The following is a 46382-nucleotide window of genomic DNA, read 5'->3' as shown; positions in this document are numbered from 1 at the left end:
AACTGTCATCAGAATCATCATTGCCGAAAACACACACCCAAACCATCAAGATCCGAGTGCACACAAACGTCACAACAATCTATGCATGACACACTGTTGAGTTCTCAAACATCACACGCTTCGAAGTTTCCTGCGCTTGTCTCGCGCAGTTCGTCTTCGAGCTGATGCAGTCCGAAACCTTAGGTCCTGACTCCGGTCTGTGCCAAATCCGTGTGGACTTGCTTTTCTGACCGGCGTCCGAACCAGGGGTTCGAGACTTGGTGGTCGCGGGGCCGGAAGCCCTCCGGCTGACCGCCGTCTTGCTTCCCGCCGCACCCGGCGACAAAGAGAACATTACGCACACCCGCCCGGAAGCACAAATCGAAACGACGTGACCCGGGCCACAGGGTCCCAGTGGGGCCGCTGAGACGCCTGGGAACGACTCGTGGGCGGCCCCCGAGGGGACCGCCCACGAGGGGGATGTCGGAGCGGCTCAGCGCACGCGCACGCCCGCGAACCGCTTCTTCCCGCGGCGCAGTACCAGCCATGATGAGGCGATCAGGTCGGCGGCGGCGGGCACGTGCTCGGGGTCGTCGACCCGCACGTTGTTGAGGTACGCGCCGCCCTCCGTGATCGTGCGCCGTGCCTCCCCCTTGGACTTGGCCAGGCCGGTCAGGGTCAGCAGCTCGACGACGTCGGGGATCCCGGCGCTGCCGTCGATGTCGACGGCGCCGGCCTCGCCGAGCGCGGCCTCGAGCGTCGTACCGGAGAGCAGGGTGACGTCGCCACCACCGAAGAGCGCCTCGGCCGCCGCCTTGGCGTTCGCGGTCTCGGCCTCGCCGTGGACCAGCGTGGTGACCTCGTCGGCGAGCACCTTCTGCGCCTCACGCAGGAAGGGCTTCTCGGCGTGCCGTGCCTCGAGCTCCTCGATCTGCTCCCGCGGCAGGAAGGTGAAGACCCGCAGCAGCTCGCCGACCTTCTCGTCCTCGATGTTGAGCCAGAACTGGTGGAAGGCGTACGGCGGCATCATCTCGGCGTCGAGCCACAGCGCGCCGCCCTCGGTCTTGCCGTACTTGGTGCCGTCGGCCTTGGTGATGAGCGGCGTGGCGAACGCGTGCGCCGTGGCACCCTCCGCGCGGCGGATCAGCTCGACGCCACCGGTGAGATTGCCCCACTGGTCGGATCCGCCGAACTGGAGCGTGACGCCCCGCTCGCGGAAGAGGGTGAGGTAGTCCATCGACTGCAGCAGCACGTAGGAGAACTCGGTGTAGCTGATGCCCGACTCGAGCCGTCGCTTCACCGTCTCCCGCGCGAGCATCCGGTTGACCGGGAAGTGCTTGCCGATGTCGCGGAGGAAGGCGATGACCGACAGGCCCCCGGTCCACTCGTGGTTGTTGACCATGGTCGCCGCGTTCGCGCCCTCGAAGGAGAGGAACGGCTCGATCTGGCCGCGCACCCGCGCCGTCCACTCCTGGACGGTGTCGAGGGAGTTGAGTGTGCGCTCGCCCGAGTCGCGGGGGTCGCCGATCATCCCGGTGGCACCACCGACGAGCGCGAAGGGGGTGTGTCCGGCTCGCTGGAGCCGCATCGCGGTGACGATCTGGACCAGGTTGCCCATGTGCAGGCTCGGCGCGGTCGGGTCGAAGCCCACATAGAACCGGACGCTCGCCTCGCTCAGCGCTGTGCGCAGCGCCTCGCGGTCGGTGGACTCGGCCAGCAGGCCGCGCCACTCGAGGTCGTCCAGAAGCGTGGTGTCGACGGACACGTCGATCCTTTCGTCGTGCGGTGAGATGGGACGGTTTCCCGCTCCAAGGGTGCCCCATGGGCGGCAGGGCCGCCCACTGGGATCTGCGCGGTGGACGCGGGTACGTTGCGAGGACGATGACCACCAACCAACGAGTAGCGGGGCGGTACGCGCTTCGGCACGAGATCGGTCGCGGCGCGGGCGGCGCGGTCTGGGCGGCCCACGACGAGGTCCTCGGCCGGCCGGTCGCGCTCAAGAGGCTCGTCGCCACGTCCCCGCTCGGCGACGACGCCGTCCGCGCCGAGCGCGAGGCCCGGCTCGCCGCCCAGCTGCGACACCCGAGCGTCGTCTCCGTCTACGACCTGGTGACGGAGACCGACGGCACCTGGCTCGTCATGGAGTACGTCGAGGGGCAGGCCCTGTCCGCCGTCGTACGCGAGGCACCTCTCTCCGCCGACGACGCGGCCCGGGTGCTGGCTCCGGTCGCCGACGCGCTCGCGCAGGCCCACGCGCTCGGCATCGTGCACCGTGACGTGAAACCGTCGAACATCCTCGCCGGGCCGGAGGGCGCGAAGCTCACCGACTTCGGCATCGCCCGCGGCTCCGAGGACGCGACACTGACCCGCACCGGACTGGTGACCGGCTCCCCCGCGTACCTGGCGCCCGAGGTGGCGGTGGGCGGCCAGGCGACACCGGCGAGCGACGTCTGGTCGCTCGGCGCCACGCTGGTCCACCTGCTCACCGGCCGGCCGCCGTACCACCGCGACGACCTGGACAACGGGCCGCTGGCCGTGGTCTACCGGATCGCGCACGAGGATCCTCCGGTCGTCGCGGACGCCGGGTGGCTGGCACCGTTGCTGGCCCGCACGATGGCGAAGGACCCGCACGCGCGGCCGACGATGGCGGAGGTCCGCGACGCACTGAGCCGCACCGTCGCCGCCGCGGAGCAGACGATGGCGCTCCCGGCACTCCCCCGTGCCCGGCGCACGACGCGGGCGCTCGCCGGCGTCGCGGCCGCCGCCGTCCTGGTGCTGCTGGTCGTGGCCGTGCTGCTGCTCCGGCCGGACGGCGACGGCCCGCCCGGGAGCCGGGAGACGCCGCGGTCCGCCGGAGCGCCGAGCGTGCCGGCCACGTCGACGCCCGTGCGGACGGCCGCCGAGCTGGAGGAGTTCGCCGGAACCTACGTCGCGACCGCGAGCAGCGACCCGGACGCGGGCTTCGCGATGCTGACGCCGGCCTATCAGGCGAGCAGCCCGGACTACGCCGGGTTCTGGGGGAAGGTCAAGAACCCGAGGATGCTCGAGGTCACGGGAGACCCCGCGGCGATGACCGTGACCTACCGCTACTCCTACGTCCTGTCGGGCCAGGGCCGTCGCACCGAGCGGGTCACCCTGCGGCTGGTGGACGAGTCCGGAAAGCTCCTGATCGACGGTGCGACGGCTGGGTAGCCTGCCTCAATGAGCGGGTACGGCGTGCTGTCGGCGGATGACGCGGCGCGGCTGCTGCTGCCGGTCGCGGAGTCGCTGGCCTCGGTGCACGCCGCCGCCGCGCGGCACGGCGCGATCTCCCCGGCGGCGATCGAGGTCGGCACCGACGGGCGGGCGCTGCTGGTCGACCGCACCCGGGTCACTCCGGATCCGGCCTACACGGCTCCCGGCGGAGCCGACGACGTCTGGTCGCTGACGGCCGTGCTGCTCCACGCCACGACCGGGCGCCCGCCGACCGGCGAGGGCGCGCCGCCCGACGTACCACGGACGACCGGGTGGCTGGCGCCGCTGATCGAGCTCGGGCTGCGCCCCGATCCCCAGGACCGGCCGTCGGCCGCCGAGTTCGCCGACTACCTCCGCGCCCGGGTCGCCCCGCCCGCCGAGTCCCGCTCGCTCCCGGTCGGGGCGCTGGTCCTCGCCGGCGCAGCCGTGCTGGCGCTGCTGGGCGTCGTCGGCGCCGCGCTCCTCTTCACGGGCGGCGACGAGGAGCCACGGACGCGGCCGGAGAGCCCGGCCGCCACGAGCGGCGAGCCGGAGGACGACCCGACGACCGCGGAGCCCTCCGACGGTCCGGCGCCACCGACCGCGGCGGAGCTGGAGAACTTCGCCCGCGACTATGTCGCGACCGCGAGCGGCGACCCGGGGCTGGGCTTCACGTGGCTGACCGCCGCCTACCAGCAGCGCAGCCCGCGGTACCGGGAGGTCTGGTCCTCGATCCGCGACCCGCGCGTCCTGTCGGTCAGCGCAGACCCGCGCGCCATGTCCGTCAGCTACCGCTACCGCTACCGGCTCGCCGGTGGCGGCTCACGCACCGAGGACATCACGCTCTTCCTCGTCCAGGACGGCGAGCGGCTGCTCATCGCGGACGCGACGGCCCGCTAGGACTCGACCTAGGAGTCCTGGGTGCCGATCGCGGCCGCGACCCGGTCCCGTGGCCCGGCGACGAAGACGTACTCGACATTGCGCAGCCGACCGACCTGGCCGACCCGCTCGCCGGCGGCGTTGTGGATGCCGATCTGCGCGCCGACGTACCGCTTCCGGTCGAAGGCGAGGACCTCGACGCTCGCGTGGCCCGCGTCGCGGAGCCAGCGGGTCATCTCGTCGGGGCTGACCCACGACTCGTCGTTGTAGGAGACCAGCACCACCTCGGCGCGCAGGCGTCCGAGGAGCTCGGCCAGCGCCGCTGGCATGGCGCGACGGTTGTTGAAGACGCTGCGCCGCTCGCGGACGTCGACGCGCTTGCAGGCGATGCCGTAGTGCTCGGGCGCGTCCCAGCGGACCAGGGTCTCCCAGATGTGGTAGTTCGCGAAGTAGCGATGCTGGTTGTAGGGCGGGTCGACGTAGGCGAGGTCGACCCGCTCGAGGTCGTCGACGACGGCCATCGCGTCGCCATGGACGGTGCGCCCGGGTCCGGGCAGCAGCGCGGGGCGGCGTAGGTCGAGATCGGCGTTCGAGCGCGGTGCCCACTGCTTGAGATAGGCCATCTGCACCCCCGTGGTCGAGTCGACCCGGTCCGCCGCCAGCAGCAGGCTGGTCAGCAGCAGCGGCCGCAGCGGGCTCCCCGGTGGGTGGTCGCGCTCGATCGCGTCACGGATCGCGTCGATCCGGCGACCGTTGCGTGGTTGGAAGAAGCGCGCCTGCTCGCAGAAGGTCGTGGTGACATAGCCGCGCTCGCCGGGAAGGCCAGCGAGGCGCGCCAGCTCGGCGTCGAGGGCGGTCTCGTCGACGTCGCCGGCGTCGGTGGCGACGAAGCAGTCGCTCAGCACCGCGGAGTACGACGCGAGGTCGGCCGCGGTCACGTGCATCCCCTGCCGCTTGAGCTCCTGCGCGACCCGGGTCGTACCGGTGAACAGGTCCACCGCCGTGCGCGCTCCGGTCGCGGCCGCCAGCTGCCCCAGCACGGGCACGAGCGTGCGCTTCGAGCCGAGGTACTTGATCACGCCCCGCAGCCTAGGGTGCCGCTGCCCGGGTACCACGTGTCGATGGGTCGCATCCGGGTGGGCACGTCGGGCTGGGCGTACGCCTCCTGGCGCGGCGACTTCTACCCGAAGGGCCTGGCGCAACGCGAAGAGCTCTCCTACCTGGCCGGTCGGATGTCGTCGATCGAGGTCAACGGCTCCTTCTACGCGCTGCAGCGACCGTCGACGTACCGGAGGTGGCGCGACGCCGTCCCCGACGACTTCGTGCTCGCGGTCAAGGGCAGCCGGTTCATCACCCACCTCAAACGGCTGCGGGACGTGGAGCAGGGACTGGCCCGCTTCTTCGACTCGGGCCTGCGCGAGCTGGGCCCGAAGCTCGGGCCCGTGCTGTGGCAGCTCCCCGCGTCCCTGTCCTACGACGCCGACCTGATGGGTTCCTTCTACAGGCTGCTGCCGAGCGACGTGCGGCACGTCCTGGAGTTCCGGCACCGCAGCTTCTGCGTCGACGAGGCGTTCGCGCAGCTGCACGAGCACGGCGTCGGCTGTGTCGTGTCCGACTCCCCGGGACGCTGGCCGATGGCCGAGGTGGTGACCAGCGACGTCGTCTACGTGCGGCTGCACGGTCACACGGAGCTCTACGCCAGCGGTTACGCGCCGCGCTCCCTCGACCGGTGGGCGGAGAAGTGCCGGCGATGGGCGGAGCGGGCCGACGTCTTCGTCCATTTCGACAACGACGCCCGGGGCCGCGCGCCCCACGACGCCGTGGCGCTGCGCGAGCGACTGGACAGGTGACATGCTCGGGGGCATGGCCGAGACTCCTTCCCCGCTCCAGCCGCTCGACGAGGACTGGCAGCGCGCCCTGTGCGTCGTCGCGCACCCCGACGACATGGAGTTCGGCGCGGCGGCCGCGGTCGCCCGCTGGACCGGACAGGGCAAGCACGTCGTCTACTGCATGGTGACCAGCGGCGAGGCCGGCATCGACGGTCTCGCCCCCGACGCGTGTCGTGAGGTGCGCGAGGAGGAGCAGGTCCGCTCGGCCGAGATCGTCGGCGTCGACGCCGTCGACTTCCTGCGCCAGCCCGACGGCGTCCTGGAGTACGGCGTCGCGCTGCGGAGCGTGATCGCAGCCGAGGTCCGCCGGCACCGGCCCGACATCGTGATCACCGGGAACTTCCGCGACACCTGGGGCGGGCGCAACCTGAACCAGGCCGACCACATCGCGGTCGGTCGGGCAGTCCTGGACGCCGTACGGGACGCGGGGAACCGGTGGGTGTTCGCCGACCAGCTCGGCGACGGGCCGGACGGGCTCGAGCCGTGGGGCGGCGTACGGGAGGTGTGGGCGTTCGGCTCACCCGAGGCCACGCACGCGGTCGACACGACCGACACCTTCGACGCCGGTGTGGAGTCGCTGAAGGCGCACGCGGCCTATATCGACGGGCTGGGCTGGGAGAACTGGGACCCGCGGGAGTTCCTCGAGGGGATGTCTCGGGCGGCGGGCTCGCGGCTGGGTGTGGCGTTCGCCGCGCCGTTCGAGGTGTTCCCCATGGGCTGGGGTGAGTGAGCCGGTGTCCGTCCAGACCTCGATATTCCGCGCCTGAGAGTCGATGGAGCACGACTCCCATGCACCCGCTGTCGCAGTCGACCGAGATCCCGTGGCAGACCCCTGCCCTGGCGCGGCACGACCGTCGCATGGCCCCCGCCGTGCTCGGCCTCGGGCTCGTGTTGCTCGCGATCCCGGTCGGGCTGATCCTCGGCGACCAGCAGGTGCCGGGAGTGTTCCTGCTGATCGTGCTGCTGCTGCCGATCATCGGCTGCCTGGTGTTGGGGCTCAAGCTGCCGACGGCGGCGCGGCGCAAGCTCGCCGCGACGCAGGCACTGGCCCGCTCGGGCGTCGAGGTACCCGCGCGGGCGATCGGCTGGACCCAGATCCCTCGAGAGACGGCCTCCACCGAGGGAGAGCTGCGCCTGCGGGTCACGTTGCCGGACGGGGACGAGGTCGTCCTCACGCATGTGTGTGACTGGTCCGACTGCGAGACAGCCGGCCGCGGCACCGCGGATTCCACCGTCCGGGTGATGGTCGATCTCGACACAGGCGTGTGGGCGGTCGTACACACCGGGCATGCGCGTAGCTGGACCGCGGAGGTGTAGCTGCGACCGACGAGCTGACCACTTGATCAGTTCAGACCGGGAATGCGCCGCTTGGGCGGAGATGCTCGTCGGGTGGAGCGGTTACAGCGTTCGACGGCCGTCGCCATTTCGTCGAACAGCGGCTCGTCGGCGGCCTCACCATGAGGGCGGTCCGCATTCGGCGGATCATCGTGCGTCCTCCTGGAGTCCTGATGTCTCAGCCTCGACCGATCGGTCCTCGCCTCCACCTTGCTGTCGTCGCGCTGCGGACCCTCGTCCTCTGCATCACGGTCTCCGTCGCCGGGCTCCCGTTCGTGGCCCCGCCGGCGGCCCACGCCGACACCGCGCCGACGCCGCTGGTCAGCCAGATCGCCGATGAGCCCATCTCGGTGAGCGCGGCTCAGTTCCGACGCCACCTGTTCGTCGCCGCGGACGCCGCCAGGCTCTCCGACCCGAGCAACACCGCGGATCTCCTCGCCGAGCGGGTGCTGCAGCACGTGTACGCACTGGACCCGCAGGCCGATCCTGCTGCCGCGGCCGACGCCGTCCGGACCCTCGTCACCGCCGCCGCGTCCGTCACGGGACCGGCGTTCGACTCCCGGATCACCAGGACGATGGTCCTCTTCCAGAGCGCGGCCACAGCCGACCAAGGTCCTCTCGCGGCCACCCTCCAGCGAGCCACCACCGAGTTGGTCAGACTGACGGCGGAGCAGATCACCACCATCACCGCCGACACCCACGCTGAGAGCGCTCTGGGAACCAACGGGGACACGGAGTCGCGCCTGCTGGCCTCCGCGACCTTCGCGCCGGCGGCCGTCCTGCGCGACAGCGTCGCGCTGGCCGACAGGTCCACCGGGTTCGCCTCGGCCAGGGACCTCGTCTGGAGCAGCGTCACCGGAGCCTCGATCACAGCTTCCACGACCGAGCTCCTCTCGACCGCCCCGAGGCTGGTCGGCAACCAGGACGTCCAGGCATGGGCGGCCCTGCGCGACCAGGCCGGCAACCTGAGCACGACGGGCGCCGTCATCGCCGGCACGCCGAGCAACCCCGCGCCGAACACCATCGGCGCCACCATGGCCGAACTGGGCGGAGCCCTGCGCACCACCGTCGAGGTCGCCGCGGCCAGCACCGGGACGACCCCGATGGACGCGGCAGTCGCCGAACAGGCGGTCGAGGACGCCCGCGACAGCCAGACCACCCTCGCGCTGCAGACGGGCTTCCTCACGGGCAGCACGAGCGCGGCCAAGGACATCGTCGAACAGGTCGGTGCCACGGCCATCCAGGCGACCCTGATCGCGATGACGTTCAACGACTTCGCCAAGGGGAACATCGGGCGCGCCGCACTGTCGGCCAACGCGATCGGTGTGGTGATGACGCTGCTGCCGGTCGTGCTCGAGTGGGCCGGTGTCTTCGGGCCGTCCGGCGAGGACCTCGTCATGACTCAGCTGGACAACATCTCCCAGCAGATGGCTGACTTCCAGAACCACGTGACCGGCCAGTTCACCCAGGTGTTCGAGTCGCTCTCGCGCGTCTCCGCCCAGCTCGACGACATCACCCAGAAGCTCGACCGCGCCGTGATCGACATCGAGCAGGCGCGCGTCCAGATCGGCCAGCTGTACGACGGCCTCAGCAGGCTGCAGGGATCCCTGGACGCGGTGCAGAACAACATCCTGGAGGCGCTGCGCAACGGGACCAACTCCCAGCTGCGGCAGACCATCAACTCGGCCCTGGGCTACGAGGAGCGCAACGGCAGTGCGCTCCCGCTCAACGAGTTCAACAGCGCGGCGGCCTACCTGCACACCTTCGTCACGGTGACGGCCCGCCACAGTCCGGAGCTGAACACCGACCGCCCGTCGTTCGACCTCCAGAACGACGCCAACCAATTGAGCACCGGGATCGCCAGCAACGTGCACTTCCTCGACCAGGTGCCGGTGAAGCGGGGATGGAGCAACGGCCGACTCTCCGGGCTCACCGGAGACGCCCCCCAGCTCGCCAACACGGACGACTTCGTCCTCGCGTCGCGGGCCTACGCACAGCTGATGATGGAGAACCCCCGCTACGTCAGTGCCGGCTATCGCCGCTGGCTCAGCGACATCCAGCAGCAGGGCACGCCGCTCGCGGACCTCACCTCGGCGATCTCGACGCCGGACACCGCCGACGGGACACGCAGCACGCTGCTCAACCACCTGGTCTGCGAGCGCACGAGTGCCGCCTTCACCCCGACGACCACCCCGGCGTGCCGGCCGCAGACCGAGGAGACCGCCCCGGTCGACGCGTTGGTGGCTGAGGCCACCGGCCAGCTGACCGGCACCGTCCCCGGCTTCGACGGCCCCGGAGAGCGCACCCCCTCCTCTCCGCTCACGACCAAGGGAACGGCGACCTTCGACCCCTTCGTGAACAGCTCGCGCGACGCCTCCGACCTCTCCGACCTCTGGGCCCAGCTTCCCGACCGAGACCAGGTCTCGCAGTGCGGGGCGGCCGCCGGTCAGACGGCCCCCGCCCGGGGTGCCATGGACCGTCCCGCGTCGCTGACTCCGAGCTCGCAGGGTGTCCCGGAGGCCTTCGGATGGGCGCACCGGATGGGCCTGGGCACGCTGCGGGTGTGCTACCGGACCAACCTACGGGCCACCACGGTCAGCGCCTGCCAGTTCGGTACGCAGTGGATGGTGGTGCACCGGTTGGGCGATACGACCTGCCGCAACACGTACTGGGATCCGGGCTTCCTCAGTGCCCCTGTCTGGGGCGCCCCGACCACGGTGCAGTACAAGTACGACGACATCGCGTTCGTGTGGACCTACACGCCGGCGGATACCAGTGCGGCCCCGATCTATGTCCAGAGCCTGGTCAGGCGCGGTGCCGTGACGGCCTCCAAGACGCCCGCACGCGCGCTCAACCCTCCGCTGCCGCCAGGCGGGTACGACAGCGCCGGTGCGCCGCAGACGTACATCAGCGATGTGGACCTCGAGGCGTCGTCAGTCGTTGGCAAGTACGAGCTCGCCAACGTGGTGGTGGCACCGGAGTACGCCGCCCTCGGCACCGCCGCGCAGGTCCGCGCCGGATGGGCCGATGCGACCACGGCCACCGCGGGCGTCTCCTCGTACCAGGCCGCGACAGCCCCCGTCGTCGCCGGCGATCCCCTGGATCAGCCGATCGCCGGGATGGATCCCAAACTCGGATCGACTACGGTCCGAGACGAGGCGACCCAGGCCGCCGCAGACTCGGTCGACGACCACCTGGCCGTCCTGCAGGGCGACGTCTACCGAGGGCTTCTGCGCGGCTCCCAGACCGCCGGGAACACGACCTCCGGGCCACTCCACGACGCACTCGTCCGCCTCGACGGAGCGAACGCGCTGCTCAGCAGCTTCCTGCAGCTGGGCGCCAGCCGAGCCCTGCGCGAACGCGACCTCACCAGCCTCCCCAGCTCACTGGCCGGCTCGAAGGAGCTGACCGACGCGATCAGGACCGAGCTGGCCAAGACGGGTGCCGGGGACACCGGCACCGAGCCGAGCCGGCTCGTCGCCGACCTTCTCGACCCGTCCGCACTGGACGCCCTCGACGGACTGCTCCCGCCTGCGCCGAGTCCGTCCGGGCGCGCCCGCGCGGCAGCCGGCCCGAGCTCCACGCCGGGTTCGGTGCACCCCGCGCTGCTGGCGACCAACGACCAGCTGACGCTCGCCGCGATCGCGCTCGGCGCGCCGGCGCCGGTCGCGCCGCCCACCCCGCCGCCGGGCACCCCGGTCACGCCGGTGCCCCCGAGCCCGAACGCTCCCACGAAGATCGCCCTCGGCAGCGCCTGGGTGTCGATGGCCAACGTGGGCAGGCGATACAAGCAGCGTGTCGTCGCGACCGGCGGGACCACCTACAGCTGGTCTCGACAGGGCAAGCTGCCTCGCGGCCTGAAGGGGAGGACGAGCAGGTCCGGGCGTTCCTACGTCATCACGGGTCGCCCGAAGAAGTCCGGCATCTTCACCTTCACCCTGACCGTCACCGACACCGGAGGGATGCCCGCCGCCAAGCGCTACCGGATCTGGGTCCGCTGACCCCGCTGTCCCCCGCTGTCCGCCGCTGTCTCAGCCGTCGAGCGCGCCGACGTGCCGGAGATGCCGCAACGCACCGACGGCTCCCTCGCTCGGGTGCGACACCAGACGCGAGACCAGCACCAGCAGCGTCGTGCGGGCCAGCCCTGCGGCGTCCTCGGTGCGGCCGCGGAGACGCGCGGTCGCCGCCGCGAGCAATGCGTCGTCGGCCGTCGACTCGGTCATCGCGAGTGAGACGAGGTAGGGCTTGAGATAGGCGAGGTGATCCGCCAGGAAATCTGCCACGTCGTCGATCGACGCGGGCTCCTCGGCTGCCAGGCCGGCGGCGTCGTCGAGCAGCGTCGTCACGACCATCGAGGCCTTGCCCTTGAAGTGCGCGTAGACGGTGGCCGGGCTCAGATGGGCCCGCCGGGCGATCGTGGCGACGGAGAGCTCGTCGTACGACGTGTGCTTGAGCTGCTCGCGCACCGCGTGCATCGCCAGCTCCCGAGTCCGCTCGGCGCGGCGGCCGACCTGGGGCGGTGTCTGGGGGACGAGCCGCAGCTCTGCCATCCGATCGTCCAGATCGCGTGGGTCGCCGGGCACCCGCACCATCGCCATCGAGATCGCGGACGCCTGCTTCACGAAGGAGCTCGCAACGGGCGCGGTCGGGTCGGCGGCCTTGCGGAACACCGCGTCGTTCAGCAGACCGGTGTAGGCACCGACGTACTCGGCCACCGAGAAGGGCGGGCACATCTCTCGCTGCCAGAGGCGGAGGACGTCGGAGATGGCCGCGATCACCCGGGCGTCGTGGGTACGGACGTGAGCGCTGTAGGCGGACGTCGCCTGCTCGCCCCCGAAGGCACAGAGTCCGACGCGGAGCCGGTGCTCGGCGTCGTTGAGCAGTCGGGCGAAGTCGTGGGTGTAGTAGTCGGTGGCCGAGACGGACTTCTTCGCCGGGTCGTAGGTCGCCGCGGTGCGTGCGGCGACCTCCTCGGCGGGCTCCTCGTCCACGCCGTAGATCCGGTCGACCAGCGCGGCGGCGTACTGCTCCACGGACCCGAAGTGGTGGAAGAGGGTCGCCGGGCTCACCCCTGCCCGCTTGGCGATCTCTCGGGTGCCGATCGCCCCGACGAGCCCGGCCGCATCGATCTCCTTCAGCGCCTCGACCCCGGCCTCCAACAGCCGGCGGCGGGTGGTCTCCGCACTGCGTGGGGGCATGGGGCCGAGACTACTGCGGCCCGGGTCCGCCATGACGTCATCTCGACGGTCCAGGCTAAGGTGGCGCCCCTCGGGGCGGTAGCTCAGTCGGTCAGAGCAGAGGACTCATAATCCTTGGGTCGTGGGTTCGAGCCCCACCCGCCCTACGCAGACGCGCCACCTCGCGTACGCCGAGCGCCAGCACCGACAGTGCGACGGCCAGGACGGCGATCCCTCGCGGCCGGTCGTGCGGGGCGCCGTCCAGCACCGGCCCGCTCCCGACGAGGACCATCAGCAGGCCCAGGACGAACAGCGGCGCGACGTGCCAGCGGCGGGTCTCGCGCACCGGGGCGAGCCACATGAGCGCCAGGTTGCGCACCAGGCAGTAGCCGAGCCACAGCGCGAGGAGGGCCGTCAGTGCGGCGTACTCCCACGGGCCCCGGGTCAGGTCGCGGCCCCGGAACATGCCCACCGCCGCGGGCAGGAACAGCCCGCCCTGGAGCAGCACCCAGGGCAGGCACCTGCTGATAGCAGTCCTCTCCTGGCGCGGCACGGCCCCAATCTAGGTGCGCAGCGGGCCGGGGTCGAGCAGTGAGGCGAGACGGTCGGCGGGCGCGGAGCCGTGGACGGCCCGCTCCTCGGGCGTCATGGTGGCGACACAGCGACGCCAGGACTCCACACGCCCGAGCCGGCCGAGCTGCAGCGCGGCGGGCAGGGCGGCGCGCAGCGCCGCCGGTGGGGCGAGATCGGACCAGACCTCCAGCGCAGCGTCGGCGATCCGCCACAGCCGGGGATCGTCGGTGGTCAGGCCGAGCGTCTCCTGGGCCATCGCGAGAGGCACGTAGAGACCGGCGAGCGGATCGCCGAGGAGCGAGTCGCCGAGGTCGAAGCAGCGCAGCGTGCCGTCCGGGGCGGTGACCAGGTTGTCGGCGTGCAGGTCGTTGTGGAGCAGGGTCAGCGGGAGGCCGAGGTCCTCGACCAGCTCGGCCCACCGCCCGACCGTGGGCAGGAGGCTCTCGAGCAGGATCGCGACCTCGGGCGCGAGTCGGCGTGGATCGGTGGGGGCCAGGGCGGCGAGGCGGCCGACCGCATCGGCGACGTACGTCAGGGCGTCGCCGGGCGACAGCACGGTGAGGCCGAGATCGTCCGTGGCGCCGACGAGCTCGCGCTGCACCACGGAGGCCTCGGTGGCGATCCGGATCCAGGTCGCCAGCTCGGCGCCTCCCCCGCCCTCACGGACGGTGGGGCCGAGATCGGCGGTCAGCAGCAGGTCACGGTCGGGCTCTGCGGCGAGGACGGGGACGACATGCTCGGGGACGACCTGCGCCAGGCGGGCCATCAGCCGGGCCTCGTGGGCCTGTCCCGGGCAGTTCTGCTTCGCGTACGCCGTCCGGCCCGCGACCGTGACCCGCCATACGACGGACCAGGGCCGTCGACTGACCTCCTCGACCCGCTCGGGGACGCCGATGGCGGCGGTCACGAACGCACGGAGCTCGGCGCGGAACTCCTCCGTCGCCCAGATCGCGCTCGTCCATGTGCTCGTGCTCACCCCTCCAGCGTCACCCCGTGGGGCCCCGCGGCGCCACTCGGTTTCCACACGGCGCCGACCGAGCCCCTAGCGCCGGATGGTGACGCCGCTCCCGGGCGGGCCCATCCGCACCACACCCAGGTCGCCGCCGAGGCCGCCGGGTCCCTGGTCCTCACTGCCGCCGGAGGGCAGGTCGGCGTCGAGGTCGGCGAGGACCACCTCGGTGCCGGCCTCGATACCGTCGAGGATCTCGACCTCGGTGCCGCCGACGACGCCGGTCACCACCGGTACCTGCCGCGTCTCCGCGCCGACCAGCGTCGTGACCGTGCCGTCCGCGACGGCCGACGCAGGCAGGGTGACGGCGTCCTCGGCACTCGCGACGACGACCTCGACCGCGGCCGGTAGGCCGTCGGGCAGGGTCAGGTTCCGCTGGTCGAGCGTCACCTCGACGGCGTACGTCGGATCGGCGTCGGTGTCGGTCGTGCTGGTGGGGACGCCAGCGACCCGGCCGACCACGCCGATCAGCGGCTCGTCGGCGCCCGCGGGTGTGGCGACGACAGGGGTGCCGACCGCGAGCTGCGCGGCCTGGGCTGCCGTCGCCTCCAACGCCACCGTCGTCACGCCGGGAGCGACCACCACGGCGACCGTGTCGCCGGTCGCGACGACATCGCCCCGCGCCACCGGCAGCGCGACGACGGTCCCGCCGGCCGGCGCCCGGACCACCGCGGCGCGCAGGTCGGCCCGCGCGGCGGCCAGGTCGGCGCGGGCCCGGTCGATCGCGGCCTGGTCGTCGGCCAGGGTGGCCGCTGTGACGGTCCGGGTGTCGCCGCCGTTCGCCGACGCGCCGCCGGTGCCGCCCGGGCCGCCGGTGCCACCCGTGGTCGGTGTCGGGGTGGCCGTGGCGGTGGGGTTGCCGCCCTTCCCGGAGGTGTCGGCACCGACCGCGTCCTGAGCGGTGAGCTCGCCGAGGGCCGCGGTGAGCGTCGCGGTCAGCGTGGTGAGCGCCTGCTGGAGGGTGTCCTGGGCGTCGGCGGTCGCGGCCTGGGCCGACTGGACGGCTGCCAGGGCCCGGGCGCAGTCGTCGGTGACCGTCGTGCCCTCCGCGGGGTGACCGGTCGGCTGGTCCGCGCCGTCGACGGTCGCCCGCGCGGACTCCTCTCCGGTCGCGGGACCGCTCGCGGCGCACGCGGTCTGTTGGGTGTGCAGCGCGGCGGTCGATGTCGCCAGCGCCGTGCCGGCCGCGGTCTGCGCGGCGAGGACCGCGTCCTGCTGGGCGGTGAGTACGGCGAGGTCCGGGGTCGGTGCGGCAGTCGGGGACGACGTGGCCGAGGGTGCTGTCGTCGGGGACTTCGCGGCGGACTTCCCGTCGGACTTCCCGGCGGTGGACGAGGAGGCCGCGGCGGCGACCGCGGCGGCCTGGGTGTCGCGGTCCGCGGCGAGTTGTGCCTTCGCGGACGCGAGGTCGGCCCGGCCCCGGTCGACGCTGGCGCGCAGCGACGCGCGGTCGAGGACGGCGATCACCTCCCCCTGCCGGACCTGGTCACCCACGGCGACGGGCACCCGGCTCACCTCGCCGGCCGTACCGAAGGCGAGGTCGGCCCGCCCGGTGGCCTCGACGACCCCCGACAGGTCCAGGACCTGCTCGACGTCGCCGAGGGCGGCCTGGACGGTGCGGTACCGGACGGCGTCGTCCGCGGCCGCGCCGTACGCCGCGAGGCCGGTGCCGGCGACCGCGAGGACCGCCAGCGGAACGACGAGCCGCCGCCCGCTCAGCGTCCGCACTGGCCGTCCACCCCGTCGCTGACCTGGATCGCCGTCGCGGTGACCGCGCCGGCGTCGTCGGCATCGCCCTGCACCCGCACGCAGCGGCCCCGGGTGAGGGCGGCGGCGCCGGCCGTGACCTCGCGGGTGTAGGTCGTGTCGCCGCCGACGGTGACGGTCACCTGACCATCCCTGCCCTCGACGACGAAGCCGCCGTCGGTAACCGAGGTGACCGCACCCACGAGACCGAACCCGCCGGCCATGCCCGGCGGCCGGTCGGTGGGCAGCTCGGAGGGCAGCTCGGAGGGCGTACCGCTCAGCCGCTTCCCCTCGCCGGGACCGCCCGGGCTCCCGCACCCGGCGTCGGTCGCCGCGGCCACGGCCACCGAGGTCGCGGCGACCTGATCGGTCGGCGTACCGGCGTCGGCGGTGCGGACCACGACGCAGGCCCCGGCCCGGACGTCGGCGAGGCTGCCGTCGACCTGGTCGGTGACGGTGGTGCTGTCGGTGACCGTGACGGCGGTCTGGCCGGACATCTGACTGCGGACCTGGAGGACCCGGCCGTCGACGGCCGCGATCTGACCGACGGTGCCGGGCGGACCGACCGCGCCGTCGGGCGCGGCCCGGACGGAACCGCTGCCGGCCTCCGTGGTGTCGGTGACGGCGCGCCCGGCAGGCTCGTCGCTCCCGCAGGCGGCGAGCAGCGCCGCGAGGGCGATGCCGGCGGCGGTGGCCGAGAGGGGGCGGGACAGAGGACGGATCATGGTGGCTCCTTGATCTTGGTGGGCGGTGGTCATTCGCTGCGGAGCGCGTCGATGGGGGTCAGCCGGGCGGCCCGCGTGGCGGGGTACACGCCGAAGCCGACGCCCAGCGCGAGAGCCGTCGCGAGCGCGGCCGTGGTCGCGAGCAGCGAGACCGCGACCGCCTGGTCGATGAACCGCGGGAGCGCCTGCGCGCCGACGATGCCGACGAGGACGCCGACGATCCCGCCGGTCAGGCCGAGCAGGGACGCCTCGACGAGGAACTGGCGCCGGATCACCCGCGGCGTTGCGCCGAGTGCCTTGCGCAGGCCGATCTCGCGGACCCGCTCGGTGACCGAGACGAGCATGATGTTCATGACGCCGATGCCACCGACCAGGAGCGAGATCCCGGCGACGCCGCCGAGCAGCACGGTGAAGGTCCGGTTGGTCTCGTTGGCGGTCTCGACCAGCGAGTCCTGGGTGGCGATCGAGAAGTCGGCCTCCGCGGTGGTGACCCCGTGTCGGGTGGCGAGCAGCGCCTCCACCTCCTGGTACGCCGCCGCCAGGGTCGTCTCACTGCGAGCCTCGACATAGATCGTCGAGACGGCGGTGGAGGTCGAGCCGGTGAGGCGGCTCGCCGTCCCCACGGGGACCACGGCCACGTCGTCCTCGCTCGTCCCCGACGCCGAGGCGCCGGAGGAGGCGAGCACGCCGATGATCGTGACCCGGGTGCCGTCGACGGTGACCTGCTGTCCGACCGGACTCAGCCGCCCGAACAGCTCCGAGGCGGTGTCGGCGCCGATCACCGCGACGGCGGCGCCCTCCGCGGCCTCGGCGCGGGTGAAGAACCGCCCCGCGGACAGCTCGCGGCCGCGGACGTCGAGCCACGGGGGCGTCGTACCGACGAGCGAGGTGGTCCAGTTGGTGGCGCCGTTGACGAGCGAGACCGAGCTGGTGGCCGCCGGAGCGACCGCGGCCGCGTCGGGGACGACCTCCGGGTCGGCGATCGCGGCGGCGTCGGCGAGGGTCAGGGTCGAGGCCGAGCCGAAGCCGCCGCGCACGCCCGCGCCGCTGGTGCTGCTGCCCGGCGAGACGATGAGCAGGTTCGAGCCGAGCGCGTCGATCTGCTCCTCGACCTCCCGCTGGGCACCCTGGCCGAGGCCGACGGTGAGGATCACCGAGGAGATGCCGATGACGATGCCGAGGACGGTCAGTGCGGAGCGCAGCCGGTGCGCGCGGATCGCGGCCAGGCCCGAGCGGACCGTCTCCCACCAGCTCACCGGGTGGCTCCGGCGGCGGTGGGCCGGTCGACCGTGATCAGGCCGTCGTCGATGACCAGGTTGCGCTGGGCCCGGGCCGCGACGTCGGGCTCGTGGGTGATCAGCACGATCGTGCGCCCGGCGGCGTGCAACTCGTCGAGCAGACCGAGGACCTCGCGCGTCGAGCCGGAATCGAGGTTGCCGGTCGGCTCGTCGGCGAGCAGGAGGTCCGGCTCGGTCACCAGCGCGCGGGCGACGGCGACGCGCTGCTGCTGGCCGCCGGACAGCTCGCCCGGACGGTGATCGACACGGTCGGCCAGGCCCACCCGGGTCAGTGCCGCCACCGCGCGCTCGCGGCGCTCGGCGCGCGGAACGCCGGCGTACACGAGCGGGAGCTCGACGTTGCGCCACGCCGGCATCGACGCGAGCAGGTGGAACTGCTGGAACACGAAGCCGATCCGGCGGTTCCGGATCACCGCCAGCGCGGCCTCGTCCAGCGCCGCGGTGTCCTCGCCGGCGAGCACGTAGTGACCCTCGGTGGGCACGTCCAGACAGCCGAGCAGGTTCATCAGGGTCGACTTGCCGGAACCGGAGGGGCCGATCACGGCGACGTACTCCCCCACCCCGACGGACGCGTCCACGCCGCGCAGGGCCTCGAACTCGACCGCCCCGGAGCGGTAGGTCTTGCGGACGCCACTGAGCTCGATGAGCGCGCTCACCGGGTGCCCCCGGCCGGGCCACCGTCGATCACGACGCCACCCGGTGGCATCCCACCACCGTCCTGCATCCGATCCCGGAACTGCTGCATCTGCTCCTGCATCTCCCGGTCGCCCCCGCTGCCGCCCGGGCCCGAGAAGCCGGGTACGACGACCAGGTCGCCCTCGCTCAGTCCCGACAACACCTCCGTGGCCATGCCGGCGGTCTCGCCGAGCTCGACGTCGGTGCGGGTCGCCGCGCCGGTGGCGGCGTCGGTGACCTTCTCGACGTAGGTGGCCTCACCGTCGGTGCGGATCGCGCGGCTGTCGACGGTGAGGACGCCGGCGCGCTGGCTCACGACGATCGAGAGGTCGGCCGACGTGCCGCCGAAGAGGTCGTCGCGCCGGTCGGTCACCTTGACGGTGACCGGGAAGACGGCCGCACCGCTGGAGTCGGCCTCGGCGACGAGGCCGACCTCCTGGACCGTGCCGTAGACGGTCTCGTCGACGCCGCTGACGGCGATCTCGGCCTGCAGGCCGGGGCTCACCTTCGCGATGTCGCTGCTGGCCACCATGGCCTCGACGACGAACGAGCCGGTGGACACGACGGTGACACTGCTGCTGGTGTCGCCGGTGTCGCCGGTGCCGCCGACCGGGTCACCGACCGGGTCACCGACGGCGATGCCGACGTCGGTGACGGTGCCCTTGACCGTGGCCCGCAGGACGGCGTCGTCCATCGCGGCCCGGGCCTCGACCAGCCGGGACTCGGCTGCGAGAACGGCTGCCTTGTCGGCGGCGACCTGCTCGGCGGAGGCGCCGTCCGCGACGTGCTCGGCCCGAGCGGTCTCGGCCGCGTCGAGCGCGCTGTCCGCGGCATCGAGCTCGGCCCGGAGCACCTCGTCGTCGACCGCCGCGAGCCGCTGGCCCTTCCTCACCGCGTCGCCGGGGCGCACGTACACGGCGGTGACGGTGCCACTCACGTCGAAGGACAGCTCCGCCGTTCGCGCGGCGGCGAGGGTGCCACTGGCGGTGACGGTCTGCTTCAAGGTCTGGGTCCCGACCGTCGCCGTGGTCGACGTGGCGGCCGCGGGCTCGTCGTCACGGAACAGCAGCCACCCACCGGCGACCGCGGCGAGGACGACCAGGGTGGCCAGGGAGACGACGAGGCGACGGCGACGACGCCACGGAGGGCGCACCCGTCGGAGCAGGGAGGCGATCACGCGGGTGACGATGTCGGCACGGACTGTGCCCGGGTTCGGGCAGCTCTGTGAGCGACCTGTGAGTCGACCGGCTCAGAGGCGCACGGATACCCGGGTGTCACCCGGTGCGCTGTGCAGCGCGACGGAACCCCCGTGGGCGCTGACGATCGCCTGCACAAGCGCCAGCCCGAGGCCGACCCCGCCGTCCGAGCGGTGCCTCGACGTGTCACCGCGGGTGAACCGCTCGAAGGCGGTGTCGACCAGGCCGGGCGGGAAGCCGGGGCCATCGTCGTGCACCTCGAAGCCGTCGGGGCGCACGGTCACGGTGACCGTCGTACCGGCCGGCGTGTACTTGCGTGCGTTGGCCAGCAGGTTGGTGACCACCTGGTGCAGCCGGTGCTCGTCGCCGGTCGTCTCCACCGGCTCCCCGCCGTCGGGCAGCACGATCCGCCACCGGTGGCCGGGGGCGACGACGCGGGCGTCGTCGACGGCCTCGATCAGCAGCCGGGTCAGGTCCACGGTCTCGGCCGCGAGCGGCCGGCCGGCATCGAGGCGGGCGAGCAGCAGCAGGTCCTCGACCAGGGCCGTCATCCGGCCGGCCTCCTCCTCGACCTTCGCGAGCGCCATCGCCGACGTGTCGGCGTCGCCACGGCGGCGGGCGAGCTCGGTGTAGCCGGCGATCGTGGTCAGCGGCGTGCGCAGCTCGTGGGACGCGTCCGCCACGAACTGCCGGACCTGCTGTTCGCTGCGGTGACGGGCCGACAACGACGACTCGACATGGGCGAGCAGCTGGTTGAGGGCCAGGCCGACCTGGCCGGCCTCGGTCCGCGGGTCGGTGAGGTGCTCGGGGACCCGCTCGGTCACCCCGATCTCGCCCTCGGCCAGCGGCAGCTCGGCGACCGCGTGCGCCGTGGCGGCGACCTCGGTGAGCGGACGCAGCTGACGTCGTACGACGGCGGTGCCGGCGAGTCCGGCGACGACGATGCCGAGCAGCGCCAGCACGATCTCGAGGTGGATCAGGGACCGGGTGGCCTCGTCGACGTCGTCGGTGGGCAGGCCGACGACGACGGCGATGCCGTCCCGGACCTCCCGGGCCCGGACGACCCGATAGCTGCCCAGACCGGGCAGATCGACGGTGGTGGGCTCCGACCCGGCATCCGCGAGCACGGCGAGCACCTCGACATCCAGCGCCTGCTGCTGCCAGCCGTTCGCCGTCAGCCGGACGATGTCGCCCTGCTGCGTGGTCCCGACGTAGGCCGCCCGCACCTGTCCGGTCCCGCCGAAGGCGTCCGGTGGGCCCCCCGCCGGTGCGCCACGGGTGAGGGAGACCAGGTCGGCGTCGAGTCGGTTGGTCAGCCAGGCGCGCATGCCGAGCGTGGTCACCGTGCCGACGAGCAGCGACACCACCGCGACCAGGGTCACGGCGGTGACGACGAGCCGCGCGGTGAGCGAGCGCGGCCAGAGACGTTCCATCATCCCGCCGGCTTCAGGACGTAGCCCGCGCCACGCATCGTGTGGATCATCGGCGCCCGCCCGGCGTCGATCTTCTTGCGCAGGTAGGAGATGTAGAGCTCGACGACATTGGCCTGACCGCCGAAGTCGTAGTTCCAGACCCGATCGAGGATCTGCGCCTTGCTCAGGACCCGGCGCGGGTTGCGCATCAGGTAGCGCAGCAGCTCGAACTCCGTCGCGGTCAGGGTGATCTCCTCCCCGGCGCGGGTGACCTCCCGGCTGTCCTCGTCGAGCACCAGGTCACCCACCACGAGCGCGGACCGGCTCTGCTCGACAGCGGTGCCGGCCCGGCGTACCAGCGCCCGGAGGCGGGCGACGAGCTCCTCGAGGGAGAACGGCTTGGTCACGTAGTCGTCGCCGCCGGCGGTGAGGCCGGCGACCCGGTCCTCGACGGCGTCGCGGGCGGTCAGGAAGAGGACCGGGACGGTCGGGTCGTCGGCGCGGATCCGACGCAGCACCGCCATGCCGTCCTGGTCGGGCAGCATCATGTCGAGGACCACGACATCGGGACCGTGGTCGCGCACCGCCGTCACGGCGTCGCCACCCGTGTGGGCGGTCTGGACCACCCAGCCCTCGTAGCGCAGCGCCATCGCCACCAGTTCCGCGATGTTGACCTCGTCGTCGACCACCACGGCACGCAGCGGGGTGCCGTCCGGGCGGGTCGCGGTCTGGTTCATGGCATCAGACTGTGCCAGGAGTCTGTGCGGATCCTGTGGACCGTCTGTGCGGATCCTGCGGCACTTCACGGGCCGGTCACAGGGTCAGCACAGACAGCCGGACCACCGTGGAGGAATGACCCAGCGCGACGATCCCACTCCCGGCCCCGACGAGGGCGCCACTCCCGGCTCCGACTCCGGTACCCCCCGGTACGCGGACGCGGCGCCGCCGACCGAGCCCGCACCGCTCCCGCCGGTGCAGGGGCCGCCGACCGGACCTCCTGCCGGACCCCCGGCACCTGCTGCCGCACTTCCTGTCACGCCGGTGCCCAAGGCCCGTTGGCGCGACCGCGTCTTCAGCTTCCGGGCCACGCTCGCCGTGGCGGTCGCCGGACTCGTGCTCGGTGCCGGAGCGGGGGCCGGCACCGCCCTGGCGGCCGGTGACGACCACGACGGTCCCGGCTTCCGCCAGGAGCGGATGGGCGGTCCCGGGCAGGGCGGCTTCCCGGGCTGGGGCGGGCGCAGCGGTCAGGGCGGGCCGCCGCCCGGGACGGGTCAGGTGCCGCCCGGCACCGCTCCCCAGCAGCAGGACGACGAGCTGCCCCCGGGCGAGTCGTCGGAGGGCAATTCCAGCAGCTGAGAGACACCACCGGCCGACGACGTGGAACGTCGCCGGCCGGTGGCCTTGGAGCCCGGGTGCCCGCTAGCGGCGGGGCACCTTGAGCTTGACGGTCGTCACCGAGCCCTCCGCGGACGCGCTGCCCACGTAGGTCACGGTCACCTTGTGCTTGCCGGCCTTGGCCTTCGGCAGCTTCACCGTCACGGCACCGTCGGCGCCCACCGCGGCGGTGGCGACCTGCTTGCCGTCCACCGCGACGGTGACGGTACCCGCCAGATCTGCGCCGGGGGCCGCGACCGCGACCTTCAGCTTCGGCCGCTTGCCGACCGTGAGCTTCTTGGCCTTCTTCACCTTGGCGGTGACGGTCGAGGCGATCTTGCCGACCACCAGGGTGGCGGGTGCCGAGACGCTGGGCAGGAAGTTGGCGTCGCCGCCGTACTCCGCGGTCAGCGACTTCGACCCGGCCGAGGGGAAGGCCTTCAGCGCGACCGAGGCCGCGCCGTCGGCGCCGATCTCGCCCGTCCCGACCACGAGGTCGCCGTCGCGGATCGTGACCACCCCCGAGGGCGTCTCCTGGTCACCGGGACCGGTGGCCGTGACCTGCACCCGGGCGGTGACACCGGTGGCGCCCACCGCGACCTTCGCCGCGCTCAGCGTGAGCGACGTGCCGCTGGAGGCCAGCGGCTCCTCGTAGCCGACCTCCGCCTTCCAGGCGCGGAAGTTGCCGGCCTCCCCGGGAACCAGGTGCCGCTCGACGTTGCCGCGACTGTCGACCGTGATCCAGCGGATCTCGGCCCCCTCGTCGACCTTCAAGCGCTCACCCCGGGTGTTGCGGAGGCCCGCTGCGTCGTAGCGCTCGGAGTCCAGCGTCGGGACGGTGCCGTCGACGGTGTAGAAGATGGCGGCCGGCTCGTTGGTCTCGAACTCGACGTTCACCTTCCCCTCGACACTCGACGGCGTGACCGCGACGGAGGACACCGGCGGGACGTCGTCGCGCTCGTGGTCGAGGGCGACCTGAGCCATCTCGATGAGGCCGTTCGCGAACTCCTGGCTCTCCTCATGGGCGGACACGCCGTTGGGATCCACGTTCTCGAACGGCGGCTGGAAGGTGCCACCCACCTCGAAGTCCCAGGCGTAGATGCCGTACTTGTACCAGAGCAGGTCGCCGGAGTTGCCGGCCGCCGAGTAGAGCACGTCGACGACCTGCCCCGTCTTCGCGGGCGTGACGCTCAGGCCCCGGTGCCGCTTGATGGCGGTCAGGATCCGGGACGACGCGCCCCAGAAGAGACCCTCCTCCTCGAGCGTCGGGACGGGTGCGGTCTCGCGACCGGCCGACTTGTACGCCGCCGGCGACCACATGAAGTAGTTGCCGGAGCTGTGCACGTTCATCGAGAAGGTGATGTTGGGGTTGCTCTTCGCCACCCAGTCGACGTTCTTCGCCTCGGGCTCGGTCAGCTCGCCGGGGCCGGCCGACGTACCACTGGTGCAGCTGGTCGTCGAAGCGCCGCTGTAGCCGTCGAAGGCGCTGTACTCGGTGTAGTTGCGGTTGACGTCCACACCCCAGCTGTTGCGGCCGTTGAAGTCGCCGCTGTCGGCGACAGCGCAATGACGGGTCATGTTCTTGCGCTGGCTGGCGAAGTCGTAGAACGAGTAGTGCCCGCCGTCCGGGTTGACCGACGGCAGGATCCAGATCTCCAGGTTGTCGACCAGGTCCCGCGTGCCGGCGTGCGAGCTGTAGTTGCGTAGCAGGCGCTCGGCGGTCTCGATCGTCACCAGCGGCGGCACCCACTCGCGAGCGTGCTCCTGCGCGTAGTAGAAGACGCCCGGCTTGGAGCCGTCGCGCACCTTGCCGATCTTGATGGCATAGACCTGCTGCGGGTCCCGTGAGACCGAGGCCGGGGCACCCAGGCCGTCGGTGAGCGTGACCGGGAGCGCCGTCGCCGGCGTCACGCCGGCACCCGCGTCATTGCGGTAGGTGTAGGCGGTGACCAGCGTGCGGGCCACCACGTTGGCGTTGATCGCCGCGACGATCTGCGCGGCGGTGCTGGTGAGTGCGCCGGTGCCATCGGTCGCCGCGGAGACCTTGATCGCCTTGCCGACCACGTGGACGCTCAACGGGGAGTCGGGCGCACCCGGGTCGGCCACCTCGACCGTGATCCCGTTCCCGCCCTGGTGGCCCCAGGCCTTGGAGTCGACGCCGAAGCGCTGCGAGATGGCCGTCGGGTTGTTCGCCGTCGGGCCGACCAGCGCCTGAGCCAGCCGGCGATAGCCGTTGGTCTTGTACGGCAGCTCGACGATCTCGGCCAGGTCGGGGTAGGTGTCGGCCAGCTGCTTGATCCGGTCGTAGAGCTGGGTCGGGTCGAGGTAGGACTGGATGAAGTCCTCCTGGTACCCGTCGCCCTTGAACGGATCCTCCTCGCCGTCCGCGGTCGGCAGCCAGTCCGCGACCTTGGCGATCGCCGTGTCGCCGCTGGGACTGGTGATCCGGACCCGATCGGGTCGCGTCGTCAGGCCACTCGAGCTGGCGCCCATGTGGTACATGTACACGCCCGCGTCGTTGAAGGGCGCGAGGTTCTGGGAACCGCCACTGCCGAACGCGGTGCCGGGACCGCTGTCCCGCTCGACGGTCAGCGTCGGCAGGCTGCCACCGTTGGCGACCTGGGCCTCCACGGAGAGGACCGGAGTACCGAACGAGGTGTAGTAGTCCGCGCGCAGGATCTTGACGTCGCTGACGTCGGGGTCGGTCGCCTCCGCGTCGAACGCGTCGGCCGCCTGCTGGTTGGCTCCGATCGTCGCATCGCGCTCCTGGACAGCCGCCTGGCTGTCCTTGGTGGTCATCAGGGTCTCGCCGACCTCGAACCCGAGGGCCTCGAGCTGGCGGATCTCGCCGGGCGTGACGACGGCTCGGACCGCGAGGCCGTCCGGCTCCTGGTGGACGCCGTGGTCGAGGTCGACGCCGGTCGCGACGAGACGGTCGAGCTCGGCGGTGCCCGGCACCACGATCTCGACGACCCGGGGCGTCTCCTCGGCGTCGCGCTCCAGGACGGCGTCGTCCTGCGGCGACGCGGTCCGGGCTGCCGGGGCGGCGGTCGACTCACTCGGCAGGACGCCGACGGCGAGCCCGAACAGGGCCAGCCCGGCGGCATAGGCGGCGAAGCGTTTCCTTCTCAGATGTGCAGACACGATCAGCCTTTGCGTGTGGGGGGACGGATGATCACACTCCCGAGATGTGAGCGACCTCACAAAAAGTGTGTGCTCACATAAGCGGTCGGTCGGCTGCCTCGTCAACCGGCAGCGAAGGAATCGCGGCGGATTCTGGACGATTGGTCGGGATCGGCTCTCATCTCGGGACAAGAGATCCGCCAGATCGTCTCGACGCGCTACGGGGTCCAGAGCAGGCGGGCCACGAGCCACCCCGGGCGGCGGGCCGCGGCCGGTACTGCGCTGCTACAGCAGGGCTCCCGGGTTGAGGATCCGCCTCGAGGACGCCGAGGTCGGCCGTCTCCCCCAGCTGGTCGCGCAGTCGGTCCAGCGCGGGCTTGGCCAACTCGGCGAGCTTCCCCAGCCCTCTAGCGTTCTGCGGCCGGAACGCCAGCCCGAGCCCGGTAGCTTGCACCCCGACGCAGAGGTCAACGGGCAGTTCTCGAACCGCGGGTCCGAGACGCCCCAGGGCGAGGAGGGACGGCGACGGCGGCGCCCGGTGGACGCGTAGGACCGGGTGGGCGCGCGGGCGGTGGACCCGGGTGTCGCGACGAAGACGCCAGAGGGCCCCGGGCCCGCGTCTCCGCAGGCCAGAGGCCCTCGTGTGGCTCCCCCGACTGGACTCGAACCAGTAACCCTTCGATTAACAGTCGAATGCTCTGCCAGTTGAGCTACGGGGGAATGCTCGACTCCACCGCGAGGTGGAGCGGGGAAACCCTAGCAAGGCGGGGGCTGCCCCCAGAAATCGAGGTGCCCCCGGAGTCGCGAGGCTCAGACCTGGACGTCGGCGCGGGCGGCGGACAGGGCCTCCTGGACCACCACGTCGACCCGCGGGTCCGCGGGATCCAGCCCGTCGTCGTACTCGACGAACCAGGCCAGCTCGCCTCGGGTCCCGGGGGCCCGCCGCGCCAGGATGCGCACCGAGCGGCGCCCGGCGACGGCGACATGCCGCTGGACGGCGATGCTCGCGGTGACCCGCTCGCGGACCAGTTGCAGCAGGCGGCCGGCGTCGTCGAGACGCAGCTCGTGGACCGGGCTGGATGCGCCGAAGCGAGCGACCTCGACGACCCGCAGGGTCGACTCCTCCTGGTCCCAGTCGGCGCTGGCGACCTGCTCCCAGGGGATGCGGGTGGGCAGGTAGAGCGCGTCGCGGGTGCCGCCGACGAGCGCCGGCCCGTCACCCGGCTGCCGCACCTCGGCCCAGGCGAGCAGGCGCTCTCCCCGCCCGACCGGGAACGGCGGGCGGCGCGCCGGCAGCGGCGGGAACCTCATGACCCCCGCCTCACGGCGCGCCCACGATCTTCTCGCGCAGGGTGCGCCGGTGCTGCTCGAGCGCCGCCAGCTCACCGAACATCTTGTTGTAGTCGCCGGCGTTGTCGAGCGGGTTGGTGCGCTGGAGTCGGGACCGGACCTCGTCGATGCGGCGCAGCGCGGTCAGCTCCTGGAGCCGGTAGACATGGTGGGCGACATAGCTCGCGTCGATCTCGCGATGGGCCGGGATCGGCTCGACGGCGAGCGCGCTGACCAGCGAGGACACCACCGGGTCGGTGGTGGCGGCGCGCAGTCGGGTCACCCAGCCCGGGTCGTTCTGCCCGGCGACGGTGCCGCCGGCGGCCGCCACGAGGTCCCAGACGGCGCGGTAGGTCGGGTGGGTGAAGTCGTTGCTGCCGATGTCGGCGGTGGTGCGGCCGATCGCGAGCGGGGCCTGCAGGACCAGCTTGAGGGTCTCGCGCTCGATGCCGAAGCGCGGCTCCCTGAGATCGGGTACGGCGGAGCGGGGCGCCGGCACCAGGGTGGCCTCCGGCTGCTGGCGGCCGCGCTCGTTGCGGTTGGTCCGCTCCGGTCCGCGCGCCGCGGCCCGGCGTACCTCCGCACGGGCCTGCTCGATGTCGACACCCACCATGGCGGAGAGCTCCCGGACGAAGGCGTCGACCTTCGACTTGTCCCGCACGCTGGCGACCAGCTTGGCACCCTCCCGGATCGCATCGACCCGGCTGTCGGCGCGGTCGAGGTCGTAGCGGCCGACGACGTTCTCGAGGACGAAGCGGTAGAGCGGGCGGCGGCTGGCGATCAGCTCGCGAACCGCGTCGTCGCCCTGCTGGATCCGCAGCTCGCAGGGGTCCAGGCCCTCGGGCGCCACCGCGACGTACGTCTGCGACACGAACCGCTGGTCGCCCTCGAACGTGCGCAACGCTGCCTTCTGGCCGGCCTCGTCGCCGTCGAAGGTGAACACGACCTCGCTGCGGAGCTCGGCGTGGTCGTCGAGGAAGCGCCGCAGGACGCGGGCGTGGTCGTCGCCGAAGGCGGTGCCGCAGGTGGCGACGGCCGTCTCGACGCCGGCCAGATGGCAAGCCATCACGTCGGTGTAGCCCTCGACGACGACCGCCTGCGACTTGAGCGCGATCGGCTTGCGGGCCAGGTCGATGCCGTAGAGCACCTGGCTCTTCTTGTAGATCGGCGTCTCCTGGGTGTTGAGGTACTTGGCCGTGATCCGGTCGTCGTCGAAGATCCGCCGGGCGCCGAACCCGATGGTGTCGCCGTTGGTCTCGCGGATCGGCCACAGCAGGCGCCCGCGGAACTTGTCGTAGAGCGAGCGGCCCATCGCCACCAGGCCGGCGGCGATCACCTCCTCGGAGCTGAACTTCCGGCCGCTCAGGTGGCGCCACAGCGCCTCGCCGTCGCGCGGAGCGAAGCCGACGCCGAAGGTGAGGGCGGCCTGCTGGTCGAACCCGCGCTCGGCCAGGAACTGGCGCGCGGCCAGCGCGTCGGGCGTGCCGAGCTGCTCGGCGTAGAACTCCTGGGCGACGGCGTGCGCCTCGACCAGCCGGCGGCGCTGCGGCCCCTTCGGCCGATCGTCGTGACCGGTCTCGTCGCGGCGCAGGTGGATGCCGTACTTGTCGGCCATCCGCTCGACGGCCTCGCCGAAGGTGAGCCCGTCGATCTTCATCAAGAAGGTGAAGACGTCGCCGCCTTCCTGGCAGCCGAAGCAGTTGCCGGTGAGGATGTTGTCCTCGAGCGTGAACGCGTGACCGTCCTCGACCTCCGCACAGAACACCTCCTCGATCCGATCGGTCTCCTCGACGCTCTCGACCACCCAGCCGCGCCGGGCGAAAGCCTTGGCGTTCGCCTCGAACCGCCGGCGATGCGGCTCGAGGAGGAAGAAGCCCCCGTCGAGGTCCTCGTTCACGAGGTGGATGCGGTACAGCTCCGACGGCACCTCACCCAGCCCGACCCGCAACTGGGAGGTGATGCCGTAGGTCGCGATGCCGAGCCGGGTGCAGACCGTGCGGAAGAACTCCAGATCGTCACGATCGGCGGAGTTCATGATCACGGTGCCATCGGCGGCCACGCACCCGTCGGCGGCGAAGTAGCCTGCCAGCCAGCCGTAGAGATAGGGCACCGACTCGTCCAACGACGGCCGGTCCTTGAAGAACCTCGGCAGGTGATGGACCAGGAGGTTGCCGTCACCGCGGTCTGTGGTGTGGCTGTTGGGGAACCACTTGAGCATGCCCTCGTCCTTCGGCGGGCAGATCAGGGCCATCGATCCGGTGCCGTTGCGAGTGCCGTCGCCGTAGGTGAATCCGTGCGCGATGCCGAACGGCGACGGGGTGGTCCTCCGGATCCGGGACCGTGGGAACTTCGAGACCAGCCGGTCACCGGACTTCAGCGCGGTCGTCAGCACCTCCCGTGCATTCTTCTGGGTCTTGCCGGACCGGATGAACCATCGATGGCCGTCGGTGGCGTAGAGCTCCTTGCGCTGGCGGTTGCGGGTCACGGTGATCCGATGCAGCCGCTGGACTCCGTAGGATTTGAAGGGCGCCTCGATCCAGTCGCCGCGCGCGCCGAGGATCCGATGCGTGGCGCCGGCCAGCTCGCGGATCTCGCGGGGCCCGTCCCAGGTCAGCACCCGGGTCTCCCCGGCCAGACAATGGAAGAAGCCGCGGCTCGGGGTCACATGGAACGACGGGGACTTCTCGTCGTGGAAGGGGCACAGCCCCTTCATCGAGCCGCCGCCGGCGTTGCGGAGCGTGACGTACGACGACACGACCTCGTCGATCTTGGCCCGCTCACGGACCGTGGCGATGTCCTCGTCACGAATCCGGCCTGCCATGCCGTGATCCTACTGAGGGGGTACGACCGGGCCACAGGCAGTCGAAGCGGGCTGTGGATGCGGCCAGCGGCGGCGGGCCGCGGGGTCGAGATCTCGCCCGCCGGCGTGACCTCGACCGGGGCTGACTCGTTGGCTTGCCGGGAGGACCGCACGAAGGGGTCATGGGGTCATGAGCGTTCGGGGAGGGACCGGGCATGGAGCAGGCGTCGGCGCGCAGCCGCACCAGCTGGCCGGTGACCCTGATCGTCCTGCTCTTCGCGGTCTCGGTCCTGGTCTTGGTGCTCAAGGACGGCGAGGACGACACGACGCCGCGAGCAGCGCCGATCTCTTCGGTCGACCTGGACCTGAAGGACCTGCCGACCAGCTCCACGATGACCACCATCGCGGCAGCCCCGCAGGACCCCCGCCCGACGAACGTGCCGAAGGGCACGGTCGTGCATCCGAAGCGGACGACAGCGCTGTACGACGAGCCCGACGGCAGGCCGTTCGGCAAGATCAAGGCGAGCCAGTTCGGCGACACCTGGCTGCCGGCGATCACCCGCAACCGCGACTGGGTGCAGGTACTGCTGCCGTCGAAGCCGAACGGCTCGACAGGCTGGATCCGCGGCTCGGAGCTGATCGAGGCCCGCAGCCGGTTCCTGATCAAGGTGCACCTCGGCGAGCGCTCCCTCGAGCTCTTCGAGGACGACACGCTGGTCGGGACCTGGACCGTGGCGATCGGGGCGAGCGGCACCCCGACACCTGTCGGCCGGACCTTCGTGCTCGGTCAGATCATCGACGACAAGCAGCCGTTCTCGCCGATCATCCTGCCGCTGGGCAGTCACAGCGAGACCCTCGACTCCTACGGCGGCGGGCCCGGCACGGTGGCGCTGCACGGCTGGACCGACCCGTCGGTCTTCGGCAAGGCCGTCAGCCACGGCTGCGTGCGGGTGCCCGATGACGCGCTCGACCTGCTCCGCACCGTCCCGCTCGGGACGGTGGTCATGGTCGACGAGGCCTGACCCCCACGTACTGCTCGATCTCGGGGACACATGATGAAGACGAAGGGAACACCGATGAAGAACAAGCGGCACCTGGCTCCGGTGGCCGGCGCGCTCCTCCTGGTGGCGGGGACGGCGGCATCCGTGTCCCTGCTCGCGGGCAGCTCGGCGACCGCGGCGGGCTCCCCGTCGTCCGCCTTCGGCCTCGAGCTCTCGATCGCCGGCAACGCCGTGATCGAGCCGTTGCCGACCGTCACCTCGACGGACGGCGCGCCCAAGAGCGACTCCCTCGTGGGCCTTCCCAAGAACCCGGTCGCCAGCGGCGGCATCATCAACGCGTCCGCCCAGAACGGCGCCGCCACGGCCAGCGTCACGGACCTGGCGGTCGGCGACGGGCTGCTCGCCATCCCGCAGCTCGACGCGCTGACCCAGCCGCTCGGCAAGGCCTGCGACGACCTGACCGCCGCCCTCGGGCAGCTGACCCAGCCGCTCGACACGACGGTGCTGGCGCCGCTCCTCACCAACCTGCAGGGCGTGCTGGACCAGATCGGTACGGCGACCAAGGGGACTCCGCTCAACCTCGGCGCTCTGGGCGCCCTCGACATCAGCAAGCTCACCAAGCTCGAGCTGAACGGCCTGTGCGACGTACTCCGGGGCAAGCTGAGGATCGTCGGCGCCGGTGCCGTCGAGGCGAAGTGCACGGGCAACTCCGGCACCACCACCATCGCCGACCTCGCCGCGCTCGGCCTCCCGGTCACGATCGACACGAAGCAGGCCAACCAGGCCATCAAGATCCCGGACGTCGCCGGCGTCCCGCCGATCATCGAGCTGGTCGTGAACCGCCAGACGGCCAACGCCGACGGCACCTTCACCGTCGACGCGCTCTACCTCAACGTGCTCGACCAGATCAAGCTCACCGTCGCCTCCGCCACGTGCGGCAATGTCACCAGCGACCGGGTGCCCGCGCCCGACGACGCCCCGGCGCCCAAGCCGGTCAAGGACCACGTGCCGGTGACCGGCTGACCCTCCCCCGCTCCACCCGATCGACCCGTCGCGTTCGAACGCGACGGGTCGATCTGCTTCCGGGCTCAGCCGAGCAGGCGCTCGTGCCAGGCGACCGCGCTGGCATCGGTGAGCGAGGCCACCTGGTCGATCACCACCCGGGTGCGGGCCGCGTCGTCGGCGGCGGCGTGCCAGTCGGCGGCGTACATCTCGTCGAGGGCATCGGGGCCACGGTCGAGGAGCACGTCGACCAGGGCGGCGAGGAGCTCGCGCTGGCGCACCTGGAGGGCGACCCGGTCGGCGTCCTCCATGACGTAGTGGGCGGCGATCCCCTTGAGCACCGTGATCTCGGCCCAGGTGGCCTCCGGGATGACCAGGTCCCCCGCGTAGCGGACGAACGGCTCCTCCCCGGCCGCGAAGGTGGCTTGCTGGACCGCTCCGCAGAAGCGGCCGATCAGGTCACTGGTGAGGTTCTTCAGCGCCGCGAGACCGGCTCGCCCGCCGTCGTACGGCGCCCGGGGCCAGCTGCCGACCGCTCGCAGCCGGTCGAGCACGTCGTCGAGCTCGGCATCGGAGGCGTCGGGCTGGTACCAGACCCGCACCGTGTCCCACACGGCCGCGGCGTCCAGCCGGGTCAGGTCGACCTTGCCGGCGACGGTGCCGTCCTCGACGTCGTGGACGGAGTAGGCGACGTCGTCGGCGAGGTCCATCACCTGCGCCTCGAGACAGCGCTCGCCCACGGGCGCTCCGACACGCAGCCAGTCGAACGCCGGCCGGTCGTCGTCGTACACACCGAACTTGCCGTTCCCGTCGGCGGCCTCGCCGCGCCCCCAGGGGTACTTCGTGCAGGCGTCGAGCGTGGCGCGGGTGAGGTTGAGCCCGGCGCCGGGCGTCTTGGCCTCGAGCCGGGTCAGCAGCCGCAGCGTCTGGGCGTTGCCCTCGAAGCCGCCGCACCCGGTGGCCAGCTCGGCCAGCGCCCGCTCCCCGTTGTGACCGAACGGCGGATGCCCGAGGTCGTGGGCCAGCGCGGCCGTCTCGGTGATGTCGGGGTGGGTGCCCAGGGCCCGGGACAGGTCGCGCGCGATCTGGGCCACCTCCAGGCTGTGGGTCAGCCGGTTGCGGACGAAGTCGTCGCTCTGCGGGCCGACGACCTGCGTCTTGGCCGCCAGCCGCCGGAACGACGCCGCGTGCACCACCCGCGCCCGGTCCCGCTCGAAGGGCAGCCGCTCCGGTGCCTCCACGCGCTTCGGCGGCTCAGGCACGATCCGCTCGCGTGCGTGCGCGTCGTACCGCTGCTCGACCTGGTCCACGGAGCGACCCTATCGGCGGACACGTCGAGCGACCGGCCTGCTGTTCAGATGTCGAGGGCGCCCGCCGGCAGCGCGTCGAGCGGCAGCGGTCGCACCTCGCGGCCGACGCAGAGGTGCACGACTTCGCAGGCCACCACGGCCCGGCGCGCCGCGGCGTACAGCGACGTCGCCCACGCCAGGTCGCGCTCGTCGATGGCCTCCTCGCCCGGCCGGGTCATGAGGAAGGCAACGCGCCATCCGTCGGTGTCCTCCAGCACGTCCCGGAGCCACCGGGCCAGGCAGTACTCCTGCTCTTCGTCCAGCGGGCCGACGACGTCGCCGAAGGTCACGGCCCTCCGCGTGGTCCTGCCGTCCGACCACACCAACAGGCAGGTGGTGCCGACGGGCGGCCGGTCGCACCGGCGGACCCACTGACGCCAGGTCCGGTCCAGGTCACGCTGGTGGCGGATGCGCGCCCGAGTGTCGCGTCGGATCATGCCTGCAGCATGCCGCGCGGACGCGGACCGGGCCAGCGGCTCTCCACAGGCCGCGGCCGAGAGCGTCACGCGGACACATCGCCCAAGCTCTCGATGCCGATCAGACCAGCGAACCGGGCGTAGTGGCGCGTGTTCTCCGTGACGATGGCGCCGACACCGTGCGCCAAGGCCACCGCCACGACGTTGGCATCATGGACCTGCTTGCCCAGCACCTCGTGGTGGTCAAGCAGGTCGCGAAGCCAGCGCAGCGAGGCATCCCCCTCGGACAGCAGGCTCATGTCGAGAAGGAAGCTGTCAACGTTCCCCAACGCCTGTGACATCGGCAGGCCGAGTCCGTTCACCTCCGGCGCACGAGTGCCCACCACGAGGTACTCCCGCACGATCTGCGGGGTGATGGCGAGCCGACGCTCGTCATAGCGGACCAACTCGAGCGCCTGGACATGGTTGCGGCGCCCGGCATCTGTTGCAGCGAGCAGCACGTTGGAGTCGAGCACCACATCGACCGGTGCCGGTCGGTCAGCGCCCGTCGTCGCCATAGATGTCTGCGCGGTTGAAAGGCGTGTCGTTGCCCGACTCGACAATGGTCAGGCCAAGGCAGCGAGGCGGTCGGCCACGTTCTGGCTCGTTGGCGAGGCGCTCCAGGGCCTCGCGCAACTCTTGCTGCACCGAGTGACCGTGCCGAGCAGCGCGGCGCTTGATGGCAGCCACGGTCTCCTCGGGAACGTCCCTGATGTGCAGCGCGGGCATGACCCAATGCTAGCACCCAGTGCTAGCAGTCCGGCTTCTCAGAAGACGGAGACGTGCACGTGGTCGTAGTGGTTGGCGGTGGCCGAGCCGCGGTTCGGCATGCCCCGCCAGCCCTCCCCACCTCGCTCGACCGACCAGATCTTCTGCGAGTAGATGACGTAGGAGACGCCGAGGGCCGCGTAGTTGGCGCGGACGAACTCGGCGATCTCCCAGCCGACGCCGCCCGAGATCATGATGTCGACCGCCCGGCCGCGCGGGTGGTCGCCGCCGCCGCCGCGGAGCGTGCCGTAGACACTGACTTCCGGGAAGTTGGCGCAGACCGCCGCGTGGACTTTCTTGATGCTCTCGCTGACGTTGCCGGGAACCGAGGTGCCGTTGGTGCACGCGCCGCCGAGGGTCGGGGGCTTCTCGTCGGTGAAGTAGCCGGCGGTCACCCAGCGGGACTTGCCCTCGACGACGACCTCGGCGCGCTCGCCGTACGTGCGGCCGGTGACGAGGACCTTCTCGCCCTCCTCGATCTCGCCGACCTCCTTGGCCTGCTTGTCGGGGCGGGTCCACAGGTTGAGCGGCGCGGAGGTCCACTGGCGCTTCTTCGCCTCGGCGATCGCCTGCGCGGTCGTGCTGTCCGCGAGCAGGCCGTCGAGCTCGGTGCCGATGGCGTCGGCCGACCGGTCGGTGCTGCGGGAGAGCACCGGCGCCCGGGCGCCGCTGTCGCCGACGGAGCCGGCGGCGGCCTTCGAGCGGTCCACCGCGACCAGGTCGGCGTCGGGGGTTGGGGAGTTGAGGACGCCTCCCGTGACGACCGCGGTGGTCGCGAGGGCGGCGAGCGAGCCGGCCAGGACGGCGGCCCGGGGCGTACGTCGCGCGGTTTCCCGCTTGTGGCTGGTGGCCACGCGCTGATTCCTTTGCTGTCGCTTACAGATTCGTCCCGAGGACTCTGACCTGCGCCAGAGCATCGTGCGAGTAGAGCACAAAGATCAAGCCTTCAACCAATTGGTGAGACCGCTCCGCCGGTGAGCCGGCTCACCCGTCCTATCCGCCCGTGGTCTCGTCGACGTCCTCGAGCACGCCGGCACCGGCGAGCCCGTCGGTGTCGTCCAGCCACCCCTCCGGCAGCACCACCTTGTGCCGGGGGGCTCCCTGCCGCCCGCGGGGCGCACCCAGCTCGGTCGCGGGGAACGGCTCGGCGGGGTCGAGATCGGCGAGCATCCGGTCGAGGGCGGCGAGCGAGTCGACGAGGCCGAGCGTACGGCGCAGCTCGCCGCCGGCCCGGAAGCCCTTGAGGTACCAGGTGACGTGCTTGCGGAACTCCTTGCAGCCGCGCTCCTCCCCCATGTGCTCGCACAGCAGCTCGGCGTGGCGGCGCATCATCGCGGCGACCTCGCCGAGGGTCGGCAGCGTCGTCGCGCCGGGCCCGTCGTCGGAGAAGGCGGCGGCCAGGTCGCGGAACAGCCAGGGGCGACCCAGGCAGCCGCGGCCGACCACCACCCCGGCGGCGCCGGTCTGCTCGATCATCCGCAGCGCGTCGGCGGCCTCCCAGATGTCGCCGTTGCCGAGGACCGGGATGTCGACGTGGTCGACCAGCTCGGCGATGGCCGCCCAGTCGGCCTGCCCGGAGTAGGCCTGCGCGACGGTCCGGCCGTGCAGCGCGATCGCGGCGACTCCGGTCTCCTGGGCGATCCGGCCCGCGTCGAGGAAGGTCGGATGGTCGTCGTCGAGGCCCTTGCGGGTCTTCATCGTCACCGGCACGTCGTACGGCGCCGCGGCGGCGACCGCCTCCTCGAGGATCCGGCCCAGCAGGTTGCGCTTCCACGGCAGGGCGCCGCCGCCGCCCTTGCGGGTGACCTTGGGCACCGGGCAGCCGAAGTTGAGGTCGACGTGCGCGACGGCGTACTCCTCGCACAGGATCCGAGTCGCCTCGCCGACGTAGACCGGGTCGGTGCCGTAGAGCTGGACGGAGCGGACCTTCTCAGCCTCGTCGAACACCAGCATCCGGCGGGTGGTCTCGTCGCCCTCGACCAGCCCACGGCTGGTGATCATCTCGCACACGTACAGCCCGGCTCCGTGCTCGGCGCACAGCCGGCGGTAGGCGGCATTGGTGATGCCGGCCATCGGCGCGAGGACGACGGGAGTGGGCACCTCGAGGGAGCCCAGGCGCAGACCGCTCACGACGTCGGCTCGCCCTTCGCGCCTTCGTCCTTCGCGCCCTCGTCCTTCTCGCCCTTGCCCTTCGCGCCCTTCTTCCCGGGCTTGCCCACCGGGCTCAGGTCACCGCTCCACGCGACGGCGTCCAGGCCGCCGAACGGCGAGAAGGAGACCCGCTCCAGCGCCCGGGTGGGAGCGATGAAGTAGACCTGGCACAGCTCGGCGGTCGCACCGGCCGCGAAGGGGGTCGGCAGCGGGTCGCCCGAGCACACCGGCAGCTGCTCGGCGGTGTAGTAGTTGGGCGCCTCGAGCGTGGTGCCGTCGTCGCCCCACAGCACGTTGTCGAGGCGCATCCCCCCGAGGTCGACGTCACCGACGTTGGTGACCTCGACCCGCACGAAGTACGGCGTACGCGCGGCTGTCGCGTCGTCGACGTTCCACCCCGGGAAGGACTCCTGGAACGACGTGCGCTCGATCCGTCGCACGTTCACCGCGAGGACGCCGACCTCGTCCTGCCGGCGCTGGAACGCGACGACACCCTCCTCGCCGAGCCCGAGGGCGGTCCCCGGCTCGGTGAGGGTGACGTCGCCGGGCACCGGGAGATACGTCGTCGGGGCCGTGCTGGTCGCCGTGGGGCTCGGCTTCGCCTGCTTCGCTTCCTTGCCGTCATCGGAGCCGCACCCGGCCAGCGCCGTGAGCGCGAGGCCCGCGGCGATCACCAGCCGGGTCGACCGAAGGACGGCACCTAGCATCCGACGAGCCGCTCGGCGAAGTAGGTGGTGAGCTTGTCGAGGGCCACCCGCTCCTGGGACATGGTGTCCCGGTCGCGCACGGTGACCGCCTGGTCGTCGAGCGTGTCGAAGTCGACCGTGACGCAGTACGGCGTGCCGATCTCGTCCTGGCGGCGGTAGCGCTTGCCGATGGCGCCGGCGTCGTCGAAGTCGACGTTCCACAGGGCGCGCAGCTCGGTGGCGACGGCCTTGGCCCGCGGCGTGAGGTCCTCGTTGCGGCTCAGCGGCAGCACCGCGGCCTTGATGGGGGCCAGGCGCGGGTCGAGCCGCAGCACGGTCCGCTTGTCGACGCCACCCTTGGTGTTGGGCGCCTCGTCCTCGGCGTAGGCGTCGACGAGGAAGGTCATCAGGCTGCGCGACAGGCCGGCGGCCGGCTCGATCACGTAGGGCACGTAGCGGGTGTTGGCGGCCTGGTCGAAGTACGACAGGTCCTTGCCGGAGTGCTCCGCATGGGTCGACAGGTCGAAGTCGGTGCGGTTGGCGATGCCCTCGAGCTCGCCCCACTCCGACCCGGTGAAGTTGAAGCGGTACTCGATGTCCGTGGTGCCCTTCGAGTAGTGGCTCAGCTTGGCCTTCGGGTGCTCGAAGTGACGCAGGTTGTCGGGGTCGATGCCGAGGTCGACGTACCAGCGGGTGCGCTCCTCGATCCAGTACTTGTGCCACTCCTCGTCCTCACCCGGCTTGACGAAGAACTCCATCTCCATCTGCTCGAACTCGCGGGTGCGGAAGATGAAGTTGCCCGGCGTGATCTCGTTGCGGAAGCTCTTGCCGATCTGGGCGATGCCGAACGGGGGCTTCATCCGCTGCGAGGTCACCACGTTGGCGAAGTTGAGGAAGATGCCCTGCGCGGTCTCGGGGCGCAGGTAGTGCAGGCCCGACTCGTCCTCGACCACGCCGAGGTGGGTCTTGAGCATGCCGGAGAACTCGCGCGGCTCGGTCCAGGCGCCGCGGGTGCCGCAGTTGGCGCACACGACGTCCTTGAGATCGACGTCGTCGGGGTTCGCACTGTGCCCCGTCTTCTTGGCCAACTTCTCGGCGTACTGCTCCTGCAGGTGGTCGTAGCGGTAGCGCTTGTGGCACGACAGGCACTCGGTGAGCGGGTCGTTGAAGGTCGCGACGTGGCCCGAGGCCTCCCAGGTCTGCCGCGGCAGGATCACGCTGGAGTCGAGGCCGACGACGTCGTCGCGGCTCTGCACCATCGAGCGCCACCACTGGCGCTTGATGTTCTCCTTGAGCTCGACGCCCAGCGGGCCGTAGTCCCACGCCGAGCGGGTGCCTCCGTAGATCTCCCCGCAGGGATAGACGAAGCCTCGGCGCTTCGCGAGCGAGACGACCTGATCGACGGTGGACGGGGGCGGCTTGGCCACGGGGGTTCCTTATGGGACGAGCCCGGCTGGCTGCCGAGCGGGTGTGTGTGAGCTGACTCGCGGAGCAACCACCTAGGTTACGCGAGACTGCGCCACATTGAGGACGCCACCGGGCTCCACCACCTCGTAGGCGCCGGGCTCGTCGATCGCCCGGCTCAGCACGGGTACGCCGTGCAGCTTGAGGTCGTACGCCGACAGGGCGCGTCGGTACGCGCCGACGTTGACCCAGTGCGTCGTCAGCGTCCACAGGTCCGGGTCGTCGACGTTGCGCCCGACCCAGCCACCGGCGTACCCGCTCTGCGCGGCCAGCAGGCCGTGGACGAGCTCGAGGTCGACACGGAGCCCGGCCGGGTCCTCCCCTGCGCGGAAGCGGTTCACGACGAGCACGCCCGCACTCTACGCAGCGCCGCCCGGGCGCGATTTGACGCCGGGGCCGCGCCCAATGAGAATGATTCTCATGCGCTCTTGGAAGACCCTCGCCGCCCTCACTGCCCTCACCCTCTCCACCACCGCCTGCTCGGCGCTGTCGGAGGACGACGGCAGCGGGTCCGACGCCGGCGGGAGCACGACCGACGTGGTCGCCGCCTTCTACCCGCTGGAGTACGTCGCCGCCCGGGTCGCCGGCGACCGCGCGACGGTCACCTCCCTCACCAAGGCCGGCGTCGAGCCGCACGACCTCGAGATCAACGTGCAGGACACCGCCCGGATCGCGAAGGCCGACCTCGTGGTCTTCGAGAGCGAGTTCCAGCCCGCCGTCGACGAGACGGTCGCGGAGAACGCCGGTGGCGAGACGCTCGACGTCACCGACGTGGTCGAGCTGGAGCCGTTCGAGGAGCACGCCGACGAGCACACCGACGAGCACGCCGACGAGGAGGGCGAGCACGCGGACGAGCACGCCGACGAGCACGCGGGCGAGGACGGCGAGGAGGGCCACGACCACGAGCACGGCGAGTTCGACCCCCACTTCTGGCACGACCCGATCCGGGTGGCGACCTACGGCGACGCCGTCGCGGCCTCGCTGGCCGAGCTCGACCCCGCCCACGCCGACGACTACGAGGCCAACGCCGCCGACCTGCGCAGCGACCTGGAGGCCCTGGACGAGGAGTTCACGACCGGTCTGGCCACGTGCGAGCGCGACACGATCGTGGTGTCCCATGACGCGTTCGGCTACCTGGAGAAGTACGGTCTGCACATGGCACCGATCGCTGGTCTCACTCCCGACGCCGAGCCGACCCCGGCCGCGATCGCGGAGCTCCAGCAGCTGATCGAGCAGGAGGGGATCACCACGGTGTTCAGCGAGACCCTGGTCAGCCCCAAGCTCGCCGAGACCCTCGCCGGCGATCTCGGGATCGCGAGCAAGGTGCTCGACCCGATCGAGGGCCTCACCGAGGACACCGCGGACCAGGACTACCTGTCCCTCATGCGGTCCAACCTGGCCGCACTGCGTACCGCCAACGGGTGCTCATGACCACTGCCTCCACTCTCGTCGCCGGCCCGGCCGTCGCCCTCCGCGACGGCAGCGTCGCGCTCGGCGGACGGCCGATCCTGCGTGGGGTCGACCTCGTCGTGCACGACGGCGACTTCGTCGCCCTGATGGGAGCCAACGGCTCGGGCAAGTCGACACTGGTGCGCGCACTGGTCGGCCTCAACCCGCTGACCACCGGCGAGGTGCGCCTGTTCGGCGCGCCGCTCGACCGGCACGCCGACTGGCGGCGGGTCGGATACGTCCCTCAGCGAGCCTCCGCGGCGGCCGGCGTGCCTTCCTCGGTCTGGGAGGTCGTGGCCTCCGGCCGGCTGACCCACCGGCGCCTGCTGCGGCCGTTGAGCCGCGCCGACCGGACCGCGGTGGAGCGGGCGCTCGACGTCGTGGGGCTCAGCGACCGGCGCCGGGAGTCGGTGGGTGACCTGTCCGGCGGCCAGCAGCAGCGGGTCCTCATCGCCCGTGCGCTGGCGGGCGAGCCGGATCTCTTCTTCCTCGACGAGCCCACCGCCGGCGTCGACCTGCCCAACCAGCAGATCCTCGCCGACACCCTCGGCCACCTCAAGGACGACGGCGCCACCATCGTGCTGGTCGCCCACGAGCTCGGGCCGCTCGCACCCCTGGTCGACCGGTGTGTCGTCATGCGCGACGGCAGGATCGCCTACGACGGTGCCCCGCTGGCCGACCACGAGGTGCACGCCTCGTGGTTCGCCGAGCCGCACACCCATCACCATCACACCGGCTCCGAGCCGCGGACCGGTGACCGGTCCCCGCAGATCTCCGCTCCCGTCGACAGCCCCGGAACGGAACGCCCGTGAGCCCGGCCGAGCTCTTCTCCCTGCCGTTCATGCAGCGGGCACTGATCGCCGCGCTCGTGACCGGCATCGCCGCCCCGATGATCGGGACCTACCTCGTGCAGCGCCGGATGGCGCTGATGGGCGACGGCATCGGCCACGTGGCCGTCACCGGCGTGGCCATCGGACTGGTGACCGGGGCCTCGCCGATCTGGACGGCGGTCGTGGTCACCGTCCTCGCCACCTTCCTCATGGAGCTGATCCGCGAGAAGGGCCGCACCAACGGCGACGTCGCCCTCGCCCTGATGTTCTACGGCGGGCTCGCCGGGGGCCTGCTCATCACCGGACTCGACGGCCAGGGCACGCAGACCATCGGCCGCTACCTCTTCGGATCGCTCACCGCGATCTCGGTCGGCGACGTGCTGACGACGATGGTCCTCGCGGCGATCGTGGTCGTGCTCTGCGTGGGGCTGTCCCCCCAGCTCTACGCCATCGCCCAAGATGCCGACTTCGCGCGGGTGGCCGGACTGCGGGTGCGCGCCTACAACCTGCTGGTGGCGGCGTTGGCTGCCGTGAGCGTGACCGTCGCCATGCGCACGGTCGGGCTGCTGCTGGTGTCCGCGCTGCTGGTGATCCCCGTGGCCACCGCCCAGCAGGTGTCACGCTCGTTCCGCGCGACGATGAGCGCCGCCGTACTCCTCGGCACCCTGGCCGCCGTCGGCGGTCTCACGCTCGCCGCGCTCGCGCCCAGCGGCGTCACCGTCCAGCCGGGACCCACGATCGTGCTCCTCGCCCTCACGCTGTATGCGCTGACCTGGCCGGTCGGGATCTGGCTGCGTCGCCGTGCGCGTCTGCTCGAGCCGTTCGCAGCCGGCCAGGCCGCGCCCGAACACGACGCCTGCGGGGAGCATCCACACGCCCACGGCCCGGGGTGCGGGCATCTCGCGGTCCCCCACGACGACCATGTCGACTACGTCCACGACGGGCATCGGCACGCCGTCCACGGCGCGCACTACGACGAGCACTAGCTCGATGGGCCGAGCGTGTCGCTCGTTCCTCGCGCCACGCTGCCGGCCGCGCAGTCGGCTTGCATAGGTCCTGCCTTCTGCTGGCGGCAAGACCGCCGGCTCGCGGAACGGCGCCTCCCTGCACCTCCGGTCGCTCGTTCCTCGCTCCCTACGGCGCCGGGCCGGCTTCGCTCCGCGAAGACCGGCCGAAGGTACGTCACTGGGCGGAGTCAGACCTGGTTGGGCTCCGCCCCGCCGTAGCGCCGGTCGCGGCGGGCGTACTCGTCGATCGCCGCCCACAGGTGCCGTCGGTCGACGTCGGGCCAGAGCACGTCGGAGAAGACGAACTCGGAGTAGGCCGCCTGGTAGAGCATGAAGTTGGACAGCCGCCGCTCGCCGGAGGTGCGCCAGATCAGGTCCGCGTCGGGAAGCTCCGGCACGTAGAGATAGCGCCCCAGGGTGCGCTCGTCGACCTTCTCGGGGTTGACCCGCCCGGCGGCGACGTCGCGGGCGAGCGCCTTGGCGGCGTCGCCGAGCTCGGAGCGGCCGCCGTAGTTGACGCACATCGTGAGGGTCAGGACGTCGTTGTTCTTCGTCATCTCCTCGGCGACCTGGAGCTCGGTGATGACCGACTTCCACAGCCGCGGCGCCCGGCCGGCCCAGCGCACCCGGACGCCGAGCTCGTGCATCTCGTCGCGCCGGCGGCGGATCACGTCGCGGTTGAAGCCCATGAGGAACTTGACCTCCTCGGGGCTGCGCGACCAGTTCTCGGTGGAGAACGCGTACGCCGAGATCGCCCTCACGCCGATCTCGATCGCCCCCTCGACCACGTCGAACAGGCTCGACTCCCCCTCCTCGTGGCCGCGGGTGCGCGGCAGCCCGCGCTCCTTGGCCCAGCGGCCGTTGCCGTCCATCACGATGGCCACGTGGTGCGGCACCAGCTCGGCGGGGACCCCGGGCGGCCGGTCGCCCGACGGGTGCGGCGTGGGTGGGCGGACCGGGCCGCGTGCGGCAGCGGCCGCCGCGGCAGCGCGGGTACGACGGGTCGAGCGGGTCACGGGGAGCAGTCTGTCAGCGCTCGACGTACGCGAGCGACCGGAGGCCCCGCTCCAGCTGCCACTGCACGAACGCCGCGATCAGGCCGCTGGCCTCCCGGACATGGCGCGGGTCGGCTCCCTCGACGACCGGCCAGTCGCCGGCGAGCAGCCCACCGAGCAGGGTCAGCGTCTCCGGGGCGGGCGTGGCGGAGCCGGGGATGCGGCAGGTCGAGCAGAGCACGCCGCCCATCGACGGGTTGAACCAGCGGTGGTGACCGAGCTCGCCGGTCGCCGTGACCGGCGGGCGGGCGCAGTGGGCGCAGTCGACGAAGGCGGGCGCGTAGCCGGCGATGGCCAGGGCCCGCAGCAGGTAGGAGTCGAGGACGTGGCACGGGTTGCGGGCGCCCGCCGCCATCGCGTTGAGCCCGCCGAGCAGCAGCGCGAACTGCTGGCGGGCCGGCTCGCGCTCCTCGACGACCAGCCGTTCGGCGGTCTCCAGCATCGCGGTGCCCGCGGTGTAGCGGTCGTAGTCGGCGCCCAGCGGGGCGGCGTACGCGGCCCGGGTCTCGGCCTGGGTGATCGTGTCGAGGTTGCGTCCCTCGGCGAGCTGGAGGTCGACATGGGTGAACGGCTCCAGCCGCGAGCCCCAGCGCGAGGTGGTCCGGCGCACCCCCTTGGCGACCGCCCGGACCACGCCGTTCTCGCGGGTCAGCAGCGTGACGATCCGGTCCGCCTCACCCAGCTTGCGGGTGCGCAGGACGATCGCCTCGTCACGGTAGAGCGGCACCCCTCCATTGTGCTGCCTCGGCCGGGCGAAAGCCCGGCGCCACCCCGATGCTCAGCCGCGGCGGAGCTTCGGTGAGAGCATCTGCTGCTCCCATCCGACAGGGTCCATGCCGTCGTCCGCGTAGGTGCTGGCGTCGCCGTTCCAGTCGTAGACGGACACGTTCACCCGGACCCACCGCGGGTTGCCGAGACACGAACGCGGAACCCTCATGCCGACCAGGCCGCTGCTGCGATCGAAGACACCACGCAGACCGGCACAACGCGTCGCGGACTCCTTGCGACCGGGCTTGCGGACCAGGACGAGGGCACGCCCACCTTCGGACAGGAAGACTCCCCGGACCTCGTACCGTGCCCGCGGCGTGACGAGGTGGCCGACCGTGACCCAACCGCGGCCGACCGGCAGGGCCCGCATCAGGGTGCGGATCCTGACCTGACTCCGCGCGTGCTTCACCGCGACGGTGTGGATGTCCCCCTCGGCGCGGTCGGGGACGGGCGACGTTCCGGTGACGTCGTGGTCGGCCAGGGCGAGATCGAGGACGTCGCCGGTCGCGTCGGTGTGCGACCAGCTGTCCGCCGAGGCGAGGCCGGCGGATCCGAGGAGAAGCGCCACGGCCAGGCCGAGGATCGAGAGCATGCGAAGAAGAGTCCCCATGGCCGGACCCTATGTCAGCGGCGCCCCGCGCAGAGGCGCTTTCAGGACGACCGGGTACGACGCCCGCGGCGTGCCGGACGCGCACACTCGCGGACGAACCTGGTGACCACGAGGTCGAGCCGCTCGGGACGCCGCCGCCACTCCAGCGGCGCGCCCGCCCGCTCGAGCACCGCGCCCGGGATCTCGCCGGCCACCAGCTCCGCGTCGCCGGCCGGGTGGAACGGGTCGGCGGTCCGGGCCAGCACCAGCGTGGGCACCGTCAGCGCGGCCCGCTCGGCGCTGGACGGCGCGAACCGGCCGAAGAGGACGCCGCGGACGACGGCGGCGACCTGACCGGGGCGAGCGTCGAGGGTCTCCAGCGACAGCCGGACCCACTCCGGGGCGAGCTGCCGGGGCAGCGGACGGGTGACCAGCCGCAGCGCGGTCAGGGCGAACGGGGCGAACCGCGCCGTGGCGAGGACCGGGGTCAGCAGCGCGAGCTGCGCGCCGAGGGCGTTCTCCAGCACCGGGCCGTCGAGGAGCAGGCCGGTCACCCGCTCCGGCGCGATCATCGCCACCTCGAGCGCGACATTGGCCCCCACCGAGCTGCCGCCGACGACGGCCCGGGCCGCGCCGACGTGGTCGAGCAGTGCGACGACCTGCTGGGCGAAGGCGGTCACCGAGTAGGACAGCGGATCGGCGGGACGGTCCGAGCGCCCGTGGCCGAGCGGGTCGAGGACGAGGACGTGCAGGCCGTTCGAGGCGAGCATCCGCGCGGTGCGGTCGTGCACCCGCCGCGGCACCAGCAGCGGCGGGAGGAGGACGACCCAGGCCTCCCCGGAGCCGTAGGCGGTGAACTCCAGGCGGTCGCGGCCGCGCCGGCCCTCGACGAAGATCTGCCCGATCTGCTCGGAGGCCAGCGCGGCGCGGCCCATCTCAGTCGGCCGCCGGCCGGACGGGCGCCGCGGGGATCGTCGTGGCGCGCGCCCGGTTGGCCGCGCACACGACCGCGCGCAGCGAGGCCGTGACGATGTTGTGGTGCAGGCCGATGCCCCAGACGATCTCTCCGGCGACCTCGCACTCGACGTACGCCGCCGCGACGGCGTCGCCGCCCGACGACAGCGCGTGCTCGGCGTAGTCGAGGACCCGGATGTCGGCACCGGTCTGGCGCATCCCGTCGACGAACGCCGCCACCGGGCCGTTGCCCATGCCGGTGAACGTCTGCTCCTCGCCGCGGACGACGAGCCGCACCTCCTGGCTGTCCTCACCGTCCTCGCTGGTGGTGGAGGAGAACGAGACCAGGCTGTAGGGGGCCTCGCGGTCGAGGTACTCCTTGCGGAAGATCGTCCAGATGGCCTCCGGCGTCACCTCGCCGCCCTCGGCGTCGGTGTGCTGCTGGATGACCCGGCTGAACTCGATCTGCGCGCGGCGCGGCAGGTCGAGGCTGTGCTCGGCCTTGAGGACGTAGGCCACGCCCCCCTTGCCGGACTGGCTGTTGACCCGGATGACCGCCTCGTAGGTGCGGCCGACGTCCTTCGGGTCGATCGGCAGGTACGGCGCCTCCCACGGGATCTCTCCGACCGGCTTGTCCTGCTCGGCCGCGATCCGGTCGAGATCCTCCAGGCCCTTCTTGATGGCGTCCTGGTGGGAGCCGGAGAACGCGGTGTAGACCAGGTCGCCGGCCCACGGGTGCCGCGGGTGGACGGGCAGCTGGGTGCAGTACTCGACCGTGCGGCGGACCTCGTCGATCGCCGAGAAGTCGATCTGCGGGTCGATGCCCTGGCTGAACAGGTTCATGCCGAGGGTGACCAGGTCGACGTTGCCGGTCCGCTCGCCGTGGCCGAACAGGCAGCCCTCCACCCGGTCGGCACCGGCCATCAGCGCGAGCTCGGTGGCGGCGACCGCCGTACCGCGGTCGTTGTGGGGGTGCAGGCTGATGATCGAGTGCGCGCGGCGCGACAGGTTGCGCGAGAAGTACTCGATCTGGTCGGCGTAGGTGTTGGGCGTCGACATCTCGACGGTGGCCGGCAGGTTGAGGATGATCTCGCGCCCCTCCTCCGGCTGCCACACGTCGGA

General features: G+C 72.0%; 40 protein-coding genes, 2 tRNA genes and 1 pseudogene (1 of these 43 only partly in view). 13 read left to right on the top strand and 30 right to left on the bottom strand.

Annotated features, from left to right (window positions below):
* Window positions 1-472 precede the first annotated feature (472 nt).
* Window positions 473-1744: a tyrosine--tRNA ligase gene (gene tyrS, locus RB608_RS25905; RefSeq protein WP_308090978.1), complete on the bottom strand. Its 1272-nt coding sequence runs from the start codon at window positions 1742-1744 to the stop codon at window positions 473-475.
* Window positions 1745-1860: 116 nt separating this feature from the next.
* Between tyrS and RB608_RS25900 the strand changes: the two genes are divergently transcribed.
* Together RB608_RS25900 and RB608_RS25895 are read left to right on the top strand one after the other, a co-directional pair.
* On the top strand, window positions 1861-3171 hold the full coding sequence (locus RB608_RS25900) for a serine/threonine-protein kinase (protein ID WP_308090977.1): 1311 nt from the start codon (window positions 1861-1863) through the stop codon (window positions 3169-3171).
* 9 nt (window positions 3172-3180) lie between these two features.
* Window positions 3181-4092 carry a hypothetical protein gene (locus tag RB608_RS25895; protein WP_308090976.1) on the top strand — a complete coding sequence of 304 codons (912 nt, stop codon included), beginning with the start codon at window positions 3181-3183 and terminating at the stop codon, window positions 4090-4092.
* 8 nt (window positions 4093-4100) lie between these two features.
* Here the strand turns inward: RB608_RS25895 and RB608_RS25890 are convergent, their stop codons facing one another.
* A complete protein-coding gene (locus RB608_RS25890) occupies window positions 4101-5150 on the bottom strand; it encodes a DNA adenine methylase (RefSeq protein WP_308090975.1) in 1050 nt (349 codons plus the stop codon).
* A 42-nt stretch (window positions 5151-5192) separates the two neighbouring features.
* Here RB608_RS25890 and RB608_RS25885 point away from each other — a divergent pair, with 42 nt between their 5' ends.
* From RB608_RS25885 to RB608_RS25870, 4 genes are all read left to right on the top strand, one after another.
* Entirely contained in the window at window positions 5193-5921 is a 729-nt protein-coding gene (locus tag RB608_RS25885; RefSeq protein ID WP_308090974.1) for a DUF72 domain-containing protein, read from the top strand.
* 13 nt (window positions 5922-5934) lie between these two features.
* Entirely contained in the window at window positions 5935-6690 is a 756-nt protein-coding gene (locus tag RB608_RS25880; RefSeq protein ID WP_308090973.1) for a PIG-L deacetylase family protein, read from the top strand.
* Window positions 6691-6749: 59 nt separating this feature from the next.
* The gene (locus tag RB608_RS25875) at window positions 6750-7277 is read left to right on the top strand and encodes a hypothetical protein (protein WP_308090972.1); all 528 of its coding nucleotides are present in this window, start codon (window positions 6750-6752) and stop codon (window positions 7275-7277) included.
* Window positions 7278-7468: 191 nt separating this feature from the next.
* Window positions 7469-11296 carry a hypothetical protein gene (locus RB608_RS25870; protein ID WP_308090971.1) on the top strand — a complete coding sequence of 1276 codons (3828 nt, stop codon included), beginning with the start codon at window positions 7469-7471 and terminating at the stop codon, window positions 11294-11296.
* Window positions 11297-11326: 30 nt separating this feature from the next.
* Here the strand turns inward: RB608_RS25870 and RB608_RS25865 are convergent, their stop codons facing one another.
* A complete protein-coding gene (locus RB608_RS25865) occupies window positions 11327-12493 on the bottom strand; it encodes a TetR/AcrR family transcriptional regulator (RefSeq protein ID WP_308090970.1) in 1167 nt (388 codons plus the stop codon).
* 72 nt (window positions 12494-12565) lie between these two features.
* On the opposite strand from RB608_RS25865, the gene RB608_RS25860 reads away from it, so the two are divergent.
* A tRNA-Ile gene (locus RB608_RS25860) sits at window positions 12566-12639 on the top strand.
* Window positions 12640-13034: 395 nt separating this feature from the next.
* Here the strand turns inward: RB608_RS25860 and RB608_RS25855 are convergent.
* The 8 genes from RB608_RS25855 to RB608_RS25820 all read right to left on the bottom strand — a co-directional run bounded on the left by RB608_RS25855 (window position 13035) and on the right by RB608_RS25820 (window position 21843).
* Window positions 13035-14021: a phosphotransferase gene (locus RB608_RS25855; RefSeq protein WP_308090969.1), complete on the bottom strand. Its 987-nt coding sequence runs from the start codon at window positions 14019-14021 to the stop codon at window positions 13035-13037.
* A gap of 66 nt (window positions 14022-14087) precedes the next feature.
* On the bottom strand, window positions 14088-15782 hold the full coding sequence (locus RB608_RS25850) for a biotin/lipoyl-binding protein (protein WP_308090968.1): 1695 nt from the start codon (window positions 15780-15782) through the stop codon (window positions 14088-14090).
* Window positions 15770-16525, bottom strand: a complete 756-nt coding sequence (locus tag RB608_RS25845) for a DUF5666 domain-containing protein (protein ID WP_308090967.1) — start codon at window positions 16523-16525, stop codon at window positions 15770-15772. The genes RB608_RS25850 and RB608_RS25845 overlap by 13 nt, the downstream gene beginning before the upstream one ends.
* A 29-nt stretch (window positions 16526-16554) precedes the next feature.
* Window positions 16555-17781 (bottom strand): ABC transporter permease, encoded by a 1227-nt coding sequence (locus RB608_RS25840; RefSeq protein WP_308090966.1) that lies wholly within the window; start codon window positions 17779-17781, stop codon window positions 16555-16557.
* Window positions 17778-18479 carry an ABC transporter ATP-binding protein gene (locus RB608_RS25835; protein ID WP_308090965.1) on the bottom strand — a complete coding sequence of 234 codons (702 nt, stop codon included), beginning with the start codon at window positions 18477-18479 and terminating at the stop codon, window positions 17778-17780. Before RB608_RS25835 ends, RB608_RS25840 begins: the two co-directional genes overlap by 4 nt.
* A complete protein-coding gene (locus RB608_RS25830) occupies window positions 18476-19675 on the bottom strand; it encodes an efflux RND transporter periplasmic adaptor subunit (protein ID WP_308090964.1) in 1200 nt (399 codons plus the stop codon). The genes RB608_RS25835 and RB608_RS25830 overlap by 4 nt, the downstream gene beginning before the upstream one ends.
* Window positions 19676-19747: 72 nt before the next feature.
* Entirely contained in the window at window positions 19748-21130 is a 1383-nt protein-coding gene (locus RB608_RS25825; protein ID WP_308090963.1) for a HAMP domain-containing sensor histidine kinase, read from the bottom strand.
* Entirely contained in the window at window positions 21127-21843 is a 717-nt protein-coding gene (locus tag RB608_RS25820; RefSeq protein ID WP_308090962.1) for a response regulator transcription factor, read from the bottom strand. The genes RB608_RS25825 and RB608_RS25820 overlap by 4 nt, the downstream gene beginning before the upstream one ends.
* 115 nt (window positions 21844-21958) lie before the next feature.
* Between RB608_RS25820 and RB608_RS25815 the strand changes: the two genes are divergently transcribed.
* Complete coding sequence (locus RB608_RS25815; protein ID WP_308090961.1) at window positions 21959-22462, top strand: hypothetical protein; 504 nt, start codon at window positions 21959-21961, stop codon at window positions 22460-22462.
* A gap of 63 nt (window positions 22463-22525) precedes the next feature.
* Here the strand turns inward: RB608_RS25815 and RB608_RS25810 are convergent, their stop codons facing one another.
* The 5 genes and pseudogenes from RB608_RS25810 to RB608_RS25790 form a co-directional block, all read right to left on the bottom strand.
* Entirely contained in the window at window positions 22526-25624 is a 3099-nt protein-coding gene (locus RB608_RS25810) for a M14 family zinc carboxypeptidase (protein WP_308090960.1), read from the bottom strand.
* A gap of 623 nt (window positions 25625-26247) precedes the next feature.
* Window positions 26248-26323, bottom strand: a tRNA-Asn gene (locus tag RB608_RS25805).
* Window positions 26324-26413: 90 nt separating this feature from the next.
* The gene (locus tag RB608_RS25800; protein ID WP_308090959.1) at window positions 26414-26914 is read right to left on the bottom strand and encodes a hypothetical protein; all 501 of its coding nucleotides are present in this window, start codon (window positions 26912-26914) and stop codon (window positions 26414-26416) included.
* A gap of 10 nt (window positions 26915-26924) precedes the next feature.
* Complete coding sequence (gene dnaG / locus RB608_RS25795) at window positions 26925-29150, bottom strand: DNA primase (RefSeq protein ID WP_308090979.1); 2226 nt, start codon at window positions 29148-29150, stop codon at window positions 26925-26927.
* 417 nt (window positions 29151-29567) lie between these two features.
* Window positions 29568-29753 (bottom strand): annotated as a pseudogene (locus RB608_RS25790) (CHC2 zinc finger domain-containing protein); the annotation flags it as partial.
* 194 nt (window positions 29754-29947) lie between these two features.
* On the opposite strand from RB608_RS25790, the gene RB608_RS25785 reads away from it, so the two are divergent.
* Together RB608_RS25785 and RB608_RS25780 are read left to right on the top strand one after the other, a co-directional pair.
* A complete protein-coding gene (locus RB608_RS25785; protein WP_308090958.1) occupies window positions 29948-30754 on the top strand; it encodes a L,D-transpeptidase in 807 nt (268 codons plus the stop codon).
* Between the two features lie 54 nt (window positions 30755-30808).
* Entirely contained in the window at window positions 30809-31756 is a 948-nt protein-coding gene (locus RB608_RS25780) for a hypothetical protein (RefSeq protein ID WP_308090957.1), read from the top strand.
* Between the two features lie 65 nt (window positions 31757-31821).
* Here RB608_RS25780 and RB608_RS25775 read toward each other — a convergent pair whose 3' ends face one another.
* The 9 genes from RB608_RS25775 to RB608_RS25735 all read right to left on the bottom strand — a co-directional run bounded on the left by RB608_RS25775 (window position 31822) and on the right by RB608_RS25735 (window position 38958).
* Window positions 31822-33045, bottom strand: a complete 1224-nt coding sequence (locus RB608_RS25775; RefSeq protein WP_308090956.1) for a deoxyguanosinetriphosphate triphosphohydrolase — start codon at window positions 33043-33045, stop codon at window positions 31822-31824.
* Between the two features lie 44 nt (window positions 33046-33089).
* On the bottom strand, window positions 33090-33521 hold the full coding sequence (locus RB608_RS25770) for a hypothetical protein (protein ID WP_308090955.1): 432 nt from the start codon (window positions 33519-33521) through the stop codon (window positions 33090-33092).
* Between the two features lie 65 nt (window positions 33522-33586).
* A complete protein-coding gene (locus tag RB608_RS25765; protein WP_308090954.1) occupies window positions 33587-34057 on the bottom strand; it encodes a PIN domain-containing protein in 471 nt (156 codons plus the stop codon).
* Complete coding sequence (locus tag RB608_RS25760) at window positions 34038-34268, bottom strand: hypothetical protein (RefSeq protein ID WP_308090953.1); 231 nt, start codon at window positions 34266-34268, stop codon at window positions 34038-34040. The genes RB608_RS25765 and RB608_RS25760 overlap by 20 nt, the downstream gene beginning before the upstream one ends.
* 38 nt (window positions 34269-34306) lie before the next feature.
* The gene (locus tag RB608_RS25755; protein ID WP_308090952.1) at window positions 34307-35161 is read right to left on the bottom strand and encodes a hypothetical protein; all 855 of its coding nucleotides are present in this window, start codon (window positions 35159-35161) and stop codon (window positions 34307-34309) included.
* Window positions 35162-35300: 139 nt separating this feature from the next.
* Window positions 35301-36437 (bottom strand): tRNA dihydrouridine synthase DusB, encoded by a 1137-nt coding sequence (dusB, locus tag RB608_RS25750; protein ID WP_308090951.1) that lies wholly within the window; start codon window positions 36435-36437, stop codon window positions 35301-35303.
* Window positions 36434-37165 (bottom strand): hypothetical protein, encoded by a 732-nt coding sequence (locus RB608_RS25745; protein ID WP_308090950.1) that lies wholly within the window; start codon window positions 37163-37165, stop codon window positions 36434-36436. The genes dusB and RB608_RS25745 overlap by 4 nt, the downstream gene beginning before the upstream one ends.
* Window positions 37159-38571 carry a glycine--tRNA ligase gene (locus tag RB608_RS25740; protein WP_308090949.1) on the bottom strand — a complete coding sequence of 471 codons (1413 nt, stop codon included), beginning with the start codon at window positions 38569-38571 and terminating at the stop codon, window positions 37159-37161. The genes RB608_RS25745 and RB608_RS25740 overlap by 7 nt, the downstream gene beginning before the upstream one ends.
* A 72-nt stretch (window positions 38572-38643) precedes the next feature.
* A complete protein-coding gene (locus RB608_RS25735; RefSeq protein ID WP_308090948.1) occupies window positions 38644-38958 on the bottom strand; it encodes an antibiotic biosynthesis monooxygenase in 315 nt (104 codons plus the stop codon).
* Between the two features lie 70 nt (window positions 38959-39028).
* Between RB608_RS25735 and RB608_RS25730 the strand changes: the two genes are divergently transcribed.
* The 3 genes from RB608_RS25730 to RB608_RS25720 are packed head-to-tail and all read left to right on the top strand — an operon-like array spanning window position 39029 to window position 41873.
* Complete coding sequence (locus RB608_RS25730) at window positions 39029-40039, top strand: metal ABC transporter substrate-binding protein (protein WP_308090947.1); 1011 nt, start codon at window positions 39029-39031, stop codon at window positions 40037-40039.
* Window positions 40036-40869, top strand: a complete 834-nt coding sequence (locus RB608_RS25725) for an ABC transporter ATP-binding protein (RefSeq protein ID WP_308090946.1) — start codon at window positions 40036-40038, stop codon at window positions 40867-40869. Before RB608_RS25730 ends, RB608_RS25725 begins: the two co-directional genes overlap by 4 nt.
* Window positions 40866-41873 carry a metal ABC transporter permease gene (locus RB608_RS25720; RefSeq protein WP_308090945.1) on the top strand — a complete coding sequence of 336 codons (1008 nt, stop codon included), beginning with the start codon at window positions 40866-40868 and terminating at the stop codon, window positions 41871-41873. The genes RB608_RS25725 and RB608_RS25720 overlap by 4 nt, the downstream gene beginning before the upstream one ends.
* A 209-nt stretch (window positions 41874-42082) precedes the next feature.
* Here RB608_RS25720 and RB608_RS25715 read toward each other — a convergent pair whose 3' ends face one another.
* The 5 genes in view from RB608_RS25715 to leuA are tightly spaced (at most 51 nt apart) and all read right to left on the bottom strand, a layout consistent with a single transcriptional unit that may run on beyond the window.
* A complete protein-coding gene (locus RB608_RS25715) occupies window positions 42083-42910 on the bottom strand; it encodes an isoprenyl transferase (RefSeq protein WP_308090944.1) in 828 nt (275 codons plus the stop codon).
* Between the two features lie 13 nt (window positions 42911-42923).
* Window positions 42924-43676 (bottom strand): DNA repair protein RecO, encoded by a 753-nt coding sequence (gene recO, locus RB608_RS25710; protein WP_308090943.1) that lies wholly within the window; start codon window positions 43674-43676, stop codon window positions 42924-42926.
* Between the two features lie 51 nt (window positions 43677-43727).
* On the bottom strand, window positions 43728-44327 hold the full coding sequence (locus RB608_RS25705; protein WP_308090942.1) for a hypothetical protein: 600 nt from the start codon (window positions 44325-44327) through the stop codon (window positions 43728-43730).
* A 41-nt stretch (window positions 44328-44368) separates the two neighbouring features.
* The gene (locus RB608_RS25700; protein ID WP_308090941.1) at window positions 44369-45241 is read right to left on the bottom strand and encodes an alpha/beta fold hydrolase; all 873 of its coding nucleotides are present in this window, start codon (window positions 45239-45241) and stop codon (window positions 44369-44371) included.
* 1 nt (window position 45242) lies between these two features.
* Window positions 45243-46382 carry the 3' portion of a 2-isopropylmalate synthase gene (leuA, locus tag RB608_RS25695; protein WP_308090940.1) on the bottom strand. Its footprint extends 618 nt past the window's final position, so the window shows 1140 of its 1758 coding nt (coding positions 619-1758); the start codon falls outside the window, past its right edge — the gene reads right to left on this strand; it ends in the stop codon at window positions 45243-45245.

This window comes from Nocardioides sp. LHD-245 (assembly GCF_030929495.1).
Lineage (GTDB): Bacteria > Actinomycetota > Actinomycetes > Propionibacteriales > Nocardioidaceae > Nocardioides.
The sequence above is the reverse complement of the archived record's forward strand: the minus strand, read 5'-3'. Positions and strand labels throughout refer to the sequence as shown.

What these genes read in the sequence shown, in the direction of transcription:
- RB608_RS25745 (WP_308090950.1), bottom strand. Translation starts at nt 37,165, where the DNA reads ATGCTAGGTGCCGTCCTTCGGTCGACCCGGCTGGTGATCGCCGCGGGC.
- RB608_RS25760 (WP_308090953.1), bottom strand. Translation starts at nt 34,268, where the DNA reads ATGCCCGCGCTGCACATCAGGGACGTTCCCGAGGAGACCGTGGCTGCC.
- RB608_RS25870 (WP_308090971.1), top strand. Translation starts at nt 7,469, where the DNA reads ATGTCTCAGCCTCGACCGATCGGTCCTCGCCTCCACCTTGCTGTCGTC.
- RB608_RS25820 (WP_308090962.1), bottom strand. Translation starts at nt 21,843, where the DNA reads ATGAACCAGACCGCGACCCGCCCGGACGGCACCCCGCTGCGTGCCGTG.
- RB608_RS25770 (WP_308090955.1), bottom strand. Translation starts at nt 33,521, where the DNA reads ATGATCCGACGCGACACTCGGGCGCGCATCCGCCACCAGCGTGACCTG.
- RB608_RS25880 (WP_308090973.1), top strand. Translation starts at nt 5,935, where the DNA reads ATGGCCGAGACTCCTTCCCCGCTCCAGCCGCTCGACGAGGACTGGCAG.
- RB608_RS25780 (WP_308090957.1), top strand. Translation starts at nt 30,809, where the DNA reads ATGAAGAACAAGCGGCACCTGGCTCCGGTGGCCGGCGCGCTCCTCCTG.
- RB608_RS25815 (WP_308090961.1), top strand. Translation starts at nt 21,959, where the DNA reads ATGACCCAGCGCGACGATCCCACTCCCGGCCCCGACGAGGGCGCCACT.
- RB608_RS25900 (WP_308090977.1), top strand. Translation starts at nt 1,861, where the DNA reads ATGACCACCAACCAACGAGTAGCGGGGCGGTACGCGCTTCGGCACGAG.
- RB608_RS25765 (WP_308090954.1), bottom strand. Translation starts at nt 34,057, where the DNA reads ATGGCGACGACGGGCGCTGACCGACCGGCACCGGTCGATGTGGTGCTC.
- RB608_RS25705 (WP_308090942.1), bottom strand. Translation starts at nt 44,327, where the DNA reads ATGGGGACTCTTCTTCGCATGCTCTCGATCCTCGGCCTGGCCGTGGCG.
- RB608_RS25785 (WP_308090958.1), top strand. Translation starts at nt 29,948, where the DNA reads ATGGAGCAGGCGTCGGCGCGCAGCCGCACCAGCTGGCCGGTGACCCTG.
- RB608_RS25700 (WP_308090941.1), bottom strand. Translation starts at nt 45,241, where the DNA reads ATGGGCCGCGCCGCGCTGGCCTCCGAGCAGATCGGGCAGATCTTCGTC.
- dnaG (WP_308090979.1), bottom strand. Translation starts at nt 29,150, where the DNA reads ATGCTCAAGTGGTTCCCCAACAGCCACACCACAGACCGCGGTGACGGC.
- RB608_RS25875 (WP_308090972.1), top strand. Translation starts at nt 6,750, where the DNA reads ATGCACCCGCTGTCGCAGTCGACCGAGATCCCGTGGCAGACCCCTGCC.
- RB608_RS25730 (WP_308090947.1), top strand. Translation starts at nt 39,029, where the DNA reads ATGCGCTCTTGGAAGACCCTCGCCGCCCTCACTGCCCTCACCCTCTCC.
- RB608_RS25800 (WP_308090959.1), bottom strand. Translation starts at nt 26,914, where the DNA reads ATGAGGTTCCCGCCGCTGCCGGCGCGCCGCCCGCCGTTCCCGGTCGGG.
- RB608_RS25825 (WP_308090963.1), bottom strand. Translation starts at nt 21,130, where the DNA reads ATGATGGAACGTCTCTGGCCGCGCTCGCTCACCGCGCGGCTCGTCGTC.
- RB608_RS25885 (WP_308090974.1), top strand. Translation starts at nt 5,193, where the DNA reads ATGGGTCGCATCCGGGTGGGCACGTCGGGCTGGGCGTACGCCTCCTGG.
- RB608_RS25725 (WP_308090946.1), top strand. Translation starts at nt 40,036, where the DNA reads ATGACCACTGCCTCCACTCTCGTCGCCGGCCCGGCCGTCGCCCTCCGC.
- RB608_RS25865 (WP_308090970.1), bottom strand. Translation starts at nt 12,493, where the DNA reads ATGCCCCCACGCAGTGCGGAGACCACCCGCCGCCGGCTGTTGGAGGCC.
- RB608_RS25895 (WP_308090976.1), top strand. Translation starts at nt 3,181, where the DNA reads ATGAGCGGGTACGGCGTGCTGTCGGCGGATGACGCGGCGCGGCTGCTG.
- RB608_RS25845 (WP_308090967.1), bottom strand. Translation starts at nt 16,525, where the DNA reads ATGATCCGTCCTCTGTCCCGCCCCCTCTCGGCCACCGCCGCCGGCATC.